Origin of the sequence: Bifidobacterium dentium JCM 1195 = DSM 20436 (genome assembly GCF_001042595.1) — a bacterium.
GTDB classification, from domain to species: Bacteria; Actinomycetota; Actinomycetes; order Actinomycetales; family Bifidobacteriaceae; genus Bifidobacterium; species Bifidobacterium dentium.
In genome coordinates, this window is sequence record NZ_AP012326.1 from 519,044 (window position 1) to 574,791 (window position 55,748).

General features: G+C 60.2%; 62 protein-coding genes and 1 tRNA gene (2 of these 63 running past the window's edge). 46 read left to right on the forward strand and 17 right to left on the reverse strand.

The genetic code is table 11. The features are described from left to right. Nucleotides 1-607, reverse strand: the beginning of a protein-coding gene (gene glgX, locus BBDE_RS02060) for a glycogen debranching protein GlgX (RefSeq protein ID WP_012901877.1). The gene continues 1,844 nt to the left of window position 1, outside the view; the window shows 607 of its 2,451 coding nt (coding positions 1-607); the start codon lies at nt 605-607; its stop codon lies beyond the left edge, outside the window. A 266-nt stretch (nt 608-873) separates the two neighbouring features. Here glgX and BBDE_RS02065 point away from each other — a divergent pair, with 266 nt between their 5' ends. Further along, on the forward strand, nt 874-1,878 hold the full coding sequence (locus tag BBDE_RS02065) for a zinc-dependent alcohol dehydrogenase family protein (protein ID WP_003837381.1): 1,005 nt from the start codon (nt 874-876) through the stop codon (nt 1,876-1,878). 190 nt (nt 1,879-2,068) lie between these two features. Beyond that, nucleotides 2,069-3,400, forward strand: a complete 1,332-nt coding sequence (locus BBDE_RS02070; protein ID WP_012901878.1) for an MFS transporter — start codon at nt 2,069-2,071, stop codon at nt 3,398-3,400. An 8-nt stretch (nt 3,401-3,408) separates the two neighbouring features. Here BBDE_RS02070 and BBDE_RS02075 read toward each other — a convergent pair whose 3' ends face one another. Then, on the reverse strand, nt 3,409-4,545 hold the full coding sequence (locus BBDE_RS02075; RefSeq protein ID WP_012901879.1) for an ROK family transcriptional regulator: 1,137 nt from the start codon (nt 4,543-4,545) through the stop codon (nt 3,409-3,411). Nucleotides 4,546-4,952: 407 nt separating this feature from the next. Between BBDE_RS02075 and adhE the strand changes: the two genes are divergently transcribed. The 34 genes from adhE to BBDE_RS02245 all read left to right on the forward strand — a co-directional run bounded on the left by adhE (nt 4,953) and on the right by BBDE_RS02245 (nt 28,115). Beyond that, nucleotides 4,953-7,685: a bifunctional acetaldehyde-CoA/alcohol dehydrogenase gene (gene adhE, locus BBDE_RS02080; protein ID WP_003837375.1), complete on the forward strand. Its 2,733-nt coding sequence runs from the start codon at nt 4,953-4,955 to the stop codon at nt 7,683-7,685. Nucleotides 7,686-8,004: 319 nt separating this feature from the next. Then, nucleotides 8,005-8,724 (forward strand): YwiC-like family protein, encoded by a 720-nt coding sequence (locus tag BBDE_RS02085; RefSeq protein WP_003837374.1) that lies wholly within the window; start codon nt 8,005-8,007, stop codon nt 8,722-8,724. Nucleotides 8,725-8,985: 261 nt separating this feature from the next. Beyond that, complete coding sequence (rpsJ, locus tag BBDE_RS02090; protein ID WP_003808013.1) at nt 8,986-9,294, forward strand: 30S ribosomal protein S10; 309 nt, start codon at nt 8,986-8,988, stop codon at nt 9,292-9,294. Nucleotides 9,295-9,311: 17 nt separating this feature from the next. Beyond that, nucleotides 9,312-9,953, forward strand: coding sequence for a 50S ribosomal protein L3 (gene rplC / locus BBDE_RS02095; RefSeq protein ID WP_003837372.1), 642 nt, complete (start codon nt 9,312-9,314; stop codon nt 9,951-9,953). Nucleotides 9,954-9,959: 6 nt separating this feature from the next. Then, on the forward strand, nt 9,960-10,625 hold the full coding sequence (gene rplD, locus BBDE_RS02100) for a 50S ribosomal protein L4 (protein WP_003837370.1): 666 nt from the start codon (nt 9,960-9,962) through the stop codon (nt 10,623-10,625). A gap of 5 nt (nt 10,626-10,630) precedes the next feature. After that, complete coding sequence (rplW, locus tag BBDE_RS02105; RefSeq protein WP_003808021.1) at nt 10,631-10,927, forward strand: 50S ribosomal protein L23; 297 nt, start codon at nt 10,631-10,633, stop codon at nt 10,925-10,927. Nucleotides 10,928-10,963: 36 nt separating this feature from the next. Then, a complete protein-coding gene (rplB, locus tag BBDE_RS02110; protein ID WP_003837368.1) occupies nt 10,964-11,794 on the forward strand; it encodes a 50S ribosomal protein L2 in 831 nt (276 codons plus the stop codon). A 15-nt stretch (nt 11,795-11,809) separates the two neighbouring features. Then, a complete protein-coding gene (gene rpsS / locus BBDE_RS02115; RefSeq protein ID WP_003808025.1) occupies nt 11,810-12,088 on the forward strand; it encodes a 30S ribosomal protein S19 in 279 nt (92 codons plus the stop codon). Nucleotides 12,089-12,104: 16 nt separating this feature from the next. Next, on the forward strand, nt 12,105-12,464 hold the full coding sequence (gene rplV, locus BBDE_RS02120; protein WP_003837366.1) for a 50S ribosomal protein L22: 360 nt from the start codon (nt 12,105-12,107) through the stop codon (nt 12,462-12,464). A gap of 2 nt (nt 12,465-12,466) precedes the next feature. Beyond that, nucleotides 12,467-13,270 (forward strand): 30S ribosomal protein S3, encoded by an 804-nt coding sequence (gene rpsC / locus BBDE_RS02125; protein WP_003837365.1) that lies wholly within the window; start codon nt 12,467-12,469, stop codon nt 13,268-13,270. Between the two features lie 8 nt (nt 13,271-13,278). Then, a complete protein-coding gene (rplP, locus tag BBDE_RS02130; RefSeq protein ID WP_003837363.1) occupies nt 13,279-13,698 on the forward strand; it encodes a 50S ribosomal protein L16 in 420 nt (139 codons plus the stop codon). After that, on the forward strand, nt 13,698-13,955 hold the full coding sequence (rpmC, locus tag BBDE_RS02135) for a 50S ribosomal protein L29 (RefSeq protein ID WP_003808034.1): 258 nt from the start codon (nt 13,698-13,700) through the stop codon (nt 13,953-13,955). The genes rplP and rpmC overlap by 1 nt, the downstream gene beginning before the upstream one ends. Next, nucleotides 13,955-14,215: a 30S ribosomal protein S17 gene (rpsQ, locus tag BBDE_RS02140; protein ID WP_003837360.1), complete on the forward strand. Its 261-nt coding sequence runs from the start codon at nt 13,955-13,957 to the stop codon at nt 14,213-14,215. Before rpmC ends, rpsQ begins: the two co-directional genes overlap by 1 nt. Nucleotides 14,216-14,302: 87 nt before the next feature. Next, nucleotides 14,303-14,671, forward strand: coding sequence for a 50S ribosomal protein L14 (rplN, locus tag BBDE_RS02145; RefSeq protein WP_003837358.1), 369 nt, complete (start codon nt 14,303-14,305; stop codon nt 14,669-14,671). Nucleotide 14,672: 1 nt separating this feature from the next. Beyond that, nucleotides 14,673-15,008 carry a 50S ribosomal protein L24 gene (gene rplX / locus BBDE_RS02150; protein ID WP_003837356.1) on the forward strand — a complete coding sequence of 112 codons (336 nt, stop codon included), beginning with the start codon at nt 14,673-14,675 and terminating at the stop codon, nt 15,006-15,008. Then, on the forward strand, nt 15,005-15,577 hold the full coding sequence (gene rplE / locus BBDE_RS02155) for a 50S ribosomal protein L5 (protein WP_003837355.1): 573 nt from the start codon (nt 15,005-15,007) through the stop codon (nt 15,575-15,577). Before rplX ends, rplE begins: the two co-directional genes overlap by 4 nt. Nucleotide 15,578: 1 nt before the next feature. Beyond that, the gene (locus BBDE_RS02160; RefSeq protein ID WP_003808046.1) at nt 15,579-15,764 is read left to right on the forward strand and encodes a type Z 30S ribosomal protein S14; all 186 of its coding nucleotides are present in this window, start codon (nt 15,579-15,581) and stop codon (nt 15,762-15,764) included. 84 nt (nt 15,765-15,848) lie between these two features. Then, nucleotides 15,849-16,247 (forward strand): 30S ribosomal protein S8, encoded by a 399-nt coding sequence (gene rpsH / locus BBDE_RS02165; RefSeq protein WP_003808048.1) that lies wholly within the window; start codon nt 15,849-15,851, stop codon nt 16,245-16,247. A 17-nt stretch (nt 16,248-16,264) separates the two neighbouring features. Then, the gene (gene rplF, locus BBDE_RS02170; RefSeq protein WP_003837353.1) at nt 16,265-16,804 is read left to right on the forward strand and encodes a 50S ribosomal protein L6; all 540 of its coding nucleotides are present in this window, start codon (nt 16,265-16,267) and stop codon (nt 16,802-16,804) included. A gap of 1 nt (nt 16,805) precedes the next feature. Continuing rightward, nucleotides 16,806-17,177: a 50S ribosomal protein L18 gene (gene rplR, locus BBDE_RS02175; protein ID WP_003837350.1), complete on the forward strand. Its 372-nt coding sequence runs from the start codon at nt 16,806-16,808 to the stop codon at nt 17,175-17,177. Beyond that, complete coding sequence (rpsE, locus tag BBDE_RS02180) at nt 17,174-17,905, forward strand: 30S ribosomal protein S5 (RefSeq protein ID WP_003837347.1); 732 nt, start codon at nt 17,174-17,176, stop codon at nt 17,903-17,905. Before rplR ends, rpsE begins: the two co-directional genes overlap by 4 nt. Next, a complete protein-coding gene (gene rpmD / locus BBDE_RS02185; RefSeq protein ID WP_012901881.1) occupies nt 17,902-18,087 on the forward strand; it encodes a 50S ribosomal protein L30 in 186 nt (61 codons plus the stop codon). The genes rpsE and rpmD overlap by 4 nt, the downstream gene beginning before the upstream one ends. Before the next feature lie 2 nt (nt 18,088-18,089). Beyond that, nucleotides 18,090-18,536 (forward strand): 50S ribosomal protein L15, encoded by a 447-nt coding sequence (gene rplO, locus BBDE_RS02190; protein ID WP_003837343.1) that lies wholly within the window; start codon nt 18,090-18,092, stop codon nt 18,534-18,536. A 227-nt stretch (nt 18,537-18,763) separates the two neighbouring features. Beyond that, nucleotides 18,764-20,101: a preprotein translocase subunit SecY gene (secY, locus tag BBDE_RS02195; protein WP_003837341.1), complete on the forward strand. Its 1,338-nt coding sequence runs from the start codon at nt 18,764-18,766 to the stop codon at nt 20,099-20,101. A 21-nt stretch (nt 20,102-20,122) separates the two neighbouring features. After that, nucleotides 20,123-20,683: an adenylate kinase gene (locus tag BBDE_RS02200; RefSeq protein ID WP_003837340.1), complete on the forward strand. Its 561-nt coding sequence runs from the start codon at nt 20,123-20,125 to the stop codon at nt 20,681-20,683. A 145-nt stretch (nt 20,684-20,828) separates the two neighbouring features. Next, complete coding sequence (infA, locus tag BBDE_RS02205; protein ID WP_003808114.1) at nt 20,829-21,047, forward strand: translation initiation factor IF-1; 219 nt, start codon at nt 20,829-20,831, stop codon at nt 21,045-21,047. Nucleotides 21,048-21,069: 22 nt separating this feature from the next. After that, nucleotides 21,070-21,183 carry a 50S ribosomal protein L36 gene (gene rpmJ / locus BBDE_RS02210; protein WP_003842636.1) on the forward strand — a complete coding sequence of 38 codons (114 nt, stop codon included), beginning with the start codon at nt 21,070-21,072 and terminating at the stop codon, nt 21,181-21,183. A gap of 136 nt (nt 21,184-21,319) precedes the next feature. Then, on the forward strand, nt 21,320-21,697 hold the full coding sequence (gene rpsM / locus BBDE_RS02215) for a 30S ribosomal protein S13 (RefSeq protein WP_003808138.1): 378 nt from the start codon (nt 21,320-21,322) through the stop codon (nt 21,695-21,697). A gap of 86 nt (nt 21,698-21,783) precedes the next feature. Continuing rightward, the gene (gene rpsK, locus BBDE_RS02220; protein ID WP_003827267.1) at nt 21,784-22,182 is read left to right on the forward strand and encodes a 30S ribosomal protein S11; all 399 of its coding nucleotides are present in this window, start codon (nt 21,784-21,786) and stop codon (nt 22,180-22,182) included. An 80-nt stretch (nt 22,183-22,262) separates the two neighbouring features. Further along, nucleotides 22,263-23,258 carry a DNA-directed RNA polymerase subunit alpha gene (locus BBDE_RS02225; protein WP_003837338.1) on the forward strand — a complete coding sequence of 332 codons (996 nt, stop codon included), beginning with the start codon at nt 22,263-22,265 and terminating at the stop codon, nt 23,256-23,258. A gap of 89 nt (nt 23,259-23,347) precedes the next feature. Further along, nucleotides 23,348-23,845: a 50S ribosomal protein L17 gene (rplQ, locus tag BBDE_RS02230; protein ID WP_033489534.1), complete on the forward strand. Its 498-nt coding sequence runs from the start codon at nt 23,348-23,350 to the stop codon at nt 23,843-23,845. Between the two features lie 100 nt (nt 23,846-23,945). Next, a complete protein-coding gene (locus BBDE_RS02235; protein ID WP_012901883.1) occupies nt 23,946-24,836 on the forward strand; it encodes a tRNA pseudouridine synthase A in 891 nt (296 codons plus the stop codon). 198 nt (nt 24,837-25,034) lie between these two features. Further along, nucleotides 25,035-27,215 (forward strand): circularly permuted type 2 ATP-grasp protein, encoded by a 2,181-nt coding sequence (locus tag BBDE_RS02240; protein WP_003845081.1) that lies wholly within the window; start codon nt 25,035-25,037, stop codon nt 27,213-27,215. A 99-nt stretch (nt 27,216-27,314) separates the two neighbouring features. After that, nucleotides 27,315-28,115, forward strand: coding sequence for a transglutaminase family protein (locus BBDE_RS02245; protein WP_003837323.1), 801 nt, complete (start codon nt 27,315-27,317; stop codon nt 28,113-28,115). Nucleotides 28,116-28,187: 72 nt separating this feature from the next. On the opposite strand, the gene BBDE_RS02250 is transcribed toward BBDE_RS02245, so the two are convergent. Further along, a tRNA-Ser gene (locus BBDE_RS02250) sits at nt 28,188-28,276 on the reverse strand. Between the two features lie 104 nt (nt 28,277-28,380). Further along, on the reverse strand, nt 28,381-29,049 hold the full coding sequence (locus tag BBDE_RS02255; RefSeq protein ID WP_003837321.1) for a hypothetical protein: 669 nt from the start codon (nt 29,047-29,049) through the stop codon (nt 28,381-28,383). Between the two features lie 270 nt (nt 29,050-29,319). On the opposite strand from BBDE_RS02255, the gene nusA reads away from it, so the two are divergent. The 5 genes from nusA (at nt 29,320) to ribF (ending at nt 36,287) form a co-directional block, all read left to right on the forward strand. Further along, entirely contained in the window at nt 29,320-30,360 is a 1,041-nt protein-coding gene (gene nusA, locus BBDE_RS02260) for a transcription termination factor NusA (protein WP_003837320.1), read from the forward strand. Between the two features lie 210 nt (nt 30,361-30,570). Beyond that, nucleotides 30,571-33,390 carry a translation initiation factor IF-2 gene (gene infB, locus BBDE_RS02265; RefSeq protein ID WP_012901885.1) on the forward strand — a complete coding sequence of 940 codons (2,820 nt, stop codon included), beginning with the start codon at nt 30,571-30,573 and terminating at the stop codon, nt 33,388-33,390. Nucleotides 33,391-33,494: 104 nt separating this feature from the next. Continuing rightward, nucleotides 33,495-34,004: a 30S ribosome-binding factor RbfA gene (gene rbfA, locus BBDE_RS02270; RefSeq protein WP_003837317.1), complete on the forward strand. Its 510-nt coding sequence runs from the start codon at nt 33,495-33,497 to the stop codon at nt 34,002-34,004. Then, nucleotides 33,985-35,073, forward strand: a complete 1,089-nt coding sequence (truB, locus tag BBDE_RS02275; protein WP_003837315.1) for a tRNA pseudouridine(55) synthase TruB — start codon at nt 33,985-33,987, stop codon at nt 35,071-35,073. The genes rbfA and truB overlap by 20 nt, the downstream gene beginning before the upstream one ends. Then, entirely contained in the window at nt 35,070-36,287 is a 1,218-nt protein-coding gene (gene ribF, locus BBDE_RS02280; RefSeq protein WP_003837313.1) for a bifunctional riboflavin kinase/FMN adenylyltransferase, read from the forward strand. The genes truB and ribF overlap by 4 nt, the downstream gene beginning before the upstream one ends. Nucleotides 36,288-36,378: 91 nt before the next feature. Here ribF and BBDE_RS02285 read toward each other — a convergent pair whose 3' ends face one another. The 7 genes from BBDE_RS02285 to radA all read right to left on the reverse strand — a co-directional run bounded on the left by BBDE_RS02285 (nt 36,379) and on the right by radA (nt 43,906). Continuing rightward, on the reverse strand, nt 36,379-37,125 hold the full coding sequence (locus tag BBDE_RS02285; RefSeq protein WP_003837311.1) for an amino acid ABC transporter ATP-binding protein: 747 nt from the start codon (nt 37,123-37,125) through the stop codon (nt 36,379-36,381). Continuing rightward, entirely contained in the window at nt 37,122-38,000 is an 879-nt protein-coding gene (locus BBDE_RS02290) for an amino acid ABC transporter permease (RefSeq protein ID WP_003837309.1), read from the reverse strand. Before BBDE_RS02290 ends, BBDE_RS02285 begins: the two co-directional genes overlap by 4 nt. 24 nt (nt 38,001-38,024) lie before the next feature. Then, entirely contained in the window at nt 38,025-38,891 is an 867-nt protein-coding gene (locus BBDE_RS02295; RefSeq protein ID WP_003837307.1) for an ABC transporter substrate-binding protein, read from the reverse strand. Nucleotides 38,892-39,041: 150 nt separating this feature from the next. Next, the gene (locus BBDE_RS02300; protein ID WP_003837304.1) at nt 39,042-39,506 is read right to left on the reverse strand and encodes a cupin domain-containing protein; all 465 of its coding nucleotides are present in this window, start codon (nt 39,504-39,506) and stop codon (nt 39,042-39,044) included. A gap of 68 nt (nt 39,507-39,574) precedes the next feature. Further along, nucleotides 39,575-40,975 carry an amidohydrolase family protein gene (locus BBDE_RS02305; RefSeq protein WP_003837303.1) on the reverse strand — a complete coding sequence of 467 codons (1,401 nt, stop codon included), beginning with the start codon at nt 40,973-40,975 and terminating at the stop codon, nt 39,575-39,577. Between the two features lie 4 nt (nt 40,976-40,979). After that, nucleotides 40,980-42,446, reverse strand: a complete 1,467-nt coding sequence (locus tag BBDE_RS02310) for an adenosylhomocysteinase (RefSeq protein WP_003837302.1) — start codon at nt 42,444-42,446, stop codon at nt 40,980-40,982. Between the two features lie 50 nt (nt 42,447-42,496). Next, nucleotides 42,497-43,906 carry a DNA repair protein RadA gene (radA, locus tag BBDE_RS02315; protein WP_012901886.1) on the reverse strand — a complete coding sequence of 470 codons (1,410 nt, stop codon included), beginning with the start codon at nt 43,904-43,906 and terminating at the stop codon, nt 42,497-42,499. 63 nt (nt 43,907-43,969) lie between these two features. Here radA and BBDE_RS02320 point away from each other — a divergent pair, with 63 nt between their 5' ends. Both BBDE_RS02320 and BBDE_RS10990 read left to right on the forward strand, forming a co-directional pair. Continuing rightward, on the forward strand, nt 43,970-44,584 hold the full coding sequence (locus BBDE_RS02320; protein ID WP_003837298.1) for a hypothetical protein: 615 nt from the start codon (nt 43,970-43,972) through the stop codon (nt 44,582-44,584). Nucleotides 44,585-44,696: 112 nt separating this feature from the next. After that, on the forward strand, nt 44,697-44,786 hold the full coding sequence (locus tag BBDE_RS10990) for a 30S ribosomal protein bS22 (RefSeq protein ID WP_004268639.1): 90 nt from the start codon (nt 44,697-44,699) through the stop codon (nt 44,784-44,786). 80 nt (nt 44,787-44,866) lie between these two features. On the opposite strand, the gene rpiA is transcribed toward BBDE_RS10990, so the two are convergent. From rpiA to pgm, 5 genes are all read right to left on the reverse strand, one after another. Beyond that, a complete protein-coding gene (gene rpiA, locus BBDE_RS02325; RefSeq protein ID WP_003845060.1) occupies nt 44,867-45,565 on the reverse strand; it encodes a ribose-5-phosphate isomerase RpiA in 699 nt (232 codons plus the stop codon). 140 nt (nt 45,566-45,705) lie between these two features. Further along, nucleotides 45,706-46,908, reverse strand: a complete 1,203-nt coding sequence (locus BBDE_RS02330; protein WP_003837293.1) for a ribonuclease H family protein — start codon at nt 46,906-46,908, stop codon at nt 45,706-45,708. A 37-nt stretch (nt 46,909-46,945) separates the two neighbouring features. Next, nucleotides 46,946-48,313 carry a sensor histidine kinase gene (locus BBDE_RS02335; RefSeq protein ID WP_003837291.1) on the reverse strand — a complete coding sequence of 456 codons (1,368 nt, stop codon included), beginning with the start codon at nt 48,311-48,313 and terminating at the stop codon, nt 46,946-46,948. Then, entirely contained in the window at nt 48,313-49,110 is a 798-nt protein-coding gene (locus BBDE_RS02340; RefSeq protein ID WP_003837290.1) for a LytR/AlgR family response regulator transcription factor, read from the reverse strand. The genes BBDE_RS02335 and BBDE_RS02340 overlap by 1 nt, the downstream gene beginning before the upstream one ends. Nucleotides 49,111-49,318: 208 nt before the next feature. Continuing rightward, a complete protein-coding gene (gene pgm / locus BBDE_RS02345) occupies nt 49,319-50,995 on the reverse strand; it encodes a phosphoglucomutase (alpha-D-glucose-1,6-bisphosphate-dependent) (RefSeq protein WP_003837289.1) in 1,677 nt (558 codons plus the stop codon). Nucleotides 50,996-51,287: 292 nt separating this feature from the next. On the opposite strand from pgm, the gene BBDE_RS02350 reads away from it, so the two are divergent. Both BBDE_RS02350 and BBDE_RS02355 read left to right on the forward strand, forming a co-directional pair. After that, entirely contained in the window at nt 51,288-53,423 is a 2,136-nt protein-coding gene (locus tag BBDE_RS02350; protein ID WP_012901887.1) for a glucose PTS transporter subunit IIA, read from the forward strand. Between the two features lie 29 nt (nt 53,424-53,452). Then, nucleotides 53,453-54,340: a PRD domain-containing protein gene (locus BBDE_RS02355; RefSeq protein WP_003837286.1), complete on the forward strand. Its 888-nt coding sequence runs from the start codon at nt 53,453-53,455 to the stop codon at nt 54,338-54,340. Here BBDE_RS02355 and BBDE_RS02360 read toward each other — a convergent pair. After that, complete coding sequence (locus tag BBDE_RS02360; protein WP_187116104.1) at nt 54,256-55,392, reverse strand: diacylglycerol/lipid kinase family protein; 1,137 nt, start codon at nt 55,390-55,392, stop codon at nt 54,256-54,258. The genes BBDE_RS02355 and BBDE_RS02360 overlap by 85 nt on opposite strands. A 130-nt stretch (nt 55,393-55,522) precedes the next feature. Here BBDE_RS02360 and serS point away from each other — a divergent pair, with 130 nt between their 5' ends. Then, nucleotides 55,523-55,748: the 5' end (the start) of a serine--tRNA ligase gene (serS, locus tag BBDE_RS02365; RefSeq protein ID WP_003837283.1), read on the forward strand. It continues 1,061 nt past the right edge of the window; only the first 226 of its 1,287 coding nucleotides appear in the window; its start codon is at nt 55,523-55,525; its stop codon lies off the right edge, out of view.

The following is a 55,748-nucleotide window of genomic DNA, read 5'->3' on the forward strand; positions in this document are numbered from 1 at the left end:
CATGCGGATGCGAGGGCTCGCCCTCATGTTTGTTCGCATCGCGATCGTCGATGGCCACGGAAACCGGCATATGGCCCAGTGAGTCAACGGTGCTCATCGGGCCGAACGGCGAACCTTTGACCTTGCCGTTCATGATTTCGCATGCGTAGGCGAATGCACCCGGGTTAAGTTTCATCGAGCCATCGATGCCTTTTGCATAAGGGTCGAGCAGCAGCTTGTATGGATTGAAGCTCACGCCGTGGTTCGGGTCCCATGGGCCGTTCACGCGGTAGCCGTAATGCATGCCGTCCCATGCCTTGGGTATGTGCACGTACCATAAGCCGTAATTCGGGCCGTCCATCATGAACAGCGTCTCCCGCAGATTGAGCGAGGGGATGCGTCTGGTACAGATCTTCTGCGATTGCGCCTGTTCGATGAACGAGATGTCCGGCTCGTTGAACAGGCGTACCGCTTCGGCGTAGAAGGCACTGGGTTGGTCGAGGGGTTCAAGCACGCAGAACCACACCTGATCCGCCGTTTCGGAACGGACTACTGCGTCCGCGCCACCATCGTCGGTGAAGTAGAGACCAGGTCGGGTTGCGTAACGATGCAAGGGTGGGTTTCTCATAGACCTATTGTAAGCGACGACAGTCGTCAAACATTTGACGAAAGGGGTATGTCTGTCACATCGTTACGCACCTCGGCGTTCGGGCTTGCGTGCTCGTCGGAAAACGGCTGAATGCCGGTGGTGTGCATTGGTCGAGAAACTGCGACACACTTTATAAATAACTTTATGAAAAGAAATTTGCAAAACAATTTAAAAAAGCGTATAGTCATGGGCTATCAGGCGGAACAATCTGTCGGACATCACTTTCAAGGTGGAAAGGAACAATCATGAAGGCTCTGGTACTTACCGGCGTCAAGGAATTCGAGATCCAAGATCTGGCCACTCCCGAGATACTGCCGAATGAGGTGCTGATCAACACCGCATATGCGGGTGTGTGCGGTACCGATCACGATCTGTATGCGGGCCGTCCTGGCTCCGCCGCAGCCGTGCCGCCGATCGTGCTGGGGCATGAGAACTCGGGCGTCGTTGCCGCGATCGGTGCTGAGGTCACCAACGTCAAGGTCGGCGATCGGGTGGCCGTCGATCCGAACATCTACTGCGGTCAATGCGAGTACTGCCTTACTCAGCGTCCGGAACTGTGTGACCATCTGAGCGCCGTCGGCGTCACCCGTGACGGTGGTCTGGCCGAGCAGTTCACCGCTCCGGCCACCGTGGTCTATGCGCTGCCCGACAATGTCTCCCTGCGCGACGCCGCCGCCATCGAGCCCGTTTCCTGTGCGGTGCATGGCCTTGATTTGCTCAAGCTTCACCCGTACCAGAAGGCTTTGGTCATCGGTGACGGCTTCATGGGGCAGATTTTCGCTCAGCTGCTGCAGGCCTACGGTGTGCATCGGGTCGACTTGGCGGGCATCTTCGACGAGAAGTTGGAACGCAACAAGTCGCAGTTCGGCGTTACCGAAACCTACAATACGACCCGTGAGCAGATTCCGTCCGAGGCCTATGACGTCATCATCGAGGCCGTTGGACTTCCGGCAACGCAGGCGCAGGCCATCAGTGCCGCGAAAAAGGGAGCCCAGGTGCTGATGTTCGGCGTCGGCCCGCAGGAAGCCCATTTCGAAATGAACACCTATGACATCTACAAGAAGCAGTTGACCATCCAAGGGTCCTTCATTAACCCGTTGACGTTCCGTGACGCCATCTCGCTGGTGTCTTCGGGCAAGATGAACATCGGCGGACTGATCAGCCATGAGCTCGGGCTCGAAGAGGTGCAGGATTTCCTCGATGGCAAGATTTCCGGCGTTTCCAAGGCCGTCGTCGCAATCGGCGACTGACCTCATAAAGGGGTATGGCTCCCGGATGATCGGGCATGGCCGCCGTGTATCCTCTGCTGCGACGGCCATCGCTACCCCACCTACAAGATTGGGGGATACGGCGATGAGGCCGTGGCTCCCCATCCAAACCCTTAATGACGATTCGGACGATTTCCTCGATGTTGCATGGAAATCGAGTAAAGGTGCTCACATGATCGGTATTCTTGAACGACTGGGCGTTCCTCGTTCGTTGATGCTTGGTTTTCTTGCCGTCGCAATCTTTATGACCGGTGATGGTTTCGAACTGACGTTCCTGTCGAAATTCATGGTGGACCAGGGATTCGCCTCATCCCAGGCCTCACTGTTAGTGACTATATATGGCCTGTTCGCGGCGCTCGGTGGATGGTCCGCCGGTGTACTGGCCGAGATGTTCGGTGCGCGCAGGGTCATGCTGTTCGGTGCATGCTGGTGGATCGGCATCCATCTGCTGTTCCTCGGCGTTGCCATCCCCAGCCACGTCTACCTGTTGATCCTCGGTCTGTATGCGTTGCGAGGCATCGGGTACCCGCTGTTCATCTACAGCTTCGTAGTGTTGATGGCGCAATACATCTCCCCGGCTAGGCTGGCTTCGGCCACAGGCTTCTTCTGGACCTGCTTCTCCCTGGGCATCGGCGTGTTCGGTGCCTATCTGCCAAGTTTCATCATGCCGGTTTTCGGCGAATATAAGACCTTCTGGTTCGCATTGCCCTTCTCCGTCGTCGGCACGGTCATGTGCTTCTTCTTCGTGCCGAAGAATAAGATCGTCAAAGGTGAGGGCTTGAGCCGCAAGAAGCAGCTGAAGGAACTGACCGAAGGCGCCACCATCCTTGTCACGAATCGTAAGATCCTCATCTGCGCCATCATCCGCATCATCAACAATCTGCTGCTATACGGCTTCCCGGTCATCATGCCGCTGTACCTGTGCACCGCGCACAACGGTGGCATCAACATCTTCAAAACCGAGGAATGGATGCGCATCTGGGGATTCGTATTCGTGGTCACACTGATCTTCAACACCTTCTGGGGTTGGTTCATGGACCGTTTCGGCTGGGTGTGGCCGATGCGTTGGTTCGGGTGTGCGGTGCTCGCCGTCGGTTCCGTGGCCTTCTATTACATACCGCAATGGTTCGGTGCGAATGCGTTGATGATGATCGTCGCGGCGATCATCGTCGGTATCGGTACCTGCGCCTTCTCGTCGCTTCCGACCATCATGACGTTGTATGCCGGCGAAGGCAAGCAGGGCGCGGCTCTTTCCGCATACAATCTTGCCGCAGGCCTCACCACATTCGCAGGCCCCGGCATTGCGACGATATTGTTGCCGACCATCGGCTATGGCGGTGTGTGCTGGACCTATGCCGCGCTCTACGTGCTGGCATTCGTGCTGACGCTGTGTATCCGCCCGAAGCAGCCCGGCTTCGACGGCCACGGGCATCGCATCAGGCATACGGCTTCGCCAAGGGTCCTCGTGGAAGAGATCGAGAAAGTCGCGCAGGCCGCCGCCTGATTCGCCGATCAGGCGGCGTGGCCGCAAATCTCGTCGATGAAGATTTGCACGAAACGCAATGCCGCACCGATTTCGTTCTGGTTGTCCAGGCACAGACTCTTACGTAGCGTGAAATGATCGGTGTGGAAAGCGCTGCGTTCCTCGACGAGTCTTTTAAGGGTGGTGACATCGTCATCGTCGAGATAGTGCGCGGCTTCGCCGCCGATGATGATATCGCCGGCCAACATGGATCGAATGTTGCGGATGGCTTGCGCCACGTTGCCAAGCCATCCGTTAAACCGTTGCCGGTGCTCCTGTTCACCCTGTTCAAGTACGCTGAAGAAGCCGGATAGGCTTTCGCCGTCTTCGGTCAGGGCCTCGGGGGAGCAGTAGACATCCATGCAACCGCGCTGCCCGCAGTAGCATTCACCTCCATCCGGCACCAGCGTCATATGCTCAATGGTGCCATTGCAGAGATTCGGCCCTTGGTAGAGTTGGCCGTCAACGATGACGGCTCCGCCCGGACGCATTTCGAGATACACGCATACGGCATCGGTGAGCGAATGGTCAAACCACAGTTCGGCCATGGCCGCGGCATCGGAATCGTGGATCATGATGCATGGAAACTTCACGTTTTGCGCGATGACGTCAAGCCGAAGTCCGGTATTGCCCATGATATTGCCGAAGGTGATGGTCTGTCCGTCCGCGGAGACGATGCCTTGGATGCTGAAAGCCACACCGAGAACGTTGTCGTCGTTCCTCTCGACGCCTGCGGCGAAAGCGTTGATGATGACGCCCATCTGTTGGTAGTAGATGTCAGTGTTGTGGTAGGGCAGGAGCTTGAACTTGCGCGAGATGACGTTGCCGCCAAGGTCGACCGCGCACAGAGTCAACCCGTTGGCACGCATGGTCACGCCGATTGCGATCTTCGCCCTGCAGACGAAGGCGAAGGTCTGTGCCTTGCGTCCGCCGGTGGATTCGAGTTGCTCGCCTTTACGGATGAGGCCTTCGACTTCCAGCGTGCGTAGATTCTGTGTGATGGTGGGCAAACTCAGGTTCAGTTCGCGTTCCAGCATCTGCTTTGTGGCAGGGCCTTTGGAATACAGGTACGCCGTGATGGCGCGTTTGTTGAGTTCCTTGACGGATGCGGGAGGCGTCGTCTTCATCATTGAGCTCCATTCGTATTCCATGATGCAAAGTCTGGGAATTATTCTACTTTAGAAAAGTGTTTTCAAGAAGTTGTGGTGTTTTGTATAAAAAAATAAATAGCTTTTCAAAAAGCTACTCGGAAAAACATTGTTCGTGTGTGTGTAATAGATGGATATTTCGAACAAAACATAACAAAATAGTTGATTTTAGCGTTGGTGTGTGCATTTCAAGCGACAAAATAAACATAAATAGCAAAGAATTGAACATCAAGCGCACGACACGACGCGTACTATACAAGCGCGGATAACTTAGGTAGATTGTGACTCAGGTCACAACGGTGCCCGGTAATGTATCCGTCCGATACGGATGGATGAGGAATAAACGAATACCGCTTTGCAAACCCAAGAATCGAGGAGGACTTCAAGTGGCAGACGCAAAGAAGAAGGAAGAGCCGACCAAGCCGACTCCGGAGGAGAAGCTCGCCGCAGCTCAGGCCGAGGTCGATGAGCTGGTGAATAAGGGCCTGAAGGCGCTCGACGAATTCGAGAAACTCGATCAGAAGCAGGTCGACCGCATCGTCGCCAAGGCCTCCGTCGCCGCCTTGAACAAGCATCTGGTGCTCGCCAAGATGGCCGTTGAGGAAACCGGCCGTGGTCTGGTCGAAGACAAGGCCACCAAGAACATCTTCGCGTGCGAGCATGTCACCAACTATCTGGCTGGACAGCGCACCGTCGGCATCATCCGCGAAGACGACGTGATGGGCATCGACGAGATCGCCGAACCGGTCGGCGTCGTCGCCGGCGTGACTCCGGTCACCAATCCGACCTCCACCGCCATCTTCAAGTCCCTGATCGCGCTCAAGACCCGTTGTCCGATCGTCTTCGGCTTCCACCCGGGCGCGCAGAACTGCTCCGTGGCCGCCGCGAAGATCGTGCGCGACGCCGCCATCGAGGCTGGTGCTCCGGAGAACTGTATCCAGTGGATCGAGCATCCGTCCATCGAGGCCACCGGCGCCCTGATGAAGCATGACGGCATCGCAACCATCCTCGCCACCGGTGGTCCGGGCATGGTCAAGGCCGCTTATTCCTCCGGCAAGCCGGCCCTTGGCGTCGGTGCCGGCAACGCTCCGGCCTACATCGACAGGAACGTGGACGTGGTGCGTGCCGCCAACGACCTGATTCTGTCCAAGCATTTCGACTATGGCATGATCTGCGCCACCGAGCAGGCCATCATCGCCGACAAGGAGATCTACGCTCCGCTCATCAAGGAGATGAAGCGTCGCAAGGCCTACTTCGTGAACGATGAGGAGAAGGCCAAGCTCGAGCAGTACATGTTCGGCTGCACCTCCTATTCCGGCCAGACCCCGAAGCTCAACTCCGTGGTACCGGGCAAGTCTCCGCAGTACATCGCCAAGGCCGCAGGCTTCGACATTCCGGAAGACGTCACCATCCTCGCCGCCGAGTGCAAGGAGGTCGGCGAGAACGAACCGCTCACCATGGAGAAGCTCGCTCCGGTGCAGGCGGTGCTGAAGTCCGAAAACAAGGAACAGGGCTTCGAGATGTGCGAAGCCATGCTCAAGCATGGCGCAGGCCACACCGCGGCCATCCACACCAACGATCAGGCCCTGGTACGCGAATACGGCCAGCGCATGCACGCATGCCGCATCATCTGGAACTCCCCGAGCTCCCTTGGCGGCGTGGGCGACATCTACAACGCCATCGCACCGTCCCTGACCTTGGGTTGCGGCTCCTACGGCGGCAACTCCGTGTCCGGCAACGTTCAGGCAGTCAATCTTCTCAACATCAAGCGCATCGCTCGGAGGAACAACAACATGCAGTGGTTCAAGATTCCGGCCAAGACCTACTTCGAGCCGAACGCCATCAAGTATCTGCGCGACATGTACGGCATCGAAAAGGCCGTCATCGTGTGCGACAAGGTCATGGAGCAGCTTGGCGTGGTCGACAAGATCATCGACCAGCTGCGCGCACGTTCCAACCGCGTGACCTTCCGCATCATCGATTACGTCGAGCCGGAGCCGAGCGTCGAAACCGTCGAACGCGGTGCCGCCATGATGCGCGAGGAGTTCGAACCGGACACCATCATCGCCGTCGGCGGTGGTTCCCCGATGGACGCCTCCAAGATCATGTGGCTGCTGTACGAGCACCCGGAGATCTCCTTCTCCGACGTGCGCGAGAAGTTCTTCGACATCCGTAAGCGCGCCTTCAAGATTCCGCCGCTGGGCAAGAAGGCCAAGCTCGTGTGCATCCCGACCTCGTCCGGCACCGGTTCCGAAGTCACGCCGTTCGCCGTGATTACCGACCACAAGACCGGCTACAAGTACCCGATCACCGATTATGCGCTGACCCCGTCCGTTGCCATCGTCGATCCGGTGCTGGCCCGCACCCAGCCGCGCAAGCTGGCTTCCGACGCTGGCTTCGACGCGCTGACCCACTCCTTCGAGGCCTTCGTGTCCGTCTATGCCAACGATTTCACTGATGGCATGGCACTGCACGCAGCCAAGCTGATCTGGGACAATCTGGCCGAATCCGTCAACGGCGAGCCGGGCGAAGACAAGATCAAGGCTCAGGAGAAGATGCACAACGCCGCCACCATGGCGGGCATGGCCTTCGGCTCCGCCTTCCTCGGCATGTGCCATGGCATGGCCCACACCATCGGCGCCCTGTGCCACGTGGCCCACGGCCGTACCAACTCCATCCTCCTGCCGTATGTGATCCGTTACAACGGTTCCATTCCGGAGGAGCCGACCAGCTGGCCGAAGTACAACAAGTACATCGCTCCGGAACGCTACCAGGAAATCGCCAAGAACCTTGGTATCAATCCGGGCAAGACCCCGGCCGAAGGTGTCGAGAACCTGGCCAAGGCCGTCGAGGACTACCGCGATAACAAGCTCGGTATGAACAAGAGCTTCCAGGAATGCGGCGTGGACGAGGATTACTTCTGGTCCGTTCTCGATCAGATCGGCATGCGCGCCTACGAAGACCAGTGCGCTCCGGCGAACCCGCGTATCCCGCAGATCGAGGATATGAAGGACATCGCCATCGCCGCCTACTACGGCGTCAGCCAGGAGGAGGGCCACAAGCTGCGCGTCCAGCGTCAGGGCGAGGCCGCCACGGAGGAAGCCTCCGAGCGCGTGTGAGATCCGCGTGAAGCGCACCGTATATATGGACCACAGCACGTCCATGTATATATAAGGAGTAATCCGTAAGGAGCCCGGTCGGGAACGGTCCCGCCGGGCTCCTTGGCATTGCCACGGTCTTCCGTGATGATGGGTATCCGCCGACAGCATGGATTCCCGGCGAGAGCGATATGGCGTGGCTTTGAGCGTAATGGGGCTGGATTTCATTGTTGTTTTTTCGTAGCGTAGTGGAATGACCGATATTTCGAATCGACGACCTGCGCAATCACGAAGACGCGGAGGATTGCGCTTATGGCTCCCCGGGCAGCCGGGTGCGCTCATGATGGTGCTTTCCCCGGCCGTTGCGGGAATCGTGGCCGCATGGGCGTACCGTGGATTCGCGTGGACGCCTTGGTGGTTGCTCATCTGCTGGCTGTTGTGCTACTGCGTGCAGTTTTCCGCCGCGCGTTGGTTCAAATCGCATGGTGCCCACCGCTGGATGCTGCAGCCATTGGTGTACTGCATCGTGCTTTGCGCGGTCGGTCTGCCGTTTGTGGTGCTGCATCCGGGGATTCTCGCTTGGGCTCCGCCGTTTGCGGTGCTTGCCGCGATTTCGTTCCGTGCCTCGTGGGTGCGCAAGGAGCGTTCGCTATGGTCGAACGCCGCGGCGGTGTCGGCCTCCTGCCTGATGCCGATGCTGACGTTCTGCTATGGCGTCGATACGCCTGACATTCCGTATCTCAGCATACCCGGGATATCGTTGTTCCTTACGTTTTTCATGGTGCAGTTCGGCTCGGTGCTGTTTGTCAAGACGATGATTCGCGAGCGGGGGAGAAGGTCGTACATCGTGGCCTCCTGGATTTGGCATGCCGTCATGCTGGCATGGTGGACCTTCGTCGGTAACGGATATCTGATCGCATTGGCGGCGATGCTGCTCATACGGGCCGTCGCCCTGCCGATGATTGCACGTCGGCGTACGGTCAGGCCGTTGGCCGTCGGCATCACCGAATTCGTGACGAGCACGGCCTCGCTGATACTCAACATCTGCGCATTGCTTTGATGGCATTCGGCGACACGCCAGAATTTCTTAAGGCCACCCCTGATGCTTAAATAAAGAAGTTGCCTGATTTTAGGGCTCGCAAATTGGAATTAAAAAAGCGAGCGTGGCACAGAGATTCACGTAAGTGAGCATCTGCATGGCTACGCACTGATGTGGTATGACCACGGGGCTGTATGGCTCTGTGGGTCTTCTGCGCCGGTGCCCTTTGAGAAGCAGGCTGGTAAACAGTAACTAACGAATCGCTAGAAAGGGCGGAAGGCAATGGCGGGACAGAAAATCCGCATCAGGCTTAAGTCCTATGACCATGAGGTCATCGACCAATCGGCGAAGAAGATCGTCGAAACGGTGACGAACGCGGGCGCAACTGTGGTTGGCCCGGTTCCGCTCCCGACCGAGAAGAACGTGTTCGTCGTTATCCGTTCTCCTCACAAGTACAAGGATTCTCGCGAGCACTTCGAGATGCGCACTCATAAGCGTCTCATCGACATTGTGGACCCGACCCCGAAGGCCGTGGACTCCCTTATGCACATTGATCTGCCCGCAGATGTGAACATCGAGATCAAGCTGTAAGGGAGGAGGGAACCATTATGTCTAATCGCACTGCACTGCTGGGTAAGAAGCTCGGTATGTCTCAGGTCTGGGACGAGAACGGTTTCTTCGTTCCCGTGACCCTCGTTGACGTGTCCACCAACGTGGTGACCGCCGTCAAGTCCGAGGAATCCGATGGCTACAAGGCCGTTCAGCTTGGCTACGGCCAGGTTGATCCGACCAAGGTGACTAAGCCGCTCGCCGGCCACTTCGCCAAGGCCGGTGTCACCCCGCGTCGTCACCTCGCCGAGGTCCGCACCGATAATGCCGAAGAGTTCGAGCCGGGTCAGGAGCTGACCGCCGAGCTGTTCCCGGAGGGTACTCTGGTCGACGTGACCGGTACCACCAAGGGCAAGGGCTTCGCCGGCACCATCAAGCGTTGGGGCTTCAAGTCCTATCGTCGTACCCACGGCTCTCACAAGAACGAGCGTCGTCCTGGTTCGGTCGGCGCATGCGCCACTCCGAGCCGTATCCTCAAGGGCAAGCGTATGGCCGGTCGCATGGGTCATGTGACCAACACCGCGCAGAACCTCACCATCGTCTCGTCGGATGTTGAGAACGGCGTTCTCGCCATCAAGGGCGCCATTCCGGGCCCGAAGGGTGGCATCGTTCTCGTCCGTTCGGCAGTGAAGGGAGCCTGATAAATCATGGCAAACGTTACTCTGAACGTCACCGATAAGCAGGGCAAGGCCGCCGGCACCGTTGAGGCACCGGCCGAAATCTTCGGCTTCTCCGCCGAAGAGGTCCAGTCCCGCATTCCGCTGATCCACCAGGTCGTCGTGGCTCAGCTCGCCGCCGCCCGTCAGGGCACCCACGCCACCAAGACTCGTGGCATGGTTTCCGGCGGTGGCCGCAAGCCGTGGAAGCAGAAGGGCACCGGTCGTGCTCGTCAGGGCTCCATCCGTGCACCGCAGTGGTACCACGGCGGCACCGTGTTCGGTCCGCAGCCGCGCGACTACTCCCAGCGCACCCCCAAGAAGATGAAGGCCGCTGCTCTCAAGTACGTGCTTTCCGATCGTGCCAATGCAGGTCACGTGGCAGTCGTGGACTTCGGTGTCGCCGAAGCCCCGTCCACCAAGGCCGCCATTGCCGCTCTTACCCCGGTGACCGAGAACAAGTTCACCACCGTGGTGCTCTCTCGCGAGAATGTGAACGAATGGCTCTCCGTTCGTAACATCCCGACCGTTCACCCGATCTTCGCCGATCAGCTCAATACGTACGATGTGGTCACCGCTCAGTACGTTGTCTTCAGCAAGGAAGGCTTCGACGCCTTCATTGCCGCGAAGACCGAGCCGGCTGCAAAGGAGGCCTGATTTTCATGGTCGCTATTCACAAGCCCGCACACGACATCATCCTCAAGCCTGTCGTTTCCGAGAAGAGCTATGCTCTGTCCGATCGCGGTCAGTACACCTTCGTGGTGGCTCCGAACGCGAACAAGGTGCAGATCAAGCAGGCAATCGAAGAGATCTTCAATGTCAAGGTGACGAACGTCAACACCCTCAACCGCGCCGGCAAGCGTCAGCGCACCCGCAACGGTTTCGGCCAGCGCGTCAATCAGAAGCGCGCCATCGTGACCGTCGCCGAGGGCCAGACCATCGACATCTTTGGTAACTGAAGGCTAGCCGAGAAAAGTTAAAGGAAGAACTAGATTATGGCTATCCGCGTTTATAAGCCGACGTCTGCAGGCCGCCGTAACGCGTCCGTCTCGGATTTCTCCGAGCTCACGCGTTCCACGCCTGAGAAGTCGCTGGTTCGCAAGCTCAGCAAGACCGGCGGTCGTAACTCTTACGGCCGTATGACCTCCCGTCATCGTGGCGGCGGTCACAAGCGCCAGTACCGTCTCATCGACTTCAAGCGTTGGGACAAGGACGGCGTGCCGGCAAAGGTCGCTCACATCGAGTACGACCCGAACCGTTCCGCCCGCATCGCACTGCTGCACTATGCAGATGGTGAGAAGCGCTACATCATTGCTCCGGAAGGCATCAAGCAGGGCGACGTCATCGAGACCGGCGCTCAGGCCGACATCAAGCCGGGCAACAACCTGCCGCTGCGCAACATCCCGACCGGTACCGTGGTGCACGCCATTGAGCTCCGCCCGCTGGGCGGCGCCAAGATTGCCCGCTCCGCAGGTGCCGCGGTGCAGCTCGTCGCCAAGGATGGCGCTTACGCCCAGCTGCGTATGCCGTCCGGCGAAATCCGCAACGTGGACGCTCGCTGCCGCGCCACCGTTGGTGAGGTCGGCAACTCCGACCACGCCAACATCCAGCTCGGTAAGGCCGGTCGTGCACGTTGGATGGGCAAGCGCCCGATCACCCGTGGTGAGTCCATGAACCCTGTCGATCACCCGCACGGCGGTCGTACCCGCGGTGGTAAGCCGCCGGTCTCTCCGTGGGGCAAGGGCGAGGTTCGTACCCGCCGTCCGAAGAAGGCTTCGAACAAGATGATTGTTCGTCGTCGCCCGAATGGTAAGAACCGTAAGTAAGGGAGTGTCGAGTAGATGACTCGTAGCATCAAGAAGGGCCCCTTCGTCGACGCCCACCTGCAGAAGAAAGTCGACGAGCAGAACGAGAAGGGCACGCACAACGTCATCAAGACGTGGTCCCGCCGTTCGATGATCACCCCTGATTTCATCGGACATACCTTCGCCGTTCACGATGGTCGCAAGCATGTTCCGGTGTTCGTCACCGAATCCATGGTTGGCCACAAGCTCGGTGAGTTCGCCCCGACCAAGACCTTCAAGGGTCATGTGAAGGACGACAAGAAGGCACGCCGCTAAAGGAGAGTAAGGACACATGGAAGCTAAAGCAATCGCTCGTCACGTCCGCGTGACGCCGCGCAAGGCTCGCCGTATGGTCGACCTCATCCGAGGCAAGAAGGCGACCGAAGCCATCACCATTCTGAAGTTCGCTCCGCAGGACGCATCTCTTCCGGTGCGTAAGGTCCTGGAGAGCGCCATCGCGAACGCTCGCGTGAAGGCCGATAAGGCCGGCGAGCCGTTCCGCGAGAACGACCTGGTCGTGAAGGAGACCTATGTGGACGAAGGCGTGACGCTCAAGCGTTTCCGCGCTCGTGCACAGGGCCGTGCCGCTCGTATCAACAAGCGCACCAGCCACATCACGGTCGTCGTCGCTAGCAAGGAAGGAAACCGCTAAAGATGGGTCAGAAGATCAATCCATTTGGCTATCGCCTGGGCATCACTGAGAACCATCGTTCCAAGTGGTTCTCCGATTCCAACAAGGCCGGCGAACGCTACCGCGACTTCGTTCTCGAAGATGACGCCATCCGCAAGGCCATGAGCAAGGATCTCGAGCGTGCGGGCGTGTCCCGTATCGTCATCGAGCGTACCCGTGACCGCGTGCGTGTGGACATCCACACCGCTCGTCCGGGCATCGTCATCGGCCGCCGTGGCGCCGAGGCTGAGCGCGTTCGCGCCAAGCTCGAGAAGCTCACCGGCAAGCAGGTCCAGCTCAACATCTTCGAAGTGAAGAACGCCGCACTGGACGCCCAGCTCGTCGCTCAGGGCATCGCCGAGCAGCTGACCAACCGCGTGACCTTCCGTCGCGCGATGCGTAAGGCTCAGCAGGATGCCATGCGCGCAGGCGCCAAGGGTATCCGCATCAAGCTCTCCGGTCGTCTTGGTGGCGCCGAAATGAGCCGTTCCGAGTTCTATCGCGAGGGTCGCGTTCCGCTGCAGACCCTGCGCGCCCTGATTGATTACGGCTTCTTCGAGGCCAAGACCACCTACGGCCGCATCGGCGTGAAGGTGTGGATCTACAAGGGCGATATGACCGAGCGTGAGTTCGAAGAGCAGCAGGCACAGCAGGGCAACAACCGCCCGGGCCGTCGCGGCGATCGCCGTCCGCGTCGTGGCCAGCGCAATGCCGCCCCGCAGCAGAACGCCGCAGCCGAGGCTCCGGCCGCCGCTGAGGCTCCTGCCGCAACGGAAACGAAGGAGTGAGCTGAGAAATGCTTATCCCAAAGAGAACCAAGTATCGTAAGCAGCACCGTCCGGTCCGCCGTGGCATGTCCAAGGGCGGCAATGAAATCGCTTTCGGCGATTTCGGTATCCAGGCTCTGGCTCCGGCTTATGTGACCAACCGCCAGATCGAGGCCGCTCGTATCGCCATGACCCGCTACATCAAGCGTGGTGGCCGCGTGTGGATCACGATCTTCCCGGATCGTCCGCTGACCAAGAAGCCGCTGGGCACCCGAATGGGTTCCGGTAAGGGTACTCCGGAATTCTGGATCGCCAACGTCCGCCCGGGTCGCGTTATGTTCGAAATCGGCGGCGTGTCCGAGGAAGTCGCTCGCGAGGCTCTGCGCCGCGCAATCGACAAGCTCCCCATGAAGTGCCGTGTTATTGCTCGTGAAGGCGGTGACATCTGATGGCAGTCGGAACTGCAGACTACACCATGAAGAATCTGAACGAGAAGACCAACGAGGAGATTGAGGGCTTCCTCAAGAAGTCCAAGGAAGAGCTGTTCAACCTGCGCTTCCAGTCCGCCACTGGTCAGCTCGAAAACACCGCCCGCCTCAAGGCGGTCAAGCACGACATCGCCAGGATGTACACCATCCTGCGCGAACGTGAGCTCGGCATCAGCCAGGCCCCCGAGGCGACCGAAACGAAAGCTGAGGAGAAGTAATGGCTGAAGAGCGTAACTTCCGCAAGGTTCGTCGCGGTTACGTCGTGTCCGATAAGATGGACAAGACGATTTCCGTCGAGCTCGAGCAGCGTTCGACCCACCCGCTGTATGGCAAGGTCGTTCGTTCTACTCGTACGGTCAAGGTCCATGATGAACACAACGACGCGCATATTGGCGACCTCGTGAGTATTATGGAGACTCGGCCCCTGAGCAAGACCAAGCGTTGGCGTCTCGAGAGCATTATCGAGCGCGCTAAGTAAATAAGTTCGGCAAGGCTCCGTGAGTCACCCCGCCTGCTTCAAGCAGGCGGGGTGCTTGGGGAGAACCAGCTCGGCTAAGGAGAATCAATGATTCAGCAGGAAACGCGGCTTCATGTCGCCGACAACACGGGTGCGAAGGAAATCCTCGCCATCCGAGTGCTCGGCGGATCGAAGCGACGCTATGCCGGCATCGGCGACGTGATCGTCGCCTCCGTCAAGGACGCCATTCCTGGCGGGTCGGTCAAGAAGGGCGACGTCGTCAAGGCTGTCGTCGTCCGTACTGTCAAGGAGCACCGTCGTGTGGACGGCTCCTACATCAAGTTCGACGAGAACGCCGCCGTCATTCTCGGCTCCGGCCGTGAACCGAAGGGCACTCGTATCTTCGGACCGGTCGGTCGTGAACTGCGCGACAAGCGCTTCATGAAGATCGTGTCCCTCGCCCCGGAGGTGATCTGACATGGTAGCCAAGATCAAGAGCGGCGACCTGGTCAAGGTCATCCGCGGCAAGGACCGCGGCAAGGAAGGCACCGTCAAGCAGGTGCTCAAGGACGACCGTCTGATCGTCGAAGGCGTGCAGATCGTCAAGAAGCACGTGCGCGCCACGCAGCAGGGCCAGCAGGCCGGCATCGTGGCTGTCGAGGCTCCGATTCATCGCTCCAATGTGATGGTCATCGATCCGGAGACCAAGCAGCCGACCCGCGTGGGCGTCATCGTGAAGGAAGAGGCTCGTGACGGCAAGGTGAAGACCGTGCGCGTGCGTGTCGCCAAGAAGTCCGGAAAGGAGCTGGCATGACCGATACCACTGTCGAAGCGCCGGCAACTCCGCGCTTGAAGCAGAAGTACATCGAGCAGATCGTGCCGGAGCTGGAGAAGGAATTCAACTACTCCAACCCGATGCAGGTTGCTCGTGTCCAGAAGGTCGTCGTCTCCATGGGCGTCGGTGCCGCGGCTCGCGACTCCAAGCTCATCGAAGGCGCCGTCAAGGATCTCACCCTGATCACCGGCCAGAAGCCGAAGATCACCAAGGCCAAGAAGTCCGTCGCACAGTTCCACCTGCGCGAAGGCCAGGCCATCGGCGCCTATGTCACCCTGCGTGGCGAGCGCATGTGGGAGTTCCTGGATCGCCTGCTGACCCTCGCTCTGCCGCGTATCCGCGATTTCCGTGGCATCAACGGCAACCAGTTCGATGGTCAGGGCAACTACAACTTTGGCCTCACCGAGCAGTCCATGTTCCATGAGATCGATCCGGATTCGATCGACCACCAGCGTGGCATGGACATCACCGTGGTGACCAGCACCAAGGACGACAAGGAAGCAAGCGCGCTGCTCAAGCACCTCGGCTTCCCCTTCAAGGAGAACTGATATGGCAAAAACCGCTCTTAAGAACAAGGCGGCCGCTAAGCCGAAGTTCAAGGTGCGCGCGTACACGCGCTGCCAGGTCTGCGGTCGTCCCCACTCCGTCTACCGCAAGTTCGGCCTGTGCCGCATTTGCCTTCGTGAGAAGGCCCACCGCGGCGAGCTGCCCGGCGTTACGAAGTCCAGTTGGTAAATATCGACGCTGAAGGTCCGCGGCCCGATCGCCATTAAGGCGTGAGGGCGGCGGAAACCATGGCGAGAAAGGGCGTTAGCCCAAATGACAATGACAGATCCGATCGCAGACATGCTTACGCGTCTGCGTAATGCGAGCGCGGCAAAGCACGAGACCGTGGATATGCCGTACTCCAAGTTCAAGGCGAACATCGCCGAGATCCTGAAGCGTGAAGGCTACATCAAGGACTTCACCGCCAAGGAAGCCAAGGTCGGCCAGACTCTCGAGGTCACCCTCAAGTATGGCCCGAACGGCGAGCGTTCCATTCAGGGCATCAAGCGTATCTCCAAGCCGGGCCTGCGTCGTTACGCAAAGTCCGATGCTCTGCCGATGCCGCTCGGTGGCCTTGGCATCGCAATCATCTCGACTAGCTCGGGACTGCTGACCCAGAAGGAATGCCTCGACCGAGGCATCGGCGGCGAAATCGTCGCTTTCGTTTGGTGAGAAAGGAGAGCTGAAACATGGCATCGCATATTGGTAAGCTCCCCGTCGCCATTCCTGCTGGCGTGGAAGTCAAGATTGACGGTCAGTCCTTCAGCGCCAAGGGCGCCAAGGGCTCCGATTCCTACGAGATTCCGGAAGGCATCACCGCGAACGTCGAAGGCAACGAGATTGTTCTCGTCCCGGTCGACGATCTGCGTCCGACCCGTGCAAAGCACGGTCTGGCCCGCTCCATCATCGCGAGCATGGTCAAGGGCGTGCACGAAGGCTATGCCAAGACTCTGGAAATCGTCGGTACCGGTTACCGTGCCCAGATGAAGGGCAAGGGCATCGAGTTCTCCCTCGGTTATTCCCACACCATCACTGTCGAGCCGCCGGCCGGCATCGAGTTCGAACTGCCGAACCCGAACCAGGTGATCGTCAAGGGCATCGACAAGCAGGCTGTCGGCCAGTGCGCCGCAAACATCCGCAAGCTTCGCGCTCCGGAACCGTACAAGGGCAAGGGCATCAAGTACTCGGATGAACACATCCTGCGCAAGGCTGGAAAGGCTGGTAAGTGATATGAGCGTCCAGATTTTCGGTAAGGGCAAGAAGGTCGCACTCCAGCGTCGTCACGCTCGTCTGCGCAAGCGCATCAGCGGTACCCCGGAGCGTCCGCGCCTGGTGGTCTCCCGTTCCAACCGTCACATGGTTGCCCAGATCATCGATGACACCAAGGGTGTCACTCTGGTGAGCGAATCCACTCTGATGAGCGACTTCGCTGGTTTCCAGGGCACCAAGACCGAAGCCGCCAAGAAGGTCGGCGAACTGATTGCCAAGAAGGCTCAGGACGCTGGCATCACCGCAGTGGTGTTCGACCGTGGTGGCAACAAGTATCATGGCCGCGTCGCAGCTGTCGCTGAAGGCGCCCGCGAGGGAGGTCTGGCACTGTGAGCGACAACGAAAAGGAAACCCAAGTGGCTGAAGAAACTCAGAACACTCAGGCTACTGCCGAGACCAACAACGAGGACCGCAAGTCCCGTCGTGGTCAGCGCGGTGAGGGTCGTCGTGGCGAGCGTCGCAATCGTCGTGAGGAATCTCACGAGAACGAGATGCTCGATCGCGTGGTGACCATCAACCGTGTGTCCAAGACCCATAAGGGTGGCCGTACGTTCAGCTTCGCCGCCCTCGTGGTGGTCGGCGACGGCAACGGCACCGTGGGCGTCGGTTATGGCAAGTCCCGCGAGGTCCCGGCTGCAATCGCCAAGGGCCAGCTGGATGCCAAGAAGCACATGTTCACCGTTCCGCGCGTCAAGGGCACCGTCACCCATCCGGTGATCGGCCACGATGCCGCCGGTACCGTGCTGCTGCGCCCGGCTGCTCCGGGTACCGGCGTTATCGCCGGTGGCGCTGTCCGTGCAGTCATGGAATGCGCTGGCATCACCGACGTCCTCACCAAGTCGATGGGTTCCGCCACCGCCGTTAACGTGGTGCGTGCTACCGTCGATGCTCTCAAGAAGCTTGAAGAGCCGGAAGAGATCGCAGCCCGTCGTGGCATGTCCCTCGAAGAGGTGGCTCCGGACGCCCTGCTGCGTGCTCGCGCCGAAGGCATCGCCGAGGCTCGCAAGGCTCGCGAAGAGGCACAGGCCAAGGCCGCTGCCGCTCAGAAGGACGGTGAGTGATGACTAACCTGAACATCAAGCTGCACCACGGTCTGGTGAACTCCACTCCGAAGCAGCGTGCTGCGGCTCAGACTCTGGGCCTGAACAAGATTGGCAAGACCGTGACCCGCGAGGATACTCCGGCCCTTCGTGGCCAGCTGCTCGTGTTGCGTCACCTGATCACCGTTGAGGAGGCTGACTGATTATGGCAGATATTCTACAGATGCATGACCTGAAGCCGGCTCCGGGCGCCAAGAGGGATCGCATTCGCGTCGGCCGTGGTGAAGGCTCCAAGGGTAAGACCTCGGGCCGTGGCGACAAGGGCACCAAGAAGCGTTACCAGGTTCGCCCTGGCTTCGAAGGTGGCCAGCTGCCGCTGTACATGCGCCTTCCGAAGCTGCGTGGCTTCAAGAGCCCGTTCAAGAAGGAATATCAGGTCGTCAACGTTGCGGCTCTCGCGGAACTGTTCCCGCAGGGCGGCGAAATCACCGTTGCCGATCTGGTCGCCAAGGGTGCTGTCCGTAAGGGCCAGCCGGTCAAGGTCCTGGGCGATGGCGAGATTTCGGTTGCGTTCACCATCAAGGGTGTCAAGGCTTCCGCTTCCGCCAAGGCCAAGATCGAGGCCGCAGGCGGCTCCATTTCCGAGGACTGATTCCACGGAGTGAAGCTGACTTAGGTTTACATGAGTGAGGCTTCTCCCACATGATTGTGGGAGAAGCCTCACTCATTTCGTGGGCCGGTTCCGGGCCACGAAAAAAATAAAAAACAGACAAAGGGTGGAAAAATCCACATATCGGTAGACGCCGTACGCTAGACTCGTGCGGTAGAGTCTGTTTTGCATGGGTGCGCGGGCGCGCACGTCGTTGGAAGGAATCCCAGTTGAGGACGTTAATCCAGGCCTTCAAGACCAAGGAGTTGAGGAATAAGATCCTCTTCACCCTTGGCATCATCATCATCTATCGTGTTGGTTCATTCGTCCCGACCCCTGGTGTCGACTATACGGTCGTGCAGCAGTGCGTCGGCAAGATGAGCAGCACGTCCGAAAACTTCATCGGCCTGGTGAACCTCTTCTCCGGCGGTGCAATGTTGCAGCTGTCCATTTTCGCGCTGGGCGTCATGCCGTACATCACCGCATCCATCGTCATCCAGTTGCTGCGTGTGGTGATTCCCCGCTTCGAGGCCCTGCACAAGGAAGGTCAGTCCGGTGAGGCCAAGCTGACCCAGTACACCCGTTACCTGACCATCGGTCTGGCGGTGCTGCAGTCCACCACCATTCTGGTGACCGCACGCTCCGGCGCGTTGTTCAACTACCAGTGCTCCCAGGTCGTGCCCGACGGTTCCGTGTGGAACCTTCTGGTCATGGTGCTCATCATGACCGGCGGTACCGGTCTGATCATGTGGATGGCCGAGTTGATCACCGACAAGGGTCTTGGACAGGGCATGTCCATCCTTATCTTCATGTCCATCTGCTCCGGCTTCCTGCCGCAGCTATGGGAGATTGGCTGGGGCACCAAGGGCACCGACGGCAACTGGGGCAAGTTCGCCACCGTCGTAGGTGTGCTGCTCGTCATCATGATTCTTGTCGTGTACGTGGAACTTTCCCAGCGCCGTATCCCGGTGCAGTACACCCGCCGCATGATCGGACGTAAGATGTACGGTGGCTCCTCCACCTACCTGCCGCTGAAAATCAATATGTCCGGCGTCATTCCGCCGATTTTCGCATCCTCCATCCTGGCCATCCCGACCCTGATCGCGCAGTTCGGCAATTCGGACCAGTCTTGGGTCAAGTGGATCAACTCCAATCTGGCCAACACCACCTCCGTGTGGTACATCGCCTTGTACGCGCTGATGATCGTGTTCTTCTGCTTCTTCTATACGGAGATCACGTTCAACCCCGATGAGACCGCTGACAACATGAAGCAATACGGTGGCTTCATCCCGGGCATCCGCGCCGGCAGTGCCACCAGCCGCTACCTCAACTACGTGATGAACCGACTGAATACCGTCGGCGCCGTCTACCTGCTGTTCGTGGCACTCATCCCGACGGTTCTCATCATGGCGCTGAATCTCAATACCAAGCTGCCGTTCGGCGGCACCACCATCCTAATCATCGCGGGTGTCGGCCTCGATACCCTGCGTCAGGCCAAGGCCCAGACCGAGCAGTTCCAGTATGCGGGCTTCCTGTTCGAGGGCACTGACCACCAAGAGGGCAAGTAAAGAAAGGGAATATCAACGATTATGCGACTGCTGATCATGGGCCCCCAGGGCGTCGGCAAGGGCACTCAGGCCGCACTGCTGAGCGAACACTATGGCATTCCGGCAATTTCCACGGGTGACATCTTCCGCTACAACATCAAGAACAAGACCGAGCTTGGTGTGGAAGCTCTGACGTATATCAACAAGGGCGAGCTGGTTCCGGACGAACTGACCAACAAGATCGTCAAGGATCGCCTGGCCATGGATGACGCCAAGAACGGCTGGATTCTTGACGGCTACCCGCGCAATGCCTCTCAGGTCGAAGCCCTTGACGCCATTCTCGCCGATCTGGGCACCCCGCTTGACGCCGTGGTCGCCCTTGACGCCGACCATGACGTGCTCATGGAACGCATGAAGAAGCGTGCCGAAATCGAAGGCCGTTCCGACGACACTCCGGAAGCCATCGCCAAGCGTCTCGACGTCTACGCCAAGGAGACCGCTCCGCTGCTGTCCACCTACGGCGAGCGTGGTCTACTCAAGACCTTCAACGGCGTCGGTTCCGTCGAAGACATCCAAGCCACCATCGTGGCCGAACTGGGCTGATACGGGCAGTACGGCAGTACCACATTCACAAGGAAACGGGGATTACGACACGCCGTGTGTGTCGTAATCCCCGTTTCCGTGTATTCTTGCAAGTTGGTGTGTCTTCGGGCACGCGTAGTAATCGCCAAGGAACGGAACGAGGCTCATGGCTAAAGACGGTGTGATTGAAGTCGAAGGACAGGTGGTGGAAGCACTGCCGAACGCGATGTTTCGTGTTGAACTCGAAAACAAGCATATCGTGCTCGCAACCATCTCCGGCAAGATGAGGAAGAACTACATCCGTATTCTGCCGCAGGATCGCGTTGTGCTGGAAATGAGTCCGTACGATCTGAACCGCGGTCGTATTACGTACCGTTACAAGTAAGGTACAAAAGCAAAGGAAAACCATGAAGGTCAGCCCTAGTGTGAAGAGGATCTGCGAGAACTGCCGCGTGATCCGTCGTCACGGCCGCGTCATGGTGATCTGCATCAACCCGCGCCACAAGCAGCGCCAGGGCTGAGAGTAGATCCAGCGGCACAATAAGTACAGGCGCTGAGTCACAGTTCGCGTCAGCGAGCTGAGCCCCGGGTACGCAGGCCCGGGCCGGGAAACCGGACGACTTGGTGCAAGACCTGCGGAACACAGAAGGAATCGCAATGGCACGTCTTGCCGGAGTCGACATCCCCAATGAGAAGCGCATCGAGATCGCCCTCACCTATATCTTTGGTGTGGGTCGCACTCGTGCCAAGGAAACGCTTGCCGCGACCGGTATCAACCCGGACATTCGCGTCAAGGATCTGACGGATGAGCAGCTGATCACGCTGCGTGACTACCTCGAGGGTAACTACAAGATCGAGGGCGATTTGCGTCGTGAAATCGATGCGGATATCCGTCGTAAGATCCAGATCAACTGCTATCAAGGCCAGCGTCACCGTAAGGGACTTCCTGTGCGCGGTCAGCGCACCAAGACCAACGCCCGTACCCGCAAGGGCCCGAAGCGTACGGTCGCCGGAAAGAAGAAGGCCACCAAGTAATTCGGTGGCGGTGAGTCTAGGCCACGAGACATACCGTCTCATCGCATAGACATCAAAGCAAATTCGTTATTAGGAAACGAGGGTCAATGGCAGCTCAAAAGCAAGCCGCGCGCAAGCCGCGTCGCCGCGACCGCAAGTCGGTCCCGGTTGGGCAGGCGCACATCAAGTCCACTTTCAACAACACCATTATTTCGATCACCGACCCGTCCGGCGCAGTCGTGTCCTGGGCGTCCGGTGGCGATGTCGGTTTCAAGGGCTCCCGTAAGTCCACGCCGTACGCCGCTGGTATGGCCGCCGAATCCGCAGCCCGCAAGGCTATGGAACACGGCGTCAAGAAGGTCGACGTGTTCGTGAAGGGCCCGGGTTCCGGTCGTGAAACCGCTATCCGTTCCCTGCAGTCCGCCGGACTCGAAGTCGGCTCCATCACCGACGTCACCCCGCAGGCACACAACGGCGTTCGTCCTCCGAAGCGCCGCCGCGTCTGAGCACTAGAAGAAATCATCGATCCAAAGCCGCTTATGGCCGGTGAGTGCACCACCGGTCCGAAGCTGAAAGGATAACCACAGTGCTTATCGCACAGCGTCCGACACTTACCGAGGAATCTCTCAACCCTCAGCGTTCCCGCTTCACCATCGAGCCTCTCGAGCCTGGTTTCGGCTACACGCTTGGCAACTCGCTGCGCCGTACCCTCCTGAGCTCCATTCCTGGAGCGGCTGTGACTTCGGTGCGTATCTCCGGCGTCCCGCATGAGTTCACCACTCTGCCGGGTGTTGAAGAGGACGTTACCGAGATCCTGCTGAACATCAAGGGCATCGTGCTCACCAGCGAATACGATGAGCCGGTTGTCATGTATCTGCGCAAGAGCGGCAAGGGCGAAGCCACCGCGGGTGATATCACCCCGCCGGCCGGCGTCACCATCGCCAACCCGGATATGCATATCGCGTCCCTCGCCGATGATGGCGAACTCGAGATCGAGTTCACCGTCGAGCGTGGCCGCGGTTACGTTCCCGCTCAGATGAACAAGCAGGACAACGCCGAGATCGGCCGTATCCCGGTTGATTCGATTTACTCCCCGGTGCTCAAGGTGAGCTATCGCGTGGAAGCCACCCGCGTTGAACAGCGCACTGACTTCGACAAGCTCATCCTGGACGTGGAGACCAAGCCGGCAATCTCCCCGCGTGATGCAGTCGCATCTGCTGGTTCCACCTTGGTGGAGCTCTTCGGCCTGTGCCGTGAGCTCAACACCCAGGCTGAAGGCGTCGAGGTCGGCCCTGCCCCGGTGGCAGAGGAGACCAACCCGGAGATGGCCGTTCCGATCGAGGACCTCAACCTCACTCAGCGTAGCTACAACTGCCTGAAGCGCGAGGGCATCCACACGATCGGTGAGCTGGTCGCCCACACCGAGCAGGATCTGCTCGACATCCGCAATTTCGGCATGAAATCCATCGACGAAGTCAAGGAAAAGTTGCAGGCTCTTGGCCTGGCTCTCAAAGCTTCGCCGCTCGGTTTCGATGCCAACAACCTCGAAGGCGGCACCTTCTTCTCGCCGGAAGACGAGTGATTTACCGCTTTTGACCTAACCGCTTCGTCGAATTCGGATGTTCGGGCGATTGCCCACCTGAATTCGACGGGGCTTTTCAAGGAGAAACAATGCCTACACCAAAGAAGGGTCCGCGTCTGGCCTCCAGCCCGGCTCATGAGCGCCTGATGCTCGCGAACATGGCCACCAGCCTGTTCCAGCATGGTCGCATCACCACCACCCTGCCGAAGGCCAAGCGCCTTCGTCCGCTGGCCGAGCGCCTGATCACCCTGGCCAAGCGTGGTGACCTGCACAACCGTCGTCGCGTGATGCGCGTCATCCGCAACAAGTCCGTTGTGCACAAGCTGTTCACCGAAATCGCCGAGCAGATGGAGCAGCGCGAAGGCGGCTACACCCGCATCGTGAAGATCGCCCCGCGTCGTGGCGATGCCGCTCCGGCAGCCATCATCGAGCTCGTCACCGAGCCGGTGAGCCCGAAGCAGGCTGTGGTGAAGGAAGCTGAAGCCGCGACCAAGGTTGCCGCTGAAGAGGCTCCGGTTGCTGAGGCACCGGTCGTCGAGGCTCCGGAAGCCGCCGTTGAGGAAGCTCCGGCCGAGAACGCCGAGTGATTGCTTTCCAGCTGATCGTAAGGGCCGGGAATCGAAAGGTTCCCGGCCCTTTGCTATGCCCGCCCTTTGATAAGCTCAATGCGTGAGATTACGAATCGACTTGGCATACGATGGTGGCGGCTTCTTCGGTTGGGCGAAGCAGCCTGATCGGCGTACCGTGCAGGGGGAGATCGAGCGCATACTGCACACCGTGTTGCGCGTGCCCGTCGATGATGCGGGGGAACCTCTCCGTCTGACCGTTGCGGGACGTACCGATACCGGTGTGCACGCCTCGCATCAGGTATGCCATCTGGACATCTCTGAAACCATACTCGCCCGTTGCGTTGGGCACATGAATGTGCCGCCAGTGGTTGCGTTGACGCGCCGGTTGCAGCGTATGCTGCCGAACGACATCACGATTCATGGGATCAACGAGGCTCCCCAAGGCTTTGATGCCCGTTTTTCCGCGCTGGAACGCACCTACGTATACCGCATTGCCGATCGGAGCAGCGAAATTGATCCGAGGATGCGCGGTTTCGTCCTGCACGTCGACGACGATCTGGATCTGGAAACCATGAACCAGGCCGCGGCCATGACCATCGGCCTGCATGACTTCGGTTCGTTCGCCACGCCAAACCCCGGCGGCACCACCATACGTGAGGTCAAAACCGCCTACTGGAGGCGCATACCGCAACGTCCGCTCGTTGACGGCGAGATGACAATGGGGGAGCGTTACCGTACGCCGTCAATGGAATCCGGTCTCGCCTGCTTCACCATCGTGGCCGACGCATTCGCCCGCAACATGGTGCGATCGCTGGTCAACGGCTGCGTACAGGTCGGCATCGGCAAACGATCCCTCGATTGGTTTGCGGACAAGATGGCCACACCGCTGCGCGAAGGCTCGACGGGACCGATCGCACCGCAGGGGCTGACATTGGAGCATATCGAATATCCCGATGACGATCAGTTGGCGATTCGTGCCGAAACGATTCGCGCGAAACGTACCTTATGACGAAGGAGCCGTTCCGGCCGATGGATAGGGGGTCGTTGTGACGATTGTGTTACGGGGATTTAACCTGTCCGTTGCTGAGATGTGGATGTAACAATTCCTCGTGGTTTTCGGTAACCGACAGCCGTTACCGTCGCTTCTACTACGGCATGGTCCTGAAGATTGGCATGCGTTATTAGGGGTATGAAGGAGCGTGGAAAGATGATCGAATCGGCTGCACGTAAATTGGCGACGGAACTGGTCAATCGCAGGGAATCCATCAATCGCGAGCTGAGCCGTAACGGCGTACGCTTCGGCATCTATAAAAACGGTGAATACCACGACCGGCTGTTCCCGTACGATCCGGTGCCGCGCATCATCGAATCCGACGAATTCGACGAAATGGAAGCGGGGCTCAAGCAGCGCGTCAACGCGCTCAACGCCTACCTGCGTGACATCTATTCCGACAAACATGCCATCAAGGACGGCGTCGTGCCGGAGGAATACGTCTACACCTCAGCGGGCTATTTTCCGCAGGTCAATGGCGTGACCCCTCCCGGCGGTGTGTTCGCGCATATCGCCGGTGAGGATCTGGTGCAGGGGCAGGACGGCAAATGGTGGGTGCTCGAAGACAATCTGCGCATCCCATCCGGAGCCAGCTATCCGCTGTTTGCGCGTGACATCGAACGCAGAATCACCCCGAGGCTCTTCCGCGACGTGCATGTACGTGACAACCGTGACTATCCGCGACTGTTGCGCAAATCCATGGACTTCGTTTCCACGGAAGGCATCGCCGTCGTGCTCACTCCGGGCCGCTACAATTCCGCATTCTTCGAGCATGCGTATCTGGCTGAGAAAACGGGCGCCGCACTTGCATTCCCGGAAGATCTCGAGGTCGTCGACAACAAGTTGTTCTTCCTCGACTATTCCGGCAAGCGCCACCGTGTAGGCGTGGTCTATCGCCGTCTGTCCGACGAATATCTTGACCCGTTCGCCTTTAACCCCGATTCCGTGATCGGTGTGCCGGGAATCCTGTCGGCATACCGTGCCGGCAACGTCGCCATCGTGAACGCCCCCGGCAATGGTGCTGCCGATGACAAGGCCATCTACTATTTCGTACCGGCCATGATTCGTTACTATTTGGGTGAAGAGCCGATTCTGCAGAACGCGCCGACCTATATGCCGATGTTCGAGCAGGATCGCAAGGAAGTGCTTGACCGGCTGGGAGAGCTCGTCATCAAGGACGTTGCTGAGGCCGGAGGCTACGGCGTGATCTTCGGATCGTCGCTCGACAAGGCGCAACGTGAGGAGATGGCCGATCGCATCAAGGCCGAACCGCGCCGTTTCATCGCGCAGGAGGTCATCCAGTTCAAGGACATCGATGTGGTCGATCCCGAAACCGGTGAGATGAGCCCGCGCAAGTGCGACCTGCGCGCCTTCGTGGTGACCGGCAAGAACACGCACGTGTGGTATTCGGGCCTGACCCGATATTCGTCGGTGCCCGGACAGATGATCGTGAACTCCTCGCAAGGCGGCGGCTTCAAGGATACGTGGGTGCTTGCCAAGGATACCGGCGTGGAGCACGATTCCGCACCGGGCTCCGAAAGCATCAACCTGCTGGCACAATCCCGCAAGCATTCGCTGGCGCTCGTGACCGCTTCCAAGGCCGACAATCTGTACTGGCTGGGACGGTACACGGAACGCGTGTTCACCACCTTGAACCAGTTCTTCCCCTTCTACGACCGCGTGATGGACACCGATGTGGACGCTTTCCGCCCGTTCGCCCGCGCACTCGACCTGCCGGAGGACTTCCAGGATTTCGACGCCTTCATCCACAGCTTCTTATACGACGAGAAGAATCCGGATTCCGTGCGCAGTGCCATCGTCTACGCCTTCAACAACGCCGTAATCCTGCGTCCGGAACTCAGCTCCCGTCTGTTGCAGTATGTGGAACTCGCCATGAGTTCCATCGTGGAAGCGGCCGATCGCGCCGCCTTCGACGAAGATATCTACAAGCATCGTGACATCGCCGACAACATGCTCGCCTTCTGGGGCGGCGTGGAGAACTCGCCGGTCGATCCGACGCTGAAATCCTTCATCTTCGTGGGCAAGTACCTGGAGCGTGTGGACCTGTATACGCGGTTCGGCTACTCCATGGAGGAGCTCAAGGCGCCATTGGGCAAGCTTGCATCCTATATCATGCCGTTGAACGGCCTGCCGGTGCCGCAGTGCTTCGCCGACGGCCTGCGCTGGTTGGTCGGGCAGCTTCCGTCCCGCGGGTATGCCGATCTTGCCGACACGCTCGGCACGTTGCTCGACGATTTCGATGAACGCATATGCACGAATGATCTCAAGGATTTGGGAATGCTGAACGCCATGAATATGGACGCCAAACGCGTGTAGTGAACAAGGGTTTGCCATGGGCCGCTCAAGTCGTGTATAACGGCTTGAGCGGTTTCGCTGTGGTAGGGTGGTACAAGGATTTTTCGCTGGGGAGACGATGTGAAGAAACTGGTGTTTGACTATGAGATGAAGCTCTCATTCAGCTCGCCCGTAACCGATCATCGGTTCCAATTGCGATGCATTCCGACTACGGGACCGCGTCAACAGGTTGTGGACGTGGAGGTCCGGATCGAGCCCGAAGTGGAGCTCGACACCACTGTAGATTCCTTCGATTCCGTGGTGATGACCGGTTTTATTCCCGAACCGCATACCATGTTCAACTATTCGGTGACGGGCATCGCCTTCGTGGACAACGAGCATATCAAGCCGGAGATTCACAAGCCGTTGTATCGTTTCAACTCCGCACTGACCATTCCAGGGCCCGCCGTCAACGCGCTTATCGACGTGTGCAAGGCGCGCATCGCCGCATTGCCGGCCGGCGGTTCGCCGATCGATCAGGCCCGCGAAGTGATGGATGAGGTGTTCAAGTCCTTCGTGTATACGCCTGCATCCACTACGATCCGCACCACCGCGGAGGAGGCGCTCGCCCAACACAAGGGCGTATGCCAGGATTACGCCCATGTCATGCTGTCGGTCTGCCGTCATGTCGGATTGACGGCGCGCTATATCGCAGGCCTGCTGGGCGGCGAGGGTGCCACGCATGCTTGGGTGGAAATCTATCATGGAAACCGCTGGATCGGTTTCGACCCGACGCACAACCGCATGGTCGACGACAATTACATCACCATCGCGCATGGTCGTGACTACCGCGACTGCATGCTCGACATCGGCATCTTCTCCGGTTGCAATGTGGAACAAAGCCAGTGGGTGAACGCTTCCGTGCACGAGCAGGAACTGTAGCGTCTTTCGCCGGGACATGGCCGCAAAGGCAAACAAAAAAGGTTGAAACACCATTGTTTCAACCTTATCTGTTGGCGGATGAAGCGAGATTCGAACTCGCGGAGGGGTTCGCCCTCACACGCTTTCGAGGCGTGCTCCTTAGACCGCTCGGACATTCATCCATATGCTGCTTGCACGCAAGCAACTTGTCCATTATGCCACAGCATCGAGGATTGTCAAATTCCATTGGCGGGTCTTGCGTGTGGGCGCGTTCGTCGGCGTGCCGTCAGTCGAATAGGGCTTCATCGAAGGCGGGATACCCCCAATACAGCGCCAGCTCCGCGCGGTCGGCAATGAGAGCGGCCAGCGTACCAAGCGATGCCTTGCGGGATGCGTTGGATGACGTTCCTTCGCCCGTAGCGTTGGAGCTTGCGGCAACGGCGCTGATTTCGCTGCGCGCACAGTTCATTTCGATGACGGCGCCGGTCGGGGCTTTGAGTCCTGTCGCCCCGTCGACCATGGTGTCGGGATTGGCGAGCAGCGTCGCGGCATCGTACACTTTGTCGCGATGGTCGTCATCGTTGCCGGCGAGGGAGATCAGGCGTTGCGAAGTCGTCTTATGACGGTCGCTGAGGTCGAGGGAGACGTTGCCATCGGAACGTGCGGCGAGAATTTCGGTCGCGAATCCCGCGGCATCCTCGGCCTCGGCCATCGTCGACAGCGAATCGTCGTCGAGGTCCAGCGAGGAAACGTCATCGAGACGTGACGGCGTCACCGGATCGACGGCTATGCCGAGGCGGGTCGCCAGCGTCCGGACGATATGACGGGCTTGCGCGCCGCGCATCGTGCCTTCGCCGAATCGTGCGGAACACTGCGTGGCGGTTTCGATCCAATCGTATGAGGCCTGTCGCGCCGACAGATACCGTTCGACGATGTGCGTTGACGTATCGTTCATGCGGTCGCTGTTGCTCGAAGCCGACAGATAGGCGCTTTCGCAGGCGCTGAGCCTACGCTCTGACTCGGCCCTTCCGGCGACGCGCGGCGTTGAGCATGCGGACGCCCCCATAGCGAGGGCGAGGATCGTGGCTATGGCACAGGCACGTCTGGTAAGCGGTGAAGCCGAACGATGAAACGGGTGACGTGTCTGCATGAATCATTACACTAATAGTTGACTGTGACCATTGGGCCAAGCGCTCGGAATAACTTCATATAGGAGGTCTTGAAGATGGAACTGGACCTGGCAGGAATGCACCAGCTCGCAGCTGGTCAGGGAATCGATCCCGAGACGCTGGACGCCGCTCTTTCGGAAGCATTGCGACTGGCATATCTGAAAACCCCGCATGCGGCGAAGCATGCTCGTATCGAGCTTGATCCGCGTGCCGGAAGCTTTACCGTATGGGCCCAGGATGAGATTCCGGGCGAACCGACCGAGGAAGATCCGCATCCCGCGCCCACATTGGGCGAGGAGTACGATGACACCCCGCACGATTTCGGCCGTCTGGCCGCCGCGACCGCGCGTCAGGTAATCAGCCAGCTGTTCCGCAAGGCCGAGGATGACAAGGTGTTCGGCGCGTTCTCCGGTCAGAAAGGCAAGCTGATCACCGGTATCGTGCAGCAGGATGCCAAGGATACCGCCAACGTGCATGTTGCCGTCGGCGATGTCGAAGCCTTGCTTCCGCGCCGTGAGCAGGTGCCGGGCGAACGCTATCGCCATGGCGAGCGTATCCGTGTGTATGTGGTGAATGTGGCCCGCGGCCTGAAGGGACCGGAAATCGTGGTTTCCCGTTCCCATCCGGAGCTGGTGCGCCGCCTGTTCGAACGCGAGGTGCCGGAGCTGGTCTCCGGTGCCGTGTCGATCATGGCCATCGCCCGCGAGGCCGGTGCCCGTACGAAGATCGCCGTGCGCGCCAATACCGAAGGCGTCAATCCGAAGGGTGCCCTGATCGGCCCCGGCGGTGCCCGTGTGCGTGCCGTGATGGAGAATCTCGGTCCGGAAAAGATCGATATCGTCGATTGGTCGGCCGATCCGGCGAAATTCGTCGCCGCCGCGCTGTCGCCGGCCGTGGCGACCGGCGTGCAGGTGATCAGCGAGAAGAACAATACCGCGATCGCCTTCATTCATGATGACCAGTTGTCGTTGGCCATCGGCAAGGAAGGCCAGAACGCTCGTCTGGCCGCCAAGCTGACCGGCTGGAAGATCGGCATCGAATCCGCTGAGGCGCATGCCAAGAAGATGCAGGAATCGGCCGGGGAAAGCGCCGAATAATCATCATTTGAGCATGCTTTGAGCCTGTGGGTGTACAATCCACAGGCTCGAGTATGCTGGACTCGATAGTCCAAAGCATGGGGGTGGAACGCCCTTATGCCGGGAAAAGACGAGGTATCACGAACATGGTTGCACGATGAGACGGAGCAAGCTCGCCGTGAATCAGTAGCGGTCGCGCTGGTATGCGCGGCCCGGGATAGGAGAAATTGAGTGCCGAAAGCACGCGTATATGAACTTGCCAAGGAATTTGGCGTAGACAGCAAAACCGTTTTAAGCAAACTTGAGGCGATGGGCGAATTCGTGAAGTCCGCTTCGTCGACCGTGGAGCCGCCAGTCGCCCGCAAGCTGAGGAGCGCGTTCTCGAACAATGCGTCGGGCAATGCGTCCGAATCCAAGAAACCCGCAGCACCGGTCAAGAAGCCGGCGTCGCCGACCCATACGGCGCCATCCGAGGTCAGGCCGGCCGCGCCGAAGCCCGTTCCGGCGGCCAGGCAGACTCCGAGGGCGGAAGCCCCGAAGCCAGGCAGCCCCTCCGCGCCGAAGCCGGGCCAGCGTTCCGCGCATGCCGGTCGTCCGGGCGATCAGCGTCAGCATGGCAATCGCCAGCAGGGCGGCAATGCGCCGCGTCCGCAATCTTCCGCAGGCATGCGTGGCGGCAAGTCCGCTCCGGTGCCTGGTCCGCACGCACCGCGCAGCAACAATCAGCAGCAGGGCGGTGGCAACAACGCCAAGCCGCATACTCCGGGACCGCGTCCGGGCAACAATCCGTTCAGCCGCAAGCAGGGCATGCATACGCCGACGCCGGGTGACATTCCGCGTCCGCACCCGATGGCGCGTCCGAATGCCAATGGCAACGAAGGTCGTCGTGGCGGTCGTCCCGGTCAGGGCGGCGGCCAGCGCGGTGGCTTCCGCGGTCGTCCGGGACAGGGCACCGGTGCCAAGCCGGGGCAGTGGGGCCAGCATCGTCCGGGTCAGGGCGGCGGCCAGCGTCCGGCAGGTGGCGGCAACCGCTTCGGTGGTAGTGGCAATACCGGCGGCTATCAGGGCAACAGCGCTCCGAGCAGCAGCCCGGCACGCGGCGGCGGCCGCGGTCGCGGAGGCGCCGCAGGCGCATTCGGGCGTCAGGGCGGCAAATCCTCGAAGGCACGTAAGAACCGTCTGGCGAAGCGTCAGGAATTCCAGGAGATGAAGGCCCCGGTCATCGGCGGCGTTCGCATTCCGACCGGTAACGGACAGACCGTCCGTCTGCGTCAGGGCTCGTCCCTGGCCGATCTGGCCGAGAAGATCAACGTCAATCCGGCGGCCCTTGTCACCGTGCTGTTCCATCTTGGCGAAATGGCCACGGCAACGCAGTCCTTGGATGAGTCCACCTTCCAGATCCTCGGCGAGGAAATCGGCTGGGACATCAAGATCGTGTCCGCCGAAGAGGAGGATAAGGAGCTGCTGCAGCAGTTCGACATCGATTTGGATGAAGAGGAACTGCAGGAGGATGAGGATCTGCGGCCTCGCCCGCCGGTCGTCACCGTCATGGGCCACGTCGATCATGGTAAGACCCGACTGCTCGACACCATCCGCAGCACCAACGTCATCGCACGCGAAGCCGGCGGCATCACGCAGCGTATCGGTGCATACCAGGTCACCGTGGATCTTGAGGGTGAACCCCGCAAGATCACGTTCCTCGATACCCCGGGCCACGAAGCCTTCACCGCAATGCGTGCCCGCGGCGCCGAACTGACCGATGTCGCGATTCTCGTGGTCGCGGCCGATGATGGCGTAATGCCGCAGACCGTGGAGGCCATCAACCACGCTCAGGCCGCACATGTGCCGATCGTGGTCGCCGTGAACAAGATCGATAAGCAGGGCGCCAACCCCGACAAGGTGCGCGGCCAGCTCACCGAATACGGTCTGGTGCCGGAGGAGTATGGCGGCAACACCATGTTCGTTGACATCTCCGCCAAGCAGGGCACCAATGTCGACAAGCTGCTCGAAGCCGTGCTGCTCACCGCGGATGCCGAACTCGACCTGCGCGCCAACCCGGATATGGATGCTCGTGGCGCCACCGTGGAAGCCCGACTCGACAAGGGTCGTGGTGCCGTGGCTACCGTGCTGGTACAGTCCGGTACGCTGCATATCGGCGACGCCATCGTGGCGGGAACCTCCTATGGCCGCGTGCGCGCCATGCTTGACGAGAACGGCACCGCCATGAAGGAAGCCACTCCGTCCACTCCGGTGCAGGTGCTTGGTCTGACCTCCGTGCCGACCGCAGGAGACCTGTTCCTGGTCGCCAGCGACGACCGCACCGCACGTCAGATCGCCGAGAAGCGTCAGGCTACCGAGCGTGCCGCTCAGCTGGCCAAGCGCCGTAAGGTCGTTTCGCTCGAGAGCCTCAAGGAGCAGTTCGCCAAGTCCGAGGTCGACATGCTCAACATCGTCATCAAGGGCGATTCCTCCGGTTCCGTCGAGGCGCTGGAAGATTCCTTGATGAAGATCGAGGTCTCCGACGAGGTCGGCATCCAGGTGATCCATCGCGGCGTCGGTGCCATCACCCAGAACGACGTCAACCTGGCTACGGTCGACAAGGCCGTCATCATCGGCTTCAACGTGCGTCCGAACCGTCAGGTGGCGGATCTGGCCGAGCGCGAAGGCGTGGAAATCAAGTACTACTCGATCATCTACAAGGCGATCGAAGACATCGAAGCGTCCCTCAAGGGCATGCTCAAGCCGGAATTCGAAGAGGTCGTCACCTCCCACTCCGAAATCCGCGAGATCTTCCGTTCCTCCAAGTTCGGCAACATCGCCGGCGTCATGGTGCAGGACGGCGAGGTCAAGCGCGGTACGAAGTGCCGTATTCTGCGCAATGGCATCGCCACCGTCAACGACCTTGAGATCTCCTCGCTGCGTCGTTTCAAGGATGATGTCACCTCCGTCAAGGAAGGCTATGAGGCAGGTATCAACCTCGGCTCCTTCAACGACATCGAGATCGGCGACATCATCGAGACCTTCGAAATGCAGGAAGTCGAGCGCAAGTAGTCGAGTCCTTTCGACAGCTTGCCTGACAGGATGAAGGGAACGCCCACAGTCGGATTTCGGCTGCGGGCGTTCCGCAATAGAAATACGAACTTATAAGGAAACCCATGGCAGGAACCAATCCCCGCGCCGCACGCATTGCGGCGCTGATTCAGCGCGTGATCGCGTCTTCGATGGAGGCGCAGCTGCATGACAAGCGACTGTCCAACGTGACCATCACCGAAGTGCGCGTGACCAACGATCTGCAGATCGCCAAGATCTACTGGACCCAGCTCGGCCATGAAGGCCGTGAGCAGGGCGAACGCCGCCGTGCCCAGCAGGCCCTGAACCAGGCCAAGGGACGTCTGCGTTCGCTCGTAGGCTCCAAGGCCGGTCTGCGCCTGACCCCGCAACTTGAGTTCATCTTCGATGAGGTGCCGGGAGAGGCCCATGAGATCGAAGACATCCTCGCCATCGCGCGCAAGCGTGACGAAGAGCTTGCCAAGGCCCGTGAGACTGCGCAGTATGCAGGCGACGCCGACCCGTACAAGCATGATGAGCCGAACGATGACGACGATTTCGATGAAGATGACGACATCGAAGTCGAAGATTGGGACGATGACGACGAAGAAGCCTGAGATTTCCGGCCTGCTCGTCGTGGATAAACCGCAGGGTGTGACCAGTCACGACGTGGTCGCGGCGATACGTGGCGCCCTGCATATGAAGCGTGTCGGGCATGCCGGCACGCTTGACCCGATGGCCACCGGCGTGCTGGTGATCGGCTTCGGCAACGCCACCCGACTGCTCAACTACATCGTGGACCATAGCAAGACCTATCTGGCTACGATCCGACTCGGACAACGCACCGCCACGGATGACGCCGATGGCGAACTGCTGGAACCGTCGGCACCGATTGCAGAAGCCTTTCCATCCCGCGAGACCGTGGAACGGGTCATTGCGGAACGGTTCACCGGGCGTATCGAACAGGTCCCGAACTCCTATTCGGCCATTAAGATCAACGGCCAGCGCGCCTACGATCTGGCCCGTGAAGGCAAGCAGGTCGAACTGAAGGCCCGGCCGGTAACCGTTGAGGAATTCCGCGTTGACGCCGTGCGGTACGGCTATGCGTCAACGAGATTTGCGGATGCGCCGTTGACCGATGCGCAGGACATCGGTGCAGGGGAGCGGTGGCATCCTGTCTCGGCCGCTCCGGATGTGCGGCCGGTCATGGAACTGGACGTTGCGGTGAGTTGCTCCGCAGGTACCTATATCCGTGCGTTGGGGCGCGATTTGGGTGAGGCGCTTGGCCTTGGCGGATACCTGACCATGCTGCGCCGCATTCGCATCGGCGACTTTACCGAAACCATGCCGAACATCGTCACCGCGCACACCGAATCCAAAACCTTCACCAATCGGGAAGGCGCGGAAGTCACACGTAATCGTGCCGTAATCGACGATGCCGAGCATCTGACCGACCGTGCACTCGGCATGGTCGACAGCGCCAAAGCGTCCATGCCCATGCTGCGAATCAGCGATCAGGAGGCGACTGACCTGCGCTTCGGCCGCAGAATCGCCCATGACATCCGTGAGACTACGGCCGCATACGTGCCCGAAACCGGCGATCTGGTGGCCATCATCGAGCGCGCCAAACGAGGCGAAGCCAAGCCGGTGGCCGTATTCGTACAACAACAAGAAGGACAACGATGAAGATAATCACGCTGACGCCAGACGAAAGCGGCATGGTCGACTGGCCCACCTTAAGCAACGACAAGAAGTCCGTACTGACCATCGGCTCCTTCGACGGTATGCATCAGGGCCATCAGGCGGTGATCCGCCGTGTGGTGGAACTGGCCCGGAAGGAACGTTCCTTCTCCGTGGTGGTGTTGTTCGAGCCGCGTCCCGCCATGGTGCATGGCTATGCGGCCAAGCATGACGGTCAGGAACCGCCGGTCGGCATGCTCGACACCCAAGCGCTGACCAGTGTCGATGAGCGGTTGCGCAGCATCAACGCACTCGGCGTGGATTACACGATCATCGTGCACTATACGCTAGAATTCGCGGCGAAATCCTACCGGTTCTTCCTTGGCCAGATGGTCGGCAAGCTCGGCATGCGCGCGCTCGTACTCGGTGCAGACGCGGCTTTGGGAGCCAATCGTGCCGGCGACGTGAAGGCCATCGAGAATCTGGCATTGGCAACCGGCGTATTCCAGCTCGACGTGGTCGACGATCATGGCCCGGGAGAGACACGGGTGCCGGCCAATGCCAAGCCGGTTATGCCGGCCGACCATGGCGAGCCAGCCGACCCGTTGGAAGGCGCCACCAAGGCGGAACGGCGTGCATGGAGCAAGAAGCATCAGGCCAAGGCCGTGCGCGTGTGGAGCTCCACCAACGTGCGGTACCTGCTCGGTCAGGGCCGTATCAAGGATGCGGACGCCATTTTGGGGCATATGCATGCTGTGGAAGGTACCGTGGTGCATGGCGAGGAACGCGGACGCACCATCGGCTTCCCGACTGCGAACCTGAGCCAGGATGTGTTCGGCTATCTGCCGGTTGACGGCGTCTATGCCGGATGGCTGGTCGATTTGGGCAAGGCGGGAGACGAGGCCGGGAAACCTGCGGACGGCATCGCCACCGCATACGATTCCAGCTCCATGGATGCGCGTCTGGCACCGCATTCGCCATATCGTTGGCCAGCCGCAATCTCCATCGGCACCAAGCCGACGTTCAACGAAGCCACCGGTATGCATGAGCGCGTGGTCGAAGCCTACGCCATCACCGACGACTGGCTTGATCTGTATGGTCATCAGGTGCGTGTGGAATTCGCCGGATTCCTGCGTCCGCAGATCAGGTTTGCATCGGCGGACGATCTGGCCGCTGAGCTCAGGCGCAACGTTGAGGAGACGAAGCGCCTCACGGCGTGACGAACGTTAACCATGTCCACGGTCGAACAGGGGCGGACACCCTACGGATGGGTGTCCGCCCTTACGTTCTTTCGACTGGACGGTAACGCCGTCAGCTCCTGAAATGAGAGAAGAACTCTCGGGTTTCGGGATCCTGGGATTCATCCATGACCTGTTGCGGCGTGCCGTTTTCGGCGATGACGCCGTGGCGTAGCAGTACGATGCGGTCGGCAGCATCGTGTGCGAAACTCATCTCGTGCGTGGCCATGAGAATCGTGGTGCCCTGTTCCTTGAGTTCGGCCACCATGTCAAGCACCTCGCCGACCAGCATCGGATCGAGTGCCGAGGTGATTTCATCGAGCAGCAACAGTTCGGGATTCGTCATCAGCGCACGGGCGATGGCCACACGTTGCTGTTGGCCGCCGGACAGCTGATCGGGATAAGCTCCCGCCTTGGCGCGCATGCCGATGCGGTCGAGCAACTCCAGCGCGCGTGCCTCGGCCTTGGCCTTGCTCCAATGATGGACCTTGGTCGCAGCCAATGTGACGTTGTTCATCACCGACATGTGCGGGAATAGGTTGAACTGTTGGAAGACCACGCCGATGCGTGAACGGATCTCATCCTGGCGCACGCGCGGATCGGTGATGTCGGTGTCCGCCAACCAGATCTGGCCGTCATCGACACGCTCCAGCAGATTCACGCATTTCATCAGCGTCGACTTGCCCGAACCGGAAGGACCGAGCACGGCCACGACCTCATGCTGATTGACATCGAAGGAAATGCCCCTGAGCACTTCGTTGCCATTGAAGGATTTGCGGATGCCGTCAAGACGCAGCACCGGGGTGTTGGCATTGCTCATACTGTGCCTCCGCTCAATTCGCGCTTGCGCAGACGTGCCGTATACCAGTCATTCAGCAGGATGAACGGCACGCTCATCAGAATGAACAGCAGGCTCGCCACCACATACGGCGTGAAATTGTAGGTGCTGGCCACTTCGATCTGTGCGGCGCGTACTGCGTCGACGGCACCCAGTACGGAAATCAATCCGACATCCTTCTGCATGGAGATGAAATCGTTCATCAATGCGGGAGCCACCTTGCGCAACGCCTGGGGAATCACGATCATGCGCGTCGTCTGCCCGGCAGTCAAGCCCAGGGAACGGGCCGAAGCGCGTTGCGACGGGTGTACGTCGTTGAAACCGGCGCGCAGCACTTCGGCCACGTATGCGGAATAGCCCATGACCACGGCGATGGTGCCCAGCAGCGACGGATCGATGCGTCCGAAGATGCCCAGGCCGGGAATGCCGAATCCGATGAGGTACAGTACGACGATCATCGGTACGCCGCGCATGATCGTCGTATACAGTGCGGCAAGTACCCGCAGCGGGAACAACACCGGATTGTTGCTGGTGCGCACCAGGGCGATCAGCGTGGCGAAGATGGCTACGCCGATCAGGGCCACGACCAGCACCTTGACGTTCAGCCACAGGCCAGCCAGTACTTCAGGCAATGATGCTGCGAAGTATTCAGGGGAGAAGAACGTCTCCTTGACCCGCGGCCAGCCGGGGGACATCTCCAGTCCGACCACGATGATGGCAGCCAGCACGATGGTGCTGATCAGACTGGTGATGACCGATTTCAGCTGTTGCCGTTTGCGGTATGCGCGTCGGGAAAGCTCAACCTCGCTGGTCTGGTGGCCAGCGAGGTCGTCCGGACGGTTATCCGAAATACTCATGAACGGGATCCTCGTGACGGGGGATTACTTGAGTTCCGTCAGATCGGTGGTGTATTCGGCAAGCCACTCGTCCTGCAGCTTCTGCAGGGTACCGTCCGACTGCAGTTCGTCCACGGCCTTGGAAGCGGCGGAGGTGAGCTTGGAATCCTTCGGCAGCACGATGCCCATGCCGTTCGGATCGGTGGAGCCGGCGATGCGGCCGACGACCTTGGCGTCCTTGACTTGCTCGGACTGCACCATGTACACGCATTCCACGGTGCTGGTCACCAGGGCGTCGATCTGGTTGGCGTCGAGTGCCTGGGCTACGGCCGCGTCATCGTTGAAGGTCTGCACGTCACTCTTGATCTTCTTGGCATACTTGTAACCTTCAGTGCCCACCATCGCGCCGATGGTGGCGTCCTTCAGATCGTCCAGGCTCTTGGCATTGGCGTATTTGCCGTTCTTCTTGACGATGATGGCCTGCGAGTCGTTGTAGTAGCTGCTGGTGAAGTCTACGGCCTTCTTACGCTCATCGGTGACGCCGAACTGCTGGATGTTCATGTCCCAGTCCTTGGCGCCCGGTGCGATGGCGGTGTCGAAAGTGGTGCGGGTCCATACCACGTCGGACTTCTTGAAGCCCATCTTCTCGGCCACGGCGTAGGCCACGGCAGCCTCATAGCCTTCGCCGGATTCCGGCTTGTCATTCATGACCCACGGCTCATAGGCCGGGTCGCCGGTGGCGATGGTCAGCTTGCCCGGATTCACCGTCTGCTGGGTGATGTCGGAGCTGTCGGAACTTGCGGAGGCCGAGCCGGAACCGTTGCCCGAACCGCATGCCGCGGACAGTGCCACTGCTGCGACGGAAACGATCGCCGCCGCGGCACGCATGAGATGCTTACCCGAAAATGCCATGTTCTTCTCTTTCTTCTTGTGGATCGTGGTGCATTGCTTCTCTATGGATGATGCTTGTGATGCCGGGATACGTCATGGTGATGCGCCCACACTATAACGTATCGTGATTTTCGAAATGCGTCGATCGGTATTACGGTATTCGATAACGGATTATTCGAGGGTGAAGCCTTCGAACACGAAACCCGGACTCACCACGCAGGAGACCAGTGCGTCGCCGGAGCCGGGCACGGTGCGTTGCCAGACTCCGGCCGGCACCACCGCGTGTCCGCATACCGCGGCATCATGCCGATCGGAGGCGAGGTCGGAACCCAGCACGATGGTTTCGAGCCGGTCGTCTGCGGCAGGCCCGTCGCCATCGCCGCCCAGCTGAAGCGTCACCGGGGCGGGACCGTGCCACAACCAGATCTCGTCGGCATCGACCTTATGCCAGGCGCTGGCGTCGCCCTGCGGCAACAGGAAATAGATCAACGACGCCAACGGGCGTGCGCTGCCGCCATCGATGTGCGGCGATTGCCAGTCCCGTATGTACCAGCCTCCTTCCGGATGCGCTTCGAGACCAAGTCGTGACACCACCGATCGCGCGTATTCGCTCATATCCTCCAACGCGACGCTCATAGCCGCTCCTTTCCGCCATTCCTGATGATGTTGCCCGTGTTCGTTCGTGACCGGTGTGCGCCTGTGGCCTACCGTTCTTGCCGTATATCGAATATGCCGTCGTTATGCACGACGTTGCCCGAGATGATGGTTGCGCGGTTCGTGCCGGCTCCGTGCCGGACGAAATCCTCCAGCGTCCGTTCGATGGCGTATGGAGAATCGATGCCTACGGGAATGTCGAAGAACGCCAGATCGGCCGTGGCTCCCGCATTGATCTGGCCGATGCGTCCCGCTCCCACATGCATGCCCATCTCTTCGGCACCGCCGATGGTAATCATGCGGATGATGCGGTGGGTCAGATCGTCACGCGTATAGCCCTGTTCGCGTGCCAGATCGTAGATCATGGCCGCATCGTCGAGCACGTCCAGACTTGGCGAGCTTGACAGCGAATCCGTGCCGACGGCCAGCAGGTTGCCTTCTTCCAGATATTCGCGGATCGGAGCGTCCCGGCCGGTCACGGTGATGCGGTTCGAACGTGGGCACAGTGCCACGCCGACGCCACGCTGCCGTAGGATGCGCCGATCTTCCGCATCGGCCCACACGCCATGCGCGATATGCACGTCGGGACCAAGCGAACCCAGCTGGTCGACGAATTGGATGGCGGAGGCGCCTTTGCCGGCGGCCCTGAGCTGCTTGTAGCTGGCCCATTGGCCGTCGCGCCAGTCGGCTGCCGAATACGTGGTGAGCGTGGTGTCGCGCTCGCCGGCCTCCATCGGCGTTTCGGCCAGGTGGATGTGCAGGCGCATGTCCAGTTGCCGGGCGATGTCGGGCAGATCCACGAACGGTCCGGATTCCAAGGTGTATGGTGCATGCGGGCTGATACCGATGCTGGGCAGGCCTTCCTGATGCATGTGCCCGAGGTTGTCGATGAGTTCCGGAATGCCCTCGGATTTCCAGTCGCCGTTATGCCACCCCATGACCTCCCAGTAGGCGATGCCATGCATGCCTTGCGAGGCGAGGGCACCCACGGCCTCGGGGTCGGTCACGATGTCGGCCGCCGCCGTGGTGCCGGATTGGACCATCATGCGTGCGCCCCGATAGGCGGATTCCTTCCATGGGCGAGTTTCCTGCAGTTTGGCATACACCGTGTTGAAACCGATCTCCCAAGCGCGGAAGCGGTCATAGGTGCCACGGCCCACTTCCGCCATGTCGGTGTACTGCAGGTGGGTATGCGCGTTGATCAGGCCGGGGGTGATGATGCCGTTCCAGTGGTGTTCGACGACACGTCCGTTGGTGGCCATGTCGTGTTTCAGCTCGTTGAACACCCATCGGCGGGTGCCCACATGCACCACGCGGCTTCCGGCCACGGCCACGGCACCATCCAACACCACCGGTCCGGTGACGGGAATGACCATCGGTGAACTGTAGACGGTCACCGAGTCGAGCGGTTGCGGATGCGCCGCCAGATGCAGCGGACTGTCGAGGGACATGCCGTTACTCCTTCTCATTCTCCGCGAAGCGGGTGAGTGTCCAATCATACCCGTTGTCGGCCACGGCATGGCTTGCCCGATAGCCTCGCGTACGTAACGCGATATCGGCGATGTGACGGTCGATGTCGCGTCCGAGGCGTTGCAGTCCGGGCTGCAACGTGCCGCGATGCCTGAGCAGATGGGCCACGGCCGATGCCTGCACCGCGAAGCTCAGATCCATGATTTCGATCGGATTGCCGCCTCCGACGGTGTAGTTGACGCCGTCGCCTTCCGAAATCAGACGAATCACCGGGCCATCGGGCACCGCCAGATCGCGGAGCTCTCGCTTATTCTCGGCATGGAATCCGTCAATCTGATCCAATGCGATTTCATTGGCGATGCCGCCGATCACCGACAGCACGGCGTCCGGCTTCATCCGCCGCATATGCTGCAGGGTGATGGTATGGCGCACGCCGGTCGCGGAGACGACGATGTCCGACTCGCCGATCGCCTGATCGATGTCATAGGCGCGGAATCCGTCGAATACGGCCTGCAGGGCGACCACGGGATCGGTGTCGCAGATGGTGACGTTGGCTCCGAGCGCACGCACACGATGGGCGAAGCCCCGTCCGACCGGACCATAGCCGACCACGCTCACATTGCTGCCGGCGAAGCAATCGGATCCGAGTATGCGCTGCAACGTGGTGATGCAGGTTTCGCCGGTGCCATGAGCGTTGTCGAAACCGGTTTTCAGCATGCTGTCGTTGACGGCGATGACGGGAAAGGTGAGCGCCCCGGCATCCTGCATGGCCTGGAATGCGCGGATGCCGCTGGTCGTCTCTTCCGCCACGCCGATGATATGACCCATGAGTTCCGGCCGTTCCATTGCGGCAAGACGGGCGAAGCTCGCACCGTCATCGATGATGATGTTCGGCTGAATCTCATCCAATAAGTCAAGCGCACCCTGATGCGCCTGAGCCGGCGTCCAATCAGGATCGTATGCGACTGGAATGCCTTCTGTGCGTAGCTGTGCCGCCACACGCTCGTCGTTGGCTTCGGAACCGCAGTAGGCGCCCACGATGGCGCCTGCGGCCTTCAGCTGTCGTAGCAGCACGGCGGTCTTCGGCTCAAGAATCAGACAGACCGCGATACGGATGCCGGTGAAATCGACGTCCTTGCGCATCTGACGCATCAATGCGTCAAGTACGAGCATGTGTTCCTGTGCGAATCGCATCGCTTCGGCACCGGTCAGTTCACGCGCGTCGACCACGTCGCCGAGCGGCATGGTCGCGTCGATGGCGTGACCCGTCTGCATTTCGGCGGAATCACGGGAGGGAACCATGCCCCAATCCTGCGCCTGTGCGAGGTCGGCTTGGTCGATGCCGCATGACGCTCCGCCATCATGCCCGATGTAAAGCCGTGTGCCGGCCAATGAACGGTTGGTCTTCTGCGAATATGCTTCAGCCCATGCGCTGAAACGGAACGGTTCCATGGGGTCTCGTTACTCCTTAATCCTTCTGATGGCCGGTATGCAAGGCATGTCTATTTCAGCAGGACGCCGAGCGCGTCCTTAAGCGTATCGGCTTGGACGATGGTGAGTCCGGGGACGGTGACGTGCTTGCGCAACGTCGGCACTACGGCGGTGGTGAAGCCCAGTCGTGCGGCCTCGCGCAACCGGTATTCCAGACGGGGAACCGGACGAACCTGGCCGGTCAGCGAGATTTCGCCGATGGCACAGGTCGTGCGTGCGATCGCCTTGGATTTCGCGGCGCTCGCCAACGCCGCCACAATGGCCAGATCACAGCCAGGCTCCTTGGCGAGACCGCCTGCGATGGTGGAGATGTACAGGTCGTTCGCCAACAGATTGATGCCGCCATGCCGGTACAGTACGGCGACCAACATGGCGATACGGTTGGAATCTACGCCGTTCGCCGCGCGTCGGGGTGTCGGCAGCACGGATTTCGTGACCAATGACTGCACTTCGATCGGCAGACTTCTGTGACCGTCCAGCGTAAACGTCACACAGGTGCCTTCCACCGGAACGGAACCATTCGAGGACAGAAACAGTCCGGAGGGGTCGCTCACCTCTTCGATGCCCTCGCCGCTCATGTCGAAGCAGCCGACCTCGTCGGTAGGGCCGAAGCGGTTCTTCACGGCGCGCAGCATGCGCAGCGCCGTCTGGGCGTCACCTTCGAACTGGCACACCACGTCGACCAGATGTTCCAAGGTACGCGGTCCGGCGATCGAACCGTCCTTCGTGACATGGCCGACCAGCAGTACCGGAACGTCAAGCGTCTTCGCGGTGTCGATCAATGCGCTCGCCACTTCGCGCACTTGGGTGGAGCCGCCGGAGATGCCGTCGACGTCCTGCGAAACGATGGTCTGTGCGGAATCCACGATCGCCAGCGCCGGCCTGACCTGTTCGATCAGGCCCAATACCGTAGCCAGATCGGTGGTGGCGGCCAGCAACATGTTTGGTTCGATCGCATTGATGCGGGAGGCGCGCATGCGCACCTGTGCCTGCGATTCCTCGCCGGAAACATACAGGACGACGTTGCGGTCACGATGATTGGCGACCTCGCGCGCCACATTGCCCGCCGTTTCCAGCAACAGCGTCGATTTGCCGATGCCGGGCTCGCCTGCGATCAGCGTCACCGATCCGGGAACGATGCCGGAGCCCAGCACACGGTCGAATTCCGAAAAGCCGGTGGGGATTCTGGACATGTTTTCCGTGCCGATTTCGGTGATCGGCCTGGCGGCGGAGGAGGGTACCGCGCCCGATTGCGTGCGCGACGTGCGCCCAGGGGCGGCGGTGCGGGAAGCGGCGGAAGGCCGTGCCTCATGAAACTCCTCGATGGTGCCCCACTGGCCGCATTCCGGGCAGCGGCCGTACCACTTCGGTCCACTCCAGCCGCATTCTGAGCACAAAAACTGCACGGAAGTCTTCGCCATAACGTTGACATTACGGAGGTTTTAGGACATTGCGCGTCTTATGGCTGTGAAAGAATTAAGCGTATGTCTAATACGCAAACCTCTTCCTCCCATGGCAAGCTGATCGCCGCCGTCGTGGCGGCCGCCGTGGTCGTGGTGCTCGCTCTGGTCTCCGCGTTCGTCTGGCCGGGCTGGGCGTTGAACAAGAACGATGCGGCGACGTCTTCGCAGTCGTCTTCGCAGAATGCCGAATCGAATGCCAAGCCGACCATCGACGCAGTGGCACTTCCGGACGGCTCGAGCGAACTGCTCAAGGCCATGCCGGACACGGTATTGAATTTCGCCCGCACCAAGGCCGACGCCAGCAATACTTGGAGCGGTGCCTCCCCGGTCGAGGAATACACGTTGACCTATTCGACCGGTGACGCCTCCAAGGACGTCACGCTCGTCGTGGCGCAGTGGACGCAGCAGGATGCCGCGAAAACGCAGTATGACGCCCTTGCCAGCGCCATGACCGGCAAGGAGTTGGGTAGCGGCAACGTGAAGGTCAGCGGCGAGCAGACCGGCAGCTATTCCTTCAAGTCCGACCCGGATGATGAGAACAAGGCAGTGGCGCTATGGCAGAACGACACCGTGGTGTTCCAAGCGACGGGTTCCAAGGAGTCGGTGCAGCGTTTCTATCAGCAGTTCCCGCTGTAGATTCCGGCATGATTCCAGTATGCGAGTGTGCCTGTGCGCATTCGTCCCCGAAGCAGTGTAGTATTGGGCAAGTTGCAAACTTTTACCCTTTGACCAAGGAACGGAGGCTGAGATGGGCTCGGTCATCAAGAAGCGCCGCAAGCGTATGAGCAAGAAGAAGCATCGTAAACTGCTTCGCAAGACTCGCCACCAGCGCAAGTAGTCTTCAGGCGCGTACGAAGCGTTCGCAAAACAAAATCCCGCGACTCCTTTCGGAGCGCGGGATTTTTGCTATGCAAAGACTCACTTGTTGGAGTTGGTCATGACGCGCGGGCCGTTCGGATCGCCGACGATGACCTGATCGACCATGTGCAGGAACAGGCCGTGCTCCACCACACCGACGGTGGTGATGAGGTCTTCGGCCAGATCCTCCGGATGGTCGATGCGCTCGAGATGCAGATCGACCACATAGTTGTTCTCGTCGGTGCGCACCGGCTGGCCTTCGGCGTCAAGGCGCAGCACCGGCTTGTAACCACGGGATTCGAACTTCTTGATGACCTGGCCTGCGCCGAACGGAATCACCTCGACCGGCAGCGGGAACTTGCCGATGGTGTCGACGACCTTGGACTCGTCGACGATCCATACGATCTTGTTGGAGTTGGTGGCCACGATCTTCTCCCACAGCAGGGCGGCGCCGCCGCCCTTGATGCCGTTGAAGTCCTTGTCGACCTCGTCGGCGCCGTCGATGGTCACGTCGATATGGTCGACGTCATCGATGTCAACGATCTTGATGCCGTAGCCTTCGGCCTGCTCCTGGGTGCGGCGGGAGGTGGTGACGCCCGTGAACTCGAGACCCTCCTCCTTGACGCGACGACCGAGCTCGTCGACCAGGAAACGTACGGTCGAGCCGGTGCCCAGGCCTGCGATCATGCCGCTCTGAATCAACTTGGCAGCCTCGATGCCGGCCGCCTTCTTCAGTGCATCCTGCTGTGCCTTGTCCATAATGCTCCTTCGATATGGGATTAAGACCGGTTCCATACTATCGGATGCGCTGATTTTTGGCGGCTTGAGCCATGTCATGGGCGCCACGTTCGGCATGCGGACGGCAACGAAAAAGTTTTCACATAGTGTTTCACGGTGTATTAGGCGTGCTTCACCGCGAACGGGGCCTCATCCAGTACCAGCGTGCCATCACCCATCACATAGCCTTCCACGGCGATATAGCCACGAATCAGGCGTGGCTTGCCGTCAAACGTCGGACTGGACTCCGGCGGGGGAGTGAACCGTACCGTACCCGACACCGCAAGTCCTGACGGGCTGGGCCGATGTGGCAGTTTCGGCAGATTCCGATCCGCCGGGCCGCTGGAAGTATCCGCATCGTCCGCCTTCGGTGACTGCGACACGGTTTGCGTGCCATCGTCCGCCGTGCCACCGTCCGTCATGCCGTCGGCGGTATGCTGCAAAACCGTTGTCGCCGCGATGTCATCATCCTTCGCAGCGGGGGTCTCATCGTCGTCCTTGGGGAAACAATCCGGCCTGACCAGCAACTCGGCAAGCGATTTGCGGGGTGCATCGGTGGCCTCCGTGGTCTCGAGCGGCCGTGTCGGTTCCTCGATCGCCAGTGTTTCGGTGGGTTCCTCAACCGGTTCGGGGGCCGGATAGCCTTCCGGTTCGACCAGCATGTCGGCAATCGATTTCGCGGATTTGCGAGGAAGGGGCGTCGTGCCGCTTTCGCCCCGGCCGAGGTGATACTCCTTCGTGCCGATTGCGCCGTCAAGCAGCATCCTGGCATCCTCCGGAACATCGGTGCCTTGCGAATACTCGGAGGCCAGCAATGACTGCCAACCCTCCAATGGCAGGTATCCTTTACGAACCTTCGAACGGCAATCATCCGCGTAGGTGCGTGCCAGCTCATCGACCTTCTCGTTGCCGGCGTTGCCGGCATGACCTTTGACCCACACGAACTTCACCGGGCCGGGACGTTGGGAAATCTCCGCGTCGATCGCCTTGATCAGCGCCGCGTTCTTCACCGGCTTCTTCTGCGAATTCTTCCAACCGTTCTTCTTCCAGCCGTGCACCCACTTGGTGGAACAGTTGATGGCATACTGCGAATCCGTTTCGATCACCAACGGTTCGGAACCCGGATGCGCGCGCAACGCCTCCAGTACGGCGCACAGTTCACCAATCTGGTTGGTGCCGTTCGTGGCGCCGCCGGCATCGCAGTCTCCGGCATGGTCATGGCCGGGAGTGCCGCCCGCATTCAGGTCGTGATCGGCCCAGCCCCAACCCATCGGGCCGTTCGGGTTGCCAAGTGCGGAACCGTCAGTAGAAACCGTAATCGTCATGCCTCTACCCTACGGAGGCCGCGCGACTCGTATCGGTTCAGACCTTGTCGAGGCACAACATGACCGACGCCTTGAACATCTCGCCATCGTATTCGAATGCCACCGTGCCGCCGTACCGTTCGGCCGTCTCCCTCACCGTCATGGTGCCCAGGCCGTTGCCGCCATGCTTGCTCGAGGCGAAGTCGCCATCGACCTGCGTGACGGAGGAATCGTATGAATTGTCGACGACGATGAACAGCGAGGCCGGAGGTCCGTCGTTGTAACGAATGCGTACGCGCAGCTTCTTATCGCCGTCGCTCTGGATCATGATCGCCTCGACGGCATTCTCCAGAAGGTTGCCGACCAGCGAGCACAGTTCCGCGTTGTTGATGCTGATGTATGACGGCACCGCGGCCTTGACGTCGACGTCGGCGCCTTTGTGACGGGCCCAATCGCAGTAGTAGACCAGCACCGCATTCAACGAGGCGTGCTCGCAGTACTGCATGGGATGTTCGGGGGCAAGCAGCCGGTGTTTGGCCATCTGCTCAAGGTAGTCGCGGATGCCGTCCACGTCGTTGGCCGCGGCGAGCGTCTGCAGGGTCTGAATATGGTGTCTTGTATTGTGCCGGATCTGTCTCGCTTCGCGGATGCGTTCGTTCATATGCTGCAGCTGTAGGGTCTGCATCGCCGCATAATGCTCCCGCTTGGTCGCCTCGAGCAACCGTTCGGACTGCCTGATCATATACCAGATCAGCAGATAGGCCAATGCCATGAAGCAGGAGTAGGCGATGGCGATGGTGAAGGCAAGTGCCCGTACGTGCTCTTTCATGACCGAATCGTTGTCGGCGGGCAGGCACCAGACCACGATTGCCGTTGAAATGAACGGGAACAGCCAGATGAGCTGCCAGAAGGACGGACTGATGGCGGGACTGTTGAGCGTGGATGGGATGGAGTCGCGCAATGGATGCCATAGGCACAGCGGCGCGAGGATGTCGAGTATGAGCTGATTGATGAATCCCGGCCAGCCGACGCGCAGGTTCACCGACTGCTCGCCAAGCACGGCCACGTCCATGACCAGCGACAGATAGTAGATGATCGCCACCACGTAGGCGGCGGTGCTGCATAGGAGCATCACCTTGGAGACGGTCAGGTTCGTCACCTTGCTGAACACCAGTACCGCGACGATGCCGGTCGGAAACACCGTCCATAGCGTTGGAATCCGGAACATGCCGCATATGAAACCGGACAGTATGAACCATATCGTGCCAGCCGCCAGAATGATGCCGCCGGTGAGTTTCGGATTCTCCATGCGGTTCCACATGGCCATCAGGCACAGTATGAGGCCCATCAGTGCGTTGATCTGTTCGCCGATGGCGAAGAACATATCGGAAGGTGCCGTGGCGGCGACCAGTTCGATCAGATTCATCACTGCTCCGATCTCATGCGGGTGAACGTGTATTCCGCGTATTTGCGGCAGGTGGTGGTCACCGCGGTTTTGGTGATGGGAATGCGCTTGCCGCCCTTCATCACGAATTCGGCGTTGCTGATGCCGGTCACGTAGTCGAAGTTCACCAATACCCCGCGTGCGGTGCGGTAGAAGTTGTCGAAGACGGTGAGACGCCGCTCCACGTCGGAGAAGTTCGTGCGGATCTTGCTGCAGGTGCCATCGGCGAACGTGAACTCCACATAATGCGCGTTGGACAGGCAGTAGACGATGAGACGGCGATCCATGTTGATTGCGGGATTGCCGAATGCCACCTGCCAGGCCGCATCGGCGGCATGCGACGGTTTGTCCGTCGACAGATGCGTGACGCGTGGTCTTTCGCTCAGGGTTTCGTAGGCGCGATCCATGGTCGCGTCGAAATTGGCGCGGCTGATCGGTTTCAATATATAGCCTGTCGCCTGCACCTCATAGCCGAGCACGGCGAAGTCACTGCTGGATGTGATGAAGACGATGGGGCAGTCATCGCGTTGCCGTCGCAGGAAGCGTGCGATGTCCAGGCCGGTCGGTGCCGTCGCGTCGGTTTCGTCGTCGGTCAGGTAACAGTCGAGCAGCACCAGGTCGAAACGGTTGGATTTCCAGCTCTCGATGAAATCGTCGGTGCCGGTGAAGGTGCCGCAGTCAATGTCAAGATCGTGCTTGTCCCGAAAATAGGCGGTGCACATGGTCTTTACCAGCTGTCGTTCGGCAGGATGGTCCTCGACGATTGCGACGCGCATCATGTACCTCCCTTGGCAATGAGACCGAATCCCGGGTTTGTGTTCAAGCGTAACCGTCTCGGGTGATGTTAGGGGACCGCTTCGGGTGTGTGTCATGCCAGAAGACGGTGTTTCGTGCCAGAGGTTCCACGCATGAACAAGCCCGTCGGAGGATTTCCGGCGGGCTTGTTCGCAGTGTGGATCCCTATGATTACTTGGATCTATCGGTTAATCAATCGGCCAGTGCCTTGTCGACGACCTCGGTGGCCTCGGCGAGCACCTTGTCGAGCGCCTCGGGGGATTCGAAGGATTCGGCGTACACCTTGTAGATGTTCTCGGTGCCGGACGGGCGAGCGGCGAACCAATTGTTCTTGGTGGTGACCTTCAGGCCGCCGATCTTGGCATGGTTGCCCGGAGCTTCGGTGAGCTTGGCGGTGATGTCTTCACCGGCCAGCTGGGTGGCTTCGACGTCGTCGCCGGAAAGCTTGCCGAACTTGATCTTCTGCTCAAGGGTGGTCGGCGTGTCGACGCGCTTGTACCAGCTTTCGCCGAAGCGCTCAACCTGCTCCTGATGCAGCTGTGCCGGGTTCTTGCCGGTCTTGGCGGTGATCTCCGCGGCCAGCAGGTCCGGAATCAGGCCGTCCTTGTCGGTGGTCCACACACGGCCGTCCTTGCGCAGGAAGGACATGCCGGAGCTTTCCTCGCCGCCGAAAGCGACCTCGCCCTTGAACAGCGGATCCACGAACCACTTGAAGCCGACCGGAACCTCAACGAGCTTGGCGTTGATGGAAGCGGCGACGCGGTCGATCAGGGAGGAGGAGACCAGGGTCTTGCCGATGCCGGCGCCCTCCGGCCAACCCGGGCGGTTGCCGCCGAACAGGTACTCCACGCATACGGCGATGTAGTGGTTCGGGTTCATGACGCCCCAATTCGGGCACACGATGCCATGGCGGTCGGCGTCCGGATCGGTGCCGCCGACCAGATCGTACTTGTCCCATGCGCCGTTGTTCAGCGAATCGACCAAGCCCTTCATGGCATATGGCGAGCTCGGATCCATGCGGATCTTGCCGTCGTGATCGATGGTCATGAAGCTCCAGGTCGGATCGACCTGCGGGCGCACCACGTCGATGGTCAGGTTGAACTTCTCATTCATCAGCGGCCAATAGTTGACCGAGGCGCCGCCAAGCGGGTCGATGCCCAGGCGCACGCCGGAGGAACGAATCACGTCGAAGTCGATGACGTTCTCCAGATCGGAGACATAGTGGTCGCGATAGTCGAAACGCTCGACCAGATCGGACTTGACGGCCTGATCGAACGGCACGCGTTTGACGTTGCGGAAATCGCCGAGCAGTTCGTTGGCACGATCGGCGATGGCATTGGTCACGTCGGACGGAGCCGGGCCGCCGGTGACCGGATCATACTTGAAACCGCCGTCGGTCGGCGGATTGTGGGACGGGGTCACGACGATGCCGTCGGCCAGGCCCTCGCCGGTGAAGCGCTGGGTGCCGTCGGCGGCGCGGTTGTGCGTCAGGATGGCCTGGGACACGACCGGGGTCGGCGTGAAGTCGTCGCGTGAATCGATGCGCACGGTCACGCCATTGGCGACGAGCACTTCGATGGCGGTCTTCCAGGCGGGCTCGGACAGGGCGTGGGTGTCGCGGCCGATGTACAGCGGACCGGTGACGCCGGCCTTCTTGCGGTATTCGGCGATGGCCTGCGTGATGGCGACGATGTGGGCCTCGTTGAACGAGGTCTTCAGAGACGAACCGCGGTGACCGGAGGTGCCGAAGGAGACACGCTGTTCCGGAACGCTGGGATCGGGGACGACGTCATAGTACTTGCCGATGACCTCGTCGACGTTGATCAGATCTTCTGGGGTGGCGGGCATTCCCGCATTATTTGCAACCATAGCCCCATTCTGCCACGCTTTGGGGCGATGCGCGCGTAAGCGCCATATTGTGTTCAACGGATTATGGCGAAGGATTCACGTTGCAGGCTTCGCTGCGGGATGATTTGCATGCGATGGGGGAATGGTGTATCGTGCTTAGCGATTCGACTAATGCAGGGTTGCTAGTCAACTGAGAGACGCAAGACCTGAGGTATGGCATGCTTTGCTGTATCTCGGGTCTTTTTTGTTGCTTTCGAGCAGCGTTGCATGAGTCGGGACGGTTGTATCCGAGAAGGAAAGGAAAGCAATCAGGATGGCTGACTCACTCGCATCGCAGATCATCGCCGCCATCGGTGGTCCTGAAAACATCCGCAGTCTGACGCACTGCGCCACGCGACTGCGTTTCGAACTGGTCGACGCAGGCAAGGTCGACCAGAACGCCCTTGAACACATGAAGGGCGTGCTGGGTGCGGTTCCGCAGAGCGGCGACCGCTTCCAAGTGGTGATCGGCGGTGCCGTGGCCACTGTATACGAAGACATCATGCATCTGCCTGAAATGGCCAATGCAGGCGGTGCCGTGGCTTCCGGCAATGCCGCAGGTGATGGCGGCAAGCCGATGAGCAACGCCGAGGTGAAAGCGGCGGCCCGTTCCAAGGCGCGCGGCAAGGTGGCATGGCTCGATTCCTTCTTCGAATACCTGTCAGACTCCTTCCGCCCGATTCTGGGCGTGCTGCTCGGCGCCTCCATCATCATCGCGCTGGTGAACCTGCTGATCTCCCTCGGCGTGATCCCGAACGATGAAGCATCCGCAGGCTGGGTGTTCGTCAAGGCCATCTGGAAGGGCGTGTTCTACTTCCTGCCGATCATGGTCGCCTACAACGCCTCCAAAAAGCTCAAGGTCGACCCGTGGCTGGGCGGCTCCATCATGGCGATGCTCATGACCCCGCAGTTCATAAGCCTGATGAACACCAAGACCTTCGGCTCCACCGTGTGCGTGGAGAATTCGGCTCTCGGCACCACCTCCTGCACCGCCAACATCTTCGGCCTGCCGATGCAGCTGAGTGACTACAGTGGCAACGTATTTGTGCCGTTGCTCATGGCCGCGGTGCTCGCCCTCGTGTACCACGGACTGAAGAGGATCATTCCGGACAGCGTACAGCTCGTGTTCGTGCCGTTCTTCTCCATGATCATCGTGGGTGCGCTCACCGCATTCATCATCGGTCCGATCGGCGTATGGGCCGGCAACGCCCTCGGCATCGGCCTGGCATGGCTCAACAACTACGCTCTGTTCGTCTTCGCCGTCCTGATTCCGCTGCTGTATCCGTTCCTGGTGCCGCTCGGCCTGCACTGGCCGCTCAACGCCCTGATGCTCATGAACATTCAGACCCTCCGCTACGACTTCATCCAAGGCCCGATGGGCGTGTGGAACTTCGCCTGCTTCGGCGCCACCGCCGGCGTGCTGTTCCTGTCCATCCGCGACAAGGACAAGGACATGCGCGCAACTTCGCTGGGCGCTCTGGCGGCCGGCCTGCTCGGCGGCGTTTCCGAACCGTCCCTGTATGGCATCCATCTGCGTTACAAGCTGGTCTACAAGCGTATGCTGATCGGCTGCGGTCTCGGCGGCATCGTCATCGCCGTGCTCAGCTGGTTCTTCCCGTCCGTCACCGCCTCCGGCCAGGTCGTGCATGGCGTGACCACCACCGCGTTCGCCTTCACTTCCCTGCTGACCATCCCGGTCTTCAACCAGATGTGGGTGTATGCGGTTTCCATCGCCGTGGCCTTCCTGACCTCCTTCATCCTGATCATCACCCTTAATTACCGCACCCCGGAGCAGAAGGCCGAAGTGCTGGCCCGAGCCGCCGCGGAATCCAAGGTCGAGTCCGCTCCGGCCGCAGCCGCGCCGAAGGGCACCCCGGCAGCCATCAAGGTGGCCGAGGCGACCGCCGACGCCGAAGCGGGTTCCGACGAAGCCGCCGCGGCGATCGCACAGGCTTCCGCCGACACGGTCAACGCGCCGATCGCAGGCCACGTCATCACGCTGGACGATACCGGCGATCCGGTGTTCGCCTCCCGCGCGCTCGGTGAAGGCGTCGGCATCGAGCCGACCGCCAGCACCGTGGTGGCCCCGGTCTCCGGCGTGCTGCAGACCGTTGCGGAAACCGGTCACGCCTTTGGCATCAAGACCGATGACGGCATCGAGGTGCTCGTGCACGTCGGCATCGATACCGTGAAGATGAACGGCGAAGGCTTTGCCGTGGCCGTCAAGGCGAACCAGCATGTGCATGCCGGCGACCTGCTCGTCACCGTTGATTTTGATAAGGTTAAGGAAGCTGGGTACAGCACCACCACGCTGATGACGGTGCTCAACACCGTTGCATTCGCCTCCGTTACGCCGAAGACGGGCATCGACGTCGAAGCCGGCGATGCGGTGATCGACATCCAGCGCTGACCTTGCAGTCACTGTAGGAAAGGGTCGATGTGGACGTTCTTCGTGTATTCAACAACAATGTCGTGCTGGCCAAGGATGGCGACCGTGAGGTGATTCTCACCGGTCGTGGCATAGGCTTCCAAGCCAAACCGGGCCAACATGTCGACGATGCGAAGATCGTCCGCCGATTCGTTCCTGCGGACGGCCGGGATCCCGACCATATGGCCGAACTGTTGGCCGGGATCCCGCCGGAGATCATTCGACTGGTTACCGATGCCATGTCCCGTACCGGGCTTGCCGAGCAGATCGAGGCGCAGCCCACACTGGTCATGGCACTGGCCGACCATATCTGCGGCGCGATCCAGCGGTCGCAGAAAGGGCAGACCATCGAATACCCGCTCGAGGCGGAAGTGCGTTCGCTGTATGCGGGCGAATACGCCAAAGGTGAGGCGCTGGTCAACGCCATGAACGATTATCTGGGTGGGGCGTTGCCAGAAGGCGAGGCCGTGGCGCTTGCCCTGCATCTGGTCAATGCCGGCTTCTCCACCGGAGATCTGTCGAACACCTACACCATGACCGGCGTGATTCAGCAGATGCTGTCGGTCATCGAAAACACCTACGACGTGACGCTCGACCAGCACAGCGTCAATGTGGGGCGCTTCATCACACATCTGCGGTATCTGTTCGTCCGTATCTACCAGCATCAGCAGCTCAGCGACGAGCCGCAGCCAATCGTCGATACCATCATGGCATCATATCCGCAGGCGACCGCCTGTGCGAGGCAACTCGCCATCGTGGTAGGCATGCGGTTGAACGCGACGCTGACGGAAGCGGAAATCGCCTATCTGGCGCTTCACATTTCCCGCGTCACAGCCGATGCGGCCAAGGAATCGTCATCCGAGGAGACGACTTCCGGCACGCGTACGCATAGCGCCTGACGTTCCACGCTGAACCGGATATGCTTCGTCTCAGGAAGCATATCGCCGTCGACCTGCGCCAAAACGGGCTTTTCCAATGTGATTTCGGCGCTTACGCCCTGAATCTGGTCCACCGTGGAATTCGTGGACAGCGGACTCTGCTGTGCCTTGCCGGTGATCGTCTGGTGCAGTACGTCGCCGAACAGGTTGGCCCAGCCCAGAATGCCGCCGGAGGTGTCGATGATCTCGTAATCGAGGATGCCATCGTCGTAGACGGCGTCCGGCATCAGCGAGAACATGGGAATCTGGCCGCAATTGCCCGCCATGAACGTGCGGAAGGACAGGCCGCGCGTGGTATGCGTGCTGCCGTCCTCGCTGGTGATGGTCACGTCGCCATGGTATTTCGGCGCGAACAGGTTCTTGACACCCGACACGAAATACGCCAGCCAGCTGATGTTCTTCTTGAGTTCAGGATCGGTGTCGTCGATCATCAGGGCATCGAAGCCGATGCCCGCGATGATCAGGAACGCGTGGCCATGATCGGTGGTTTCGTCATCGAGCAGGGTGAGACGGCCGACGTCCACTTGGCGGGAGCCATGCGAGGTGGCCACGGTCAGGGCGGCGTCGATGTCATCCACGGGAATGCCCATATTGCGCGCGAACAGGTTGCCGGTACCGATCGGCACGATGCCCAATGCATGGCCGGTACCCGACAATGCACTCGCCACCGTACGCACCGTACCGTCGCCTCCGACGGCCACTACCACGTCGGCACCGCGATTCAAGGCCTCGAGTGCGCAGACACGGCCGTCCTTGTCGAGCTGCGTGTCGATGAAGTCCACCTGCGTAAGGCCTTTCGCCTCGCAGAATTCCCTGATATGCCGCTTGCGCTGGTCGGCCTGCGGCTTCGAAGGGTTGATGACGAATACGTAATGCACTTGGTCGTCGCTGCGCTGGTCAAGCTGACGCGCCAACTTGTGATGTCTGTACGCGCGCACGCCGAAGAAGGCGGCGCCGCACACTGCGGCCACGCCGATGACGATGAGCAACGAGATGATAACGGGCATAGGCATGTCTCCCATTGTCACCGAAAATAGGTCGAAAATGTGAATTCGACGCGACAAAATCGACGAAAACTGCACGTTGCACGCAAAAACGGATGGTACATGTTCACTGTCGGCTTGCGGCACTAGTCTTAAAGGCATGCTTGATATCCAATTCATTCGTGAACATGCTGACGTTGTCAAGGAATCCCAGCGTAAGCGTGGCGAATCGGTCGAACTTGTCGACGAGGTGCTACGCTCCGACGAGGTTCGCCGCTCCTCTCTGAAGGAATTCGAAGCTGCCCGCGCGCAGCAGAAGGAGATCGGCAAGAAGGTCGCCGCGGCCCCGGCCGACGAGAAGGCCAAGCTGATCGCCGAAACCAAGG

What these genes read in the sequence shown, in the direction of transcription:
- rplP (WP_003837363.1), top strand. Translation starts at nt 13,279, where the DNA reads ATGCTTATCCCAAAGAGAACCAAGTATCGTAAGCAGCACCGTCCGGTC.
- rpmC (WP_003808034.1), top strand. Translation starts at nt 13,698, where the DNA reads ATGGCAGTCGGAACTGCAGACTACACCATGAAGAATCTGAACGAGAAG.
- rpsQ (WP_003837360.1), top strand. Translation starts at nt 13,955, where the DNA reads ATGGCTGAAGAGCGTAACTTCCGCAAGGTTCGTCGCGGTTACGTCGTG.
- rplV (WP_003837366.1), top strand. Translation starts at nt 12,105, where the DNA reads ATGGAAGCTAAAGCAATCGCTCGTCACGTCCGCGTGACGCCGCGCAAG.
- BBDE_RS02300 (WP_003837304.1), bottom strand. Translation starts at nt 39,506, where the DNA reads ATGAGCGTCGCGTTGGAGGATATGAGCGAATACGCGCGATCGGTGGTG.
- nusA (WP_003837320.1), top strand. Translation starts at nt 29,320, where the DNA reads ATGGAACTGGACCTGGCAGGAATGCACCAGCTCGCAGCTGGTCAGGGA.
- BBDE_RS02200 (WP_003837340.1), top strand. Translation starts at nt 20,123, where the DNA reads ATGCGACTGCTGATCATGGGCCCCCAGGGCGTCGGCAAGGGCACTCAG.
- rpiA (WP_003845060.1), bottom strand. Translation starts at nt 45,565, where the DNA reads ATGGACAAGGCACAGCAGGATGCACTGAAGAAGGCGGCCGGCATCGAG.
- rplR (WP_003837350.1), top strand. Translation starts at nt 16,806, where the DNA reads ATGAGCGTCCAGATTTTCGGTAAGGGCAAGAAGGTCGCACTCCAGCGT.
- BBDE_RS02320 (WP_003837298.1), top strand. Translation starts at nt 43,970, where the DNA reads ATGTCTAATACGCAAACCTCTTCCTCCCATGGCAAGCTGATCGCCGCC.
- rpsH (WP_003808048.1), top strand. Translation starts at nt 15,849, where the DNA reads ATGACAATGACAGATCCGATCGCAGACATGCTTACGCGTCTGCGTAAT.
- BBDE_RS02310 (WP_003837302.1), bottom strand. Translation starts at nt 42,446, where the DNA reads ATGGAACCGTTCCGTTTCAGCGCATGGGCTGAAGCATATTCGCAGAAG.
- rpsM (WP_003808138.1), top strand. Translation starts at nt 21,320, where the DNA reads ATGGCACGTCTTGCCGGAGTCGACATCCCCAATGAGAAGCGCATCGAG.
- rplD (WP_003837370.1), top strand. Translation starts at nt 9,960, where the DNA reads ATGGCAAACGTTACTCTGAACGTCACCGATAAGCAGGGCAAGGCCGCC.
- rpsS (WP_003808025.1), top strand. Translation starts at nt 11,810, where the DNA reads ATGACTCGTAGCATCAAGAAGGGCCCCTTCGTCGACGCCCACCTGCAG.
- BBDE_RS02350 (WP_012901887.1), top strand. Translation starts at nt 51,288, where the DNA reads ATGGCTGACTCACTCGCATCGCAGATCATCGCCGCCATCGGTGGTCCT.
- BBDE_RS02335 (WP_003837291.1), bottom strand. Translation starts at nt 48,313, where the DNA reads ATGAATCTGATCGAACTGGTCGCCGCCACGGCACCTTCCGATATGTTC.
- rpsJ (WP_003808013.1), top strand. Translation starts at nt 8,986, where the DNA reads ATGGCGGGACAGAAAATCCGCATCAGGCTTAAGTCCTATGACCATGAG.
- rplX (WP_003837356.1), top strand. Translation starts at nt 14,673, where the DNA reads ATGGTAGCCAAGATCAAGAGCGGCGACCTGGTCAAGGTCATCCGCGGC.
- BBDE_RS02075 (WP_012901879.1), bottom strand. Translation starts at nt 4,545, where the DNA reads ATGAAGACGACGCCTCCCGCATCCGTCAAGGAACTCAACAAACGCGCC.
- rplB (WP_003837368.1), top strand. Translation starts at nt 10,964, where the DNA reads ATGGCTATCCGCGTTTATAAGCCGACGTCTGCAGGCCGCCGTAACGCG.
- BBDE_RS02085 (WP_003837374.1), top strand. Translation starts at nt 8,005, where the DNA reads ATGATGGTGCTTTCCCCGGCCGTTGCGGGAATCGTGGCCGCATGGGCG.
- rpsC (WP_003837365.1), top strand. Translation starts at nt 12,467, where the DNA reads ATGGGTCAGAAGATCAATCCATTTGGCTATCGCCTGGGCATCACTGAG.
- BBDE_RS02065 (WP_003837381.1), top strand. Translation starts at nt 874, where the DNA reads ATGAAGGCTCTGGTACTTACCGGCGTCAAGGAATTCGAGATCCAAGAT.
- BBDE_RS02285 (WP_003837311.1), bottom strand. Translation starts at nt 37,125, where the DNA reads ATGAGCAATGCCAACACCCCGGTGCTGCGTCTTGACGGCATCCGCAAA.
- BBDE_RS02255 (WP_003837321.1), bottom strand. Translation starts at nt 29,049, where the DNA reads ATGAACGATACGTCAACGCACATCGTCGAACGGTATCTGTCGGCGCGA.
- pgm (WP_003837289.1), bottom strand. Translation starts at nt 50,995, where the DNA reads ATGGTTGCAAATAATGCGGGAATGCCCGCCACCCCAGAAGATCTGATC.
- BBDE_RS02360 (WP_187116104.1), bottom strand. Translation starts at nt 55,392, where the DNA reads ATGCCTATGCCCGTTATCATCTCGTTGCTCATCGTCATCGGCGTGGCC.
- BBDE_RS02330 (WP_003837293.1), bottom strand. Translation starts at nt 46,908, where the DNA reads ATGACGATTACGGTTTCTACTGACGGTTCCGCACTTGGCAACCCGAAC.
- BBDE_RS02295 (WP_003837307.1), bottom strand. Translation starts at nt 38,891, where the DNA reads ATGGCATTTTCGGGTAAGCATCTCATGCGTGCCGCGGCGGCGATCGTT.
- truB (WP_003837315.1), top strand. Translation starts at nt 33,985, where the DNA reads ATGACGACGAAGAAGCCTGAGATTTCCGGCCTGCTCGTCGTGGATAAA.
- rplO (WP_003837343.1), top strand. Translation starts at nt 18,090, where the DNA reads ATGGCAGATATTCTACAGATGCATGACCTGAAGCCGGCTCCGGGCGCC.
- BBDE_RS02305 (WP_003837303.1), bottom strand. Translation starts at nt 40,975, where the DNA reads ATGTCCCTCGACAGTCCGCTGCATCTGGCGGCGCATCCGCAACCGCTC.
- rpsK (WP_003827267.1), top strand. Translation starts at nt 21,784, where the DNA reads ATGGCAGCTCAAAAGCAAGCCGCGCGCAAGCCGCGTCGCCGCGACCGC.
- rplW (WP_003808021.1), top strand. Translation starts at nt 10,631, where the DNA reads ATGGTCGCTATTCACAAGCCCGCACACGACATCATCCTCAAGCCTGTC.
- BBDE_RS02160 (WP_003808046.1), top strand. Translation starts at nt 15,579, where the DNA reads ATGGCAAAAACCGCTCTTAAGAACAAGGCGGCCGCTAAGCCGAAGTTC.
- BBDE_RS10990 (WP_004268639.1), top strand. Translation starts at nt 44,697, where the DNA reads ATGGGCTCGGTCATCAAGAAGCGCCGCAAGCGTATGAGCAAGAAGAAG.
- rplQ (WP_033489534.1), top strand. Translation starts at nt 23,348, where the DNA reads ATGCCTACACCAAAGAAGGGTCCGCGTCTGGCCTCCAGCCCGGCTCAT.
- rplC (WP_003837372.1), top strand. Translation starts at nt 9,312, where the DNA reads ATGTCTAATCGCACTGCACTGCTGGGTAAGAAGCTCGGTATGTCTCAG.
- BBDE_RS02340 (WP_003837290.1), bottom strand. Translation starts at nt 49,110, where the DNA reads ATGATGCGCGTCGCAATCGTCGAGGACCATCCTGCCGAACGACAGCTG.
- rplN (WP_003837358.1), top strand. Translation starts at nt 14,303, where the DNA reads ATGATTCAGCAGGAAACGCGGCTTCATGTCGCCGACAACACGGGTGCG.
- infA (WP_003808114.1), top strand. Translation starts at nt 20,829, where the DNA reads ATGGCTAAAGACGGTGTGATTGAAGTCGAAGGACAGGTGGTGGAAGCA.
- rpmJ (WP_003842636.1), top strand. Translation starts at nt 21,070, where the DNA reads ATGAAGGTCAGCCCTAGTGTGAAGAGGATCTGCGAGAACTGCCGCGTG.
- rplF (WP_003837353.1), top strand. Translation starts at nt 16,265, where the DNA reads ATGGCATCGCATATTGGTAAGCTCCCCGTCGCCATTCCTGCTGGCGTG.
- rplE (WP_003837355.1), top strand. Translation starts at nt 15,005, where the DNA reads ATGACCGATACCACTGTCGAAGCGCCGGCAACTCCGCGCTTGAAGCAG.
- BBDE_RS02290 (WP_003837309.1), bottom strand. Translation starts at nt 38,000, where the DNA reads ATGAGTATTTCGGATAACCGTCCGGACGACCTCGCTGGCCACCAGACC.
- BBDE_RS02070 (WP_012901878.1), top strand. Translation starts at nt 2,069, where the DNA reads ATGATCGGTATTCTTGAACGACTGGGCGTTCCTCGTTCGTTGATGCTT.
- ribF (WP_003837313.1), top strand. Translation starts at nt 35,070, where the DNA reads ATGAAGATAATCACGCTGACGCCAGACGAAAGCGGCATGGTCGACTGG.
- rbfA (WP_003837317.1), top strand. Translation starts at nt 33,495, where the DNA reads ATGGCAGGAACCAATCCCCGCGCCGCACGCATTGCGGCGCTGATTCAG.
- radA (WP_012901886.1), bottom strand. Translation starts at nt 43,906, where the DNA reads ATGGCGAAGACTTCCGTGCAGTTTTTGTGCTCAGAATGCGGCTGGAGT.
- BBDE_RS02240 (WP_003845081.1), top strand. Translation starts at nt 25,035, where the DNA reads ATGATCGAATCGGCTGCACGTAAATTGGCGACGGAACTGGTCAATCGC.